Consider the following 41,598-nt stretch of genomic DNA (forward strand, 5'->3'; position numbering starts at 1 on the left):
GATGACCAACGACTCGGACGGCTACTTGTCGGACGCCCGGAACCTCTTCAACCCGGCCTACCAGGCATTCCGGCCGTTTCTTTACCCGTTCTACCTGCGGCTGGTCGGTACGCTGGGGCTTAAAATGAGCGTGGTGGCTTATTTGCTGGAGCTCTCAAGCCTGTTGTACTTCCTCCATTTCTGTTTTGGCGATTGGTTTTCGACCAGGTTTAGCCTCGTCGCCTTTGTATACCTGGCCTTTACGGGTATATGGAGTTATTGCGGTACCTGTTTGACGGAGTCGATCTTATTGCCGGCAGAAATATGGATGTTTATCCTGCTGGTAAAGATCATGTTTCCCCGAGGCCGTCAACATTTCGTGGCCACTATCGCCTACTGCCTGCTGACCTGCGCCCTGGCGATCCTGCTCAAACCCTGGCTAATGCTGTGGCTGCTACCCGTGGCGGCGCTCCTTTTCCTGGTTAGTTGGAAGCCGGCGCTGATCCTCTTTGCCGTGACACTCCTGTGTTTTGCGCTCAGCTTCCGGTACAACCGGAGCAAAAGCGCGGAAACACCAAACATGATCATGCTCATGGTCAGCTCGGGCAATGAAGGCGTGCTGCAGGACCGGCTTACCCACGACCACACACTCCGCGCGGATGACCGGACGCTCATCGCTACCGTATTGACCGATATAGTGGTCATCAACGGCACCTTTCATGGAAACGCCTGGAATGCGTCCACCGCACGGGCCGTTCGCATCCTCAACGTTTGGGACAAGGACCAGATTCCGACCATAAACCGGGCCTTCCACCTGATGTACCTGGAGCACCCCCGGGATATCCTCCGGTTGGCGTGGCTGTCCGTTCGGCGGTACGCAGACCTTTCCTTTGGTGCGGCTTGCCTGAACTATACCTATGGGCCCGAATTGCCCTGGCTGCGCGCGCTGTTCCCGTGGGTGCTTGTCGCCGGGCTGGCGTTGTTCGCCGTATACGCAGCGACCGGCGTGCGTAAGTCCACCCGCGGCCGCATGGCAACCCGGAAACGCGCAGCGATCCGCCAGCCCGCCATCGTTTTCTCCGCGATCATCGTACTGGTATCTATCGGCTTTGGCCTCTTCCTTTGTCTGGCCGGCGCCAACGAGCTTCAGCGGAATGTGTTGCCGGCGGTGCTGTTCCAGTTGTTCGCCCTTACCTGGAGCCAGGGCGCCTGGAGTCAAGGAACCCGGAGCCCGGATGCCCGCGCTGTCCGCCAAACACCCTCCGCGCGGGCTGCAACGACGCCAGATACCGGCGGCACGGCGGTGATTCCCGATCGTTTGGGAAGCTGAAGAAAGACCTTTATATTTAGCGTAGAAAGCCTGCCTCGTGAAAAAGTACCTCATAACCGCTCTCGCAATCCTTTCCCTGGTTCAATGCAAAAAAAAGGATGCCCCTAAGCCCTGGTATCCATCGGGGACGCCGAACATATCCGACGTCCAGCTAACGGACTTTTGCGACGGTATCATCACCATTACCGGCGTCAATTTCGACTCGGTACCGAAGGGCGTATCGGTGGCCCTCGACAGTCTGCCGCTGCAGCTCCTGTCGGCCACCCAGACAAAGCTGGTGGTCAGGGTACCCGCAACCGTCTTTTCGGGGAGTATTTACGTAACATCCGAACACCTGAGCTTGTACTGGCCGGCAACGCTCACTAAAGGACCCACTGTCATCGATTCCGTCAGCCCGATAGTAGCGGGGACCGGAACGATGATTACGCTGAGCGGGCATTTTTTCAACCCCAACGCCGCGGCGGACACGGTCTATTTCAACCATATTCCCGCTACCGTTCTGTCGGCTTCGGCTACGCAGATCGTAGCGCGTGTTCCGGCCGGGGCGACGACGGGGCAGGTGGCCGTTCAAAGCAATTGTCAATCGGCCGTAGCGAAAACGAACTTTACCCTTTCCAATAAAGGCACCGTATATGTCGGCAGCCACGACGGCAATTTTTACGCCATCGACGTCGCCTCCGGCGGACCCAAGTGGTTAACGCCTTTGCCTGGAGGCGGTACCAGCCCTGCATTTGCCAATGGCGTATTGTATATGGCCGGCGGGGACGGCAACGACAGCAACCTGTACGCGCTGGATGCCAATACCGGCGCTAAACTCTGGTCCTTTAAAGCCGCATCACCCTGGCAGGGGACCCCGGCGGTGTACCAGGGCGTCGTATATCTGGGCACCTCTGTCGATAACACTTTTCATGCCGTCGACGCTACCACCGGACAGCAAAAATGGTCCTACAAATCGAGTCAGCCGGGTGACGGCTGGGGCGTCCCCAGCGTATACAACGGGAGCGTATACGCATCCTGTCTTGTCAGCTCGACATATTCCCTCGATCTTTCGACCGGCGCGCTGAATTGGAGCAGGGGCAGCCTCTCCCCGGGTTCACCGGTGGCCGTCGGCGGATTGGTCTATGTGTCGGGCTACGATTCGTCCGGTGAAATGGGTGTACTCTATGCGCTCAATGCCGCAGACGGTAGCATAGCCTGGACCAATCCCATTTACCAACTCAATGGAAGTCCGACGGTTTCGAACGGCGTGGTGTACGTCGGCAGCTACGAGCACTTCTACGCATTCAATGCTGCGACGGGTGCGCAAATATGGTCGGTGCCTCAAGGATCGCTATACACCGCGCCACAAATCGTGGATAACACCATCTATTTTGCATCGACCGGCGTCGTGGTGAGCCTAAACACCGCCAACGGCCAGCAGAATTGGTACAATTCCCTGGTCCAAAATACCTTCTACCAGGGCGGCCTCGTCGTGGCGCACGGGGTAATCTATGTCGGCGGGAATGACGGTGGCGTCTACGCCCTCGATGCCGGTACCGGCAAGGTGATCTGGACCTGTTGGACGCATGCCGGGGTGGAGTCGACGCCATGTGTCGTCGATTCCGCGGGTGCGGTTTTCCAGGCGCAACAGTAAGCGCGGCAGCAAGCTCGTGTCAGACCCGAGGCCTCGCGGTGAACACCCCACGGTAGCACTCCCGGTAACCCAACCCCAGCAACAGGTTGGGCAGCAACAGGAGGACGCCCATCAGCCAGCCCGAAGGCACCAGGAGGGTATGGAAAAGGAACACATTGAGGCTGATGGGAAAAAGGACGACGGCGGCAAAGGGCGCGTACCAGTTGGACAACAGGGAAAGCCCCCCGGCTATTTGGATACCCTTTTGCATGGGGTAAAAATAACCCGACGCCATGAGTCCCGCCTTGAATAACCCCGCTGCCCCCGGGTGCTGTGGCGGTTGATAGGGTATAAAATGCAGGAAGTAGTCGAGCCCGAATACCAGGTACAGGAACCCGAGGAGCAGGCGGGAGACGAGCACTGTGATTTTCATGTGTATAAAGATAACGATGCAGCGGTTCCCGGGCATACTTTGTCCAATGGTTATGAAACGTTTCGCGATACTCCTCTTCTGTGCGCTTACGGCCTGTGGCAAAAGCCACAATAGCGTACCGATGATCGGCCGGAGCCCCGGGGATACCGGTCTAGTCGGGAATTGGCAAGTGATGTATGTCCCGCAGGCGATCGTTTTGGGACTGTCCCCCGCCGACAGTACCTATACCGTCCGGCAGAACGGCTCGTTAATGGCCACGGGGGCTTTCCACGTAACCTTTTACACGGCCATCAACATAATCGGAGCCGACACTGCGCGGCGTATCGATACCATCCTAAACCTCGATGGGGCTCCGCCTCCCTATTTCAACTTGCAAAACCGGGTATCCACCACACAAGACAGCCTTTACCTGACGCCTTACTGGCACTTAACCACATCGACGCCCGTGACGGTGCTGGCGAGGGGCAAAAAACCTTAAACCGATCCCGTGACAATACATTGCTCTTTCCTCCCCATATTCTACGAGCACCATCAGCGCGTACGGGCGGGCAAGGCCCCAACGGGGAGCGAAGACTTCCCGGTCATCGAAAACATATGGATGGGCTTTTATGGTCTGGGTAAATTTGAAACCTACCGGTTCGTATACGACCAATGTACCAGCGTAGAAGACCTGGAGGAGTGGATGGTACGCATTAAGGGCGAACAACAGGTTCGGGAATCCGCCGCGGCCTTTGCCTCGTGGTCCAAAGGGAATGCCATCCGGACCGGTGCGAATGGAAGTGCGATGTTAACCGACAGTCAGTGGCAGACCTGGAAAGAGCAGGGATACATCAAGGTGAGCGGTCTCGTGGACGCGCAGTTATGCGATGCCGTGATAACGCTTATTTGTACCCGCCTCGGCGTCGATCTCTCAAGAAAGGAAACCTGGTACAACGACCACCCCGACTGGCACGGCCTGATGCTGCAGGTATACCAGGACGAAAGCATAAACGCCATCAAAGCCCTCCCTTCCATCCGGCAATTGTTCACCGAGCTCTATGGCACTGCCGACATCATCGCCAACACCGAAAAGGTAAGCTACAATCCGCCGGAGTCAGCAACCTGGAAATTCCGTCACAACCAGCTGCATTGGGATATCGACTTCGGCAACCTCGACCTGCAATACATCCAGGGCCTGGTTTACCTCAACGACGTCCCGGAGGACAGGGGACCGCTGACGGTAGTACCGGGGTTCCACCGACGATTCGAAGACTGGATAAAAACCTATCCCAACGCGGACGATGCCCATGTGGCCATGCGGCGTACGCTTACCGGCACGTCCGTGCCCGGTGGGAAGGGCGACGTAGTCCTCTGGCGGCAAACCCTGCCGCACGCAGCCAGCACCAATTATTCGGACCTGCCCAGGTTTGTGCAATATGTCAGTTTTTCAAAGTGTTAATAATGTCTTACGCAACCATCCACATCGACATGCACCTGCCCTTCCCGATTGAACAGGTATGGCGTGCCTGGACCGACCCCGCGGTGATCCTGCATTGGTTCGGCTCCGATCCCGGGGGTAGGGGCGTATCCGCGGAGATGGACGTCCGCCCGGGCGGCCCTTATGCCATCACCTTCCAAAATGGCGACGGGACGGAATTTACCTGCTTCGGGACCTACGAGGTAGTCGACGGGTATGAATCGTTATCTTTCACCTGGCACTGGGCAAACGAGCCCGGGCAAGCGTCACGGGTGATTATTGGCCTTTCCGCGGATGCCGGCAGCACGGACATGTCGTTCACGCACGCCGGGGTCTGGTCCGAATCGTCCCACGACTACGAAGAGGGTTGGCGGCGGACATTCGGTAAGCTGGAGAAAGCGCTGGCCGCCCCGTCGGCATAAGCCATCGCTAGGGCAGCACATACTTCTTTACCGCCACCTTATACTTCGTCGCAAACGTCACCGCGACCGACCCGTGCCCGCTCACGGGCATCCATAGGGTCTTTTCGAGCCCCGGGGCGAGTTCGAAATGGCGCTCGTCCCCCTCCAACACGCCGTCGACATAGACCGCCACCTTACCCACGTCGGTTAAATTGCCTTTGTTCCGTACGGTAACCGACACCTCGCGTCGCCCCGTCTCCGGTTCCACGCGCGTCACACCCGGGGTCAGCGCAAAGTCGGCCTTGTACGCGGCGGTGTAGTTCAGCCCGGTGACGAGCCCCTCGGTGGCATCCGCATAGCCCACGCTGTTTTTGATGCGGTCGCCCGCCTTGAAGGACGGGCTCCGTCCGCCGACCTCGATCCTAAACGCCCCCGGCTCTACCACCCTATCCATCTGGTCGTCGAGCAACGAAAGCTGATACGGCGTGAGGGTGAACGACACTTCCTGTGACGCGCCGGGCGCAAGGGCGATCCGGTCGAAGTCCTTCAGCTCCATCACCCGTGTCTTGACGCTGGCGTACATATCGGTCACGTAGAGCTGCACGACCTCGTCACCCGCGCGATGGCCGGTATTGGTAACGGTGGCTTTGACGACGACGTTGCCATCGGGCTGCTGTATCGCGGTCAGGCCGGAATAACGGAACGACGTATAGCTAAGCCCGTATCCAAAGGAATACAAGGGATAGAACGGCATATCCACGTAATCGTATCCACGCCCTGAGGTCTTGAAGTTATAATAGAGCGGTTCCTGGGCGACGCTACGCGGAAAGGTCATCGGCAGCCGCCCCCCGGGGTTGTACGCGCCAAACAACACATCGGCCAGCGCGGGGCCGCCCTCCTGACCGGGCAGCCAGTTGACCAGGATGGCCTTGCAGTGTTCGGCCGCATAAGAAAGGTTGTATGGCCGTCCCGACTGGAGCACCAGGACAACGGGCTTACCGGTCGCGCATACCGCTTCCAGGAGGCGTTCCTGGTTGCCGGGCAGGATCAGCGAGGCGTAGTCCCGGTTTTCACCGGAGGTTTGGGCGACACCCTGGATCGCTTCGCTGGTGGAGCAGTCACCCAGCACCATCACCACCACGTCCGAGGACGCCGCCGCCTGTAGCGCCGGTTGGGGATCGAAGGCGTCCGAACCGGTAAACGCACAGCCTTTTTCATACGTAACGCGCCCGCGATAAGCTTCGCGGATTCCGCTGAGCACCGAAACCAGTTGCCCCGGCTGAAGCTTTGGCGTGTAGTCGCCCGGCTGAAGGTCGTCCGCGCCGGGTCCGATAACGGCAATGGTTTTACCGCTGTCCGGAGACAAGGGAAGGAACCCGTTTTCATTTTTTAGCAAAACCACCGCTTCCCTCGCCGCCTGCCGCGCTACCGCCCGGTGTTCGGGACTATTCCAGCCCGGATAGATCTTGTGCCAATCGAGCGGGCGGGCGGGGTTGTTCTCAAAAAAACCGTTCCTGAACATCACGCGCAACAGGGTGCGGCAGGTATAGTTGAGGTTAGCCGAGTCCAGGCCGCCGTCGACCGCGGCGCGGATGACGGCCGGGTCGTTGTAGGTATTGCCGCAATTGGTAGCGATGCCCGCGGCCAGGGCTTCATTCGCCGCTTCGATAGGGTCCGCGGCGGTGTAGTGCTTGCGGCTGGTGAGGTTGCCGATGGCGCCGCAGTCGCTGACGATGTAGCCGTCAAAACCCCATTCGTCCCGGAGGATGCCCTTCAGGAGCTCCTTGCTTTTTGCCACGGGGACGCCTTCAAAATCGGAGTAGGCCATCATGATGGACTGACAGTGATAGGTTTCGATGACGTGCCGGAAGGGGACGAGGTGTACCTCCCTGATTTCCCGTTCGGAGAGACCGATGTCGTGGGAGTCCCGGCCGCCCATCACCGCTCCATGCACCGCGAAGTGTTTGGGGGTAACGATCAGCCCCTTGGATTGGTAGCCGTCGATCCAGGCGCCGCCGATGTCCGACACCAGCACGGGGTCTTCGCCATAGGTCTCTTCGCAACGCCCCCAGCGTGGGTCCTGCGCCACGTCGAGGACCGGCGACCAGGCTTGTACGGTATGGGCGCTGACGGTCTCGTCACCGATGGTCATGGCGACCTTTTTCACGAGGGTCTTGTCCCAGGTAGCGCCCAGCGCTATCGACTGGGGAAAAATGGTGGCGCCGCTGCCATAGGAGAAGCCGTGGATGGCTTCCACCTTGTTCATCGGCGGGATACCCAGGGCGGGGATACCCGGGATGCCCCAGCCTTCACGAAGAAGCTCCATTTTTTGCGCCGGTGTCATCACGGCCAGCAGGCTGCTGACCCGCCGCTCGAGACCCTGATGCGGGTCGAGCCAGGGTTTGTCGTGTAAAACGGCCGCCTTTTCGGGCGTGCCCTCCACATACCCGATGTGAACTTCCCGTATGGTAAAGGCCCCCGGGGCCGATTTGAACAACAACTTGACGTGCGCCCCATATTGGGCCGGGAAATTCAGCGTCAGGCTCTTACCACCGGCGACGGTGTACGCGACCGGGCTACCTGGGTTCATCGGGTCGTAGGTGATATAGACGCTGAGGTATTTACCGATCGTGGCCGCGGAGAACCCGTCGGCAATGAGTTGCAGGCGGCCGACGTTGCCCGGGGTCTGCAGGGCCAGCAGGAGGTACTGGTCCCCTTCGCCGGCCGGGGTCCACCCGGTCGCCGGATTGCCGTCGGCTGCCAGGCTGGCCGTGGTCGCGTTGGACGAAGCGCTGACGGAAATAAAGTCGTTTTGTGCAAACAGTCGTTGGGCGTTCCATCCAAAAAGGAGCAGGAGACACCACTTTTTCATATAGCGGGGCATATCCTGCAAAAAAAAGGGCGGGGGCTAACGTGGCGCCTAATTATTCATTAACGCGCAAAAAAAGGCGCCTCGCGGCGCCAGTTTTCATTGCTATACTTTCTTTGCTACGCGGTCCCTCGTTCCTGCGTTCCTGCGCTTAGCGCGTCGCCTGGGTCGCCGGCATGACCAACCCCTGTCCGGGAACCCACTTGTCGTATTCCATGTAGGCCGCGATCTGCTCCGCCGCGGCCCGGCCGCGTATTTTCTCGACCAGGTGCAACGCGCCGTCTATACCCGCCGAGATGCCCGCGGTGGTGATGACGTGGCCGTTATCCACAAAACGCACGTTCTTCATCACCTTCGTCTTTGGCACCGCCTGCTGCAAACGGTCCAGGCTTTCGTGAAAGGTCGTAACAGTCAGGCCATCGAGCAGCCCCGCCCCTCCAACGATAAAGGCTCCGGTACATACAGAGAACAGGTAACCTGGCGTCGAGGATTGCAGCCAGCTCATCACTTTCGGGTCGCTCGCCGCCACCCCGGCGTTGCCGCCAAAGAAAGCGAGGATGTCCGCGCTGGGCGCGTCGTCGATACTATAGTCCGGTATGATCTTCAGGATGCCTTGCGAAACGATGGGGTCCTTCGTCCTCGATACCACCGAGACGTCGAAACCGGCGTAGGAGAATACTTCCATGGGCCCGGCGAAGTCCAGGACCTCGACGCCATTCTGCAGGTAGAACAGTACCTTCAGACGCCGCACGGTGTCCGTCTTCCGGTAGTCTTTTATGAGGGTCATGCCACAATGGGTACACTTCCCCGGAGTGTCGTACGCGATCTTGTCGCAATCGCCGCCGCAAAAGGGGCAATACCAGGCGGAATCCGTTTTCGCGGCGGCTTGGCTTTGGGCGGCATCGCTTTGCGCGCGGCTGATCTTCGCGGCCGACAGCAGGGGCGCCATCAGGAGGATGGCTTGCCAGAAAGGTTTCATGTGTTTTGCTTTGCGACAAAGCTATCGCGGTGCGACGCGGCGGGCAAGGACATAGGAGCGCAGTTTTGGGACATAGGCGCGTCCGCCTCACCGGGTCTCCCCCGTCATCTCGGCTCCCCCTCACCGCGGCTCGCGGTGCCTCCGCAGGAGGCTGCGCAACTGGTTGGTGCTCTTCAGCCCGCAATGGAGCGCCGCCGACTGGACCGTCTGCCCGTCGCCGATAAGCTGCTCCGCGCGCTCCACGCGCAATTTCTCCAGGTAGTCGCCGATGGTGATCTGGGTCGTTTTCTTAAAAAGCCGCGTGAGGTTCCTGGGCGACATGCTCACGGCCTCCGCCAGGTCCTCGACGGTCAGTTTCTCGTCGAGGGACTGCGCCAGCCTGTCCTGGATGGCATGGATCCGGTGGTCGAGGTGGTTGCGGTATTGAATAAAAACGCTGAACTGTGGATCGTCCGGTCCCCGCCGGAAAAACACCACCACTTCCTTGGCGATCTGCGCCGCGAAGTAGGGTCCCCAAAACTCCTGGACGAGGTGCAACGCCAGGTCGATCCCCGAGCTGACCCCCGCGCTCGTGAATATCAGCTCCTCCCGCACAAAAAGCCGGTTGGCCAGCAACCGCACCCCCGGATACCTGAGCGCGAAACGTTCCGCGTATTTCCAGTGCGTGGTGCACGACAACCCATCGAGCAAACCCGATTCCGCCAGCAAAAACGAACCCGTACACACCGAACAGATCGTCACGCCCTTTTTGTGCTGCGCCACCAGCCACTCCAGAAAGGGCTTCGCCGACCGCATAAAATCATCCGTCAAGAGCAGCGTACCCTCCAACCCGGGTAAAAAAACCATATCCCCTTTTTCCAACGCCAGCCGGTCGAACGGCGTCAACCGCCCAAAAGCCAACGTACTGCTGCTAACCGCCGTCTCCTGCCCCGCATACATGCTACCGAACAGCGATCGTACCGGCGCGCCATAACAAGCCGCCTCATAAAAAATATGCGCCGGCCCCGTAATGTCCAGCAGGTGCACCCCCGGCGGCAACATAAAAATGGCCGCCATCGGCCGGCCGGCCGCCGCCGTCCCACTCGGCGCCCCGTCCGCCGCCGCGCTCCACGCCCCGTCCTTCATGGCTGAAAAGTTTATACCGAATGTAGGAAATTCCTATATTTGCCGTCCCAAACGGCCCCGGTTACCGGTCCCCGCGGGAAAAAGGATCTTTAGCTCAGTTGGTTAGAGCGCTTCCTTGACATGGAAGAGGTCGTTGGTTCGAATCCAATAGGATCCACTGCGAAAGCCCGCCTAACGGTGGGCTTTTTTGCATAAGTACCATTTTATAAAGTAACTTTGTAAAGCTACTCTATAAAATATGTCCACCCCGGAAGATAGATACCTCGCGCATGGCATCCGTGATTTCGTGACGCAGATGAAGCGCCGGTTGCGCAAGACGTTGAGCAACCCCGAGCAGTTGTCGGTGGCGGAGCTGAACGTGGTGTCGCTCCTGATGGACGCGCCGGAGATGCGGCCTTCGGAGCTGGGGGAACAGCTCCATATTTCCTCGCAGTTTATGTCGCAGGTGCTGAACAGGCTGCATGAGCTTGGTTATATCTCGCGCAAACCTTCACCGGCGGACCGGCGGAAAATGTTGGTGTCCCTGACGCAAAGGGGGAGGAACAAGGTGCTGCAGACCCGGCAGGAACGGGAAGACTGGCTGACGGAACTGATCGCGCGGCGATATACGGCGGAAGAAAAAGCTACTATTCAACGGGCTATCGAGCTGCTCTCGATATTGCCCAACCCTTAAAATAACCGGCACCATTGTTGGATTTCATATAGGTAAAACCTATATGAACACCTTTCTCAGGCCGGCGAGGTTTGTGGCTATATCCATCCTCGCCGGCTCTTTTCTCACCGCGACTGCGACCGCATCCGCGCAATCCACGACCAAGAAGGTCGAAACAAAAACCGACACCGCCGCTCACCGTGTAGGCCGCGCCACGACCACCACCGCCAAAAAAGTGGGCCGTGCCACGGCGGCAGGCGCGAAGGACGTAGGCCACGCCACCGCCTCCACCGCCGTCAAGGGCGCCTCCGCCGTCACCGACCGTGTCTATAAGGGCAAGGAAGGCCCCAAGGGTCAAACCCTCTACATCGATAAAAGCGACCGTAAGTATTATGTAGACGACAAGGGTAAAAAAGTATACGTTAAATCCACACAAATAAGGAATAAAAAGGAAAGCTAGGCTAAACCCCTGGCGCTAAACAAGGTCAGAAGGGCGACGCATGAAGCGATTATCACTACTATATCTCTTTCTGACCTTACTTACGGCTGCCCGGGCGCAAACGACAGGCTCAACACAAACGACGGACTCGACGCAAACGACAGCCCCGGCGCAAAAAAGCGATTCCATCATCCATGCCGCCTACTACCGCACACAGCGAGACCTAATCGACCTGGGTCTCCTCATACTAGGGAAAAATCCGGACAAACGCCTCCTGAAGAAGGGGGGCGAGGGACCCCGCCTCCATATCTCGGCGGCACCGGCGGTGGAATATTCCCTGGACATCGGGATCGGACTGGAGCTGGCGGGGAACGCCGGTTTCTACCTGGTCCACGACACGACCACCAATATGTCCCAGGTCAACGCCTCGGTGACGGTCACCCAGAACCAGCAATTGATCGTACCGCTGCAGACGTCGATCTGGACCAAAAACAATAAGTACAACTTCGTCGGAGACTGGCGGTACCTGGAATTTCCGGAGAAAACATACGGGCTGGGCGGTCATACGACACCCGACGACGCTGTAGGCCTCGACTACAACTACCTCCGGTTCTATCAATATGTGCTACGCAAGGTCGCCAAAGACCTTTACCTCGGACCGGGCTGGGCGTTGGACATCCACTACGATATCCAGCAATTGAACCTGAAACCGGGGGAGGTTACCGACTTCGACAAATACGGCTTTAATACGTCCTCCTATTCTTCGGGGCCGGCGGTAAACCTGCTCTACGATACGCGCAAAAACTCGATCAACCCTGAAGGCGGGTCGTTCTATGCGGACGTGATCTACCGGCAGAACCTGAAGGTCTTTGGTAGCGACGGGAACTGGAATTCCCTTTTGTTCGACGTACGCAAGTACTTCAGCGTTGGCCATAAGGACAACGTGCTGGCGTTTTGGACTTATGACTGGTTTACGCTTTCCGGTAACCCGCCATACCTGGACCTGCCCAGCACCGCCTGGGACTCCTACGACAATACCGGCCGCGGTTATGTGCAAAGCCGGTTCAGGGCAAAGAGTATGCTCGACCTGGAGGGGGAATTCCGGTTTGGCCTGATGCACGACGGTCTGATCGGCGGCGTCGTATTCGCTAACTGCCAGTCGTTTTCCGATCCGGGCACCGGTAATTTCGAGGTTTTCTCACCGGGCGCCGGCGCAGGGGTGCGCATCAAGTTCAATAAGTTTTCGAAGACGAATATCTGCGTCGACTACGCCTTTGGATTGAATGGTTCGCGGGGTTTATTTCTGAACCTCGGAGAAGTTTTCTGATGTACCTTGCAGGTACATTCCTGTTTTATGAGCGTCGAAATACTTTCCAGGATACAGTTCGCGTTCACCATCTCCTTCCATTACATCTACCCCCCTTTGAGTATCGGCCTCGGCCTCGTGATGGTCTGCATGGAAGCGATGTATCTCCGCACCGGCAACAAGCTCTATGAGACCATGACCAAATTCTATACGCGTGTCTTCGCCCTCATTTTCGGGATCGGCGTGGCCACGGGGATCGTCATGGAATTTGAGTTCGGGACGAACTGGGCGACTTATTCCAAATACGTGGGGGACGTCTTCGGGAGCGCCTTGTCGGCGGAAGGTATTTTTGCGTTCGCGCTGGAATCGGGTTTCCTCGGGCTTCTCCTGTTCGGATGGAATCGCGTGAAACCCCGCACGCACTTCTTTGCTACAGTCATGGTGACGCTGGGCTCTATGTTTTCGGCCATCTGGATCGTGGTGGCCAACTCCTGGCAACAGACGCCCGCCGGGTTCCACATCGTGGGTTCGGGGATGAACGCCCGGGCGGAGATCACGGATTTCTGGGCGATGGTGTTCAACCCCTCGGCCGTGGACCGGGTGTTGCACGTATGGGTGGGTGCGTTCCTCGCGGGCTCCTTCTTAGTGCTCAGCATCAGCGCCTGGTACCTGCTGCATCGTAAATACCAGGATTTCGCAAAGGCCTCCTTCAGAATCGCGCTGGTCGTGGCGCTGGTCTCCTCCTGGACGCAATTGTTCCTGGGGGACCGCTCCGCCAAGGTCGTCGCGCGTTATCAACCGGTAAAGCTGGCCGCTATGGAAGGGCACTTCGATTCTCTGGCGCCCGCTCCGATGTATTTGTTCGGCTGGGTCGACCAGAACAAAGAGCAGGTACACGGCCTGGGTGTCCCGGGAGGTCTGAGCTTCCTTACCTATGGCAATTTTCACGCGCCCATACAAGGGCTTAACGCCACGGCGCCGGAGAATCGACCGGGCCAGGTCAACGGCGTTTTCCAAGTCTACCACCTGATGATCGCGGTAGGATCGTTGATGATCCTGCTGACGACCATCGCGGCCTTTTGGTTCCGCCGGGACACATTGTTCAATAAACGCTGGGTGCTTTGGATTTTCGTCTGGTCGGTACTGTTACCCCAGCTCGGCAACCAGGCGGGCTGGTTCACCGCCGAAATGGGTCGCCAGCCCTGGGTGGTGTACGGCTTGCTCCGTACGTCCAACGCCTTGTCGCAGGCGGTGCGCGCAAACCAGGTCGTTTTTTCGCTGATCCTGTTCGTCTTTGTCTATATGGGACTCTTCGCCCTCTTCCTATTCCTGCTCAACCGTAAGATCCAGCACGGACCTTACTGGGCGACGGAGGAGATGCACAGTTCCATGCACAAGGACATGGCGGAGCATTTTGGTCACGGGAAGGGGCAACCGGCGGAACAATAAACCAACCGGGACGCAACCCACAAAAACATGCACGATGAGCACATTCTTGGGACTTGACTATGCCACCTGGTGGTACCTCGTCGTAGGCGCCTCCTTTTCCGGTTACGCCATCCTGGACGGCTTCGACCTGGGAGCGGGGGCGATCCATCTTTTTTTTAATAAAGAAGAAAGCCGGCGGACAGCGCTCAACGCCATCGGTCCGGTGTGGGATGGTAACGAAGTCTGGCTGGTCATCGGCGGGGGTGCATTGTTCGCGGGGTTCCCGAAGGTGTATGCCGCCGTTTTCTCCGCATTCTATATCCCCTTCACCTTGTTTCTGATCGCGCTGATCACCCGGGCCATCTCCATCGAATTCCGGAGCAAGGAACCCATGCTTTGGTGGCGGAAGTGCTGGGACATCTGCTATTGCGGTTCGAGTATCACCGTCACTTTCGCACTGGGGCTGATCCTGGGAAACTGTCTGCTGGGATTGCCCATCGACCAGGACGGCGTCTACCGCGGGGGGACATTTGATTTCCTAAACCCCTATGCGGTCATGGTCGGGATCACGACGCTCGCCCTGTTTATGATGCACGGCGCGATCTACCTCGTCATGAAGACGGAAAAACGGCTATATACCAAGCTCACCATCATCGTCCGCAACACGACCATCAGCTTCGTGATCTGCGTGCTGCTGCTGAGCTTCTACACCATCCTCTACATCCCCCACCTCTCCCACCAGATCAAATCCCACGTCTGGCTGTTCGGAGTCCCCGTCATTATGGTGCTGGCCATCGCCAACATCACCCGCTCTATCACCAAGCAGAAATACCTCCCGGCGTTCTTCTCCTCGGCGCTGACCATCAGCCTTCTGCTCGTCATCGTTGCCATCGAGCTCTACCCGAACCTGGTGCTGTCTTCGCTGAACGAATCGTGGAACCTGACGGTGCACAACGCCGCATCCTCCGAGAAGACGTTGGGAATTCTTTTGGTAATCGCCGCCATCGGGGTGCCCCTCGTCGCGACGTATACGACGTTTGTGTTTTGGACTTTCAAGGGGAAGGTGAGGCTCGATGAGATGAGTTATTAGGAATATGGTCCTATATTCGTCTATATTGTTCTATATCAACTACTTGAGCAGGTTTTTGAAAAAAGCATTTTACCTTTGCTTTCCTAACAATTGGGAACAATGGGTCAGATGCCATATACATACAAGCGGGATGAAGTGTCCCGTTATACATTTATCAGTGTCGGAAAATCGCGTATTATAAAGGAGGTTAAGTTTGATACCACCCCCGAACCCAATGTCTACTACCTTGCGTTCGGGGATTTGCTAGAGGATGGCAGTATGGATGATATGGCTAATTCAAATAACGGGGATATGGTAAAAGTCATGGCAACTCTTGTCGCTATTTTGAAAGATTTTCTTGCCTGGTATCCTCATGCAACAGTGTATTTCAGAGGAAGCACGCCAACGCGAACGGCATTGTATAACCGCATTCTTCGAATGCACTATGAAATGTTTACAAAAGAATATGTCGTCATAGCATTAATAGACGACAATAGTATCGTATTTAAGGAAGAGGTTTATAACCCCTCAAGCGGAGGGAACTGTGTGGGATTTTACATAAAAACAATTGTATAACTTTACCACATGAGACTAACTAAAAAAAAGATTGCGCCTTATGTGCATTCCGAAAAGAAAATCCTCAATGGGGTAGAAGTCACGATAACCCGGACCAATATTAGGACTGAACCGCTCTCGCAGGAATACCTGGACGCGATCGAATTCCTAAAGCGTACAAGTCTCTGGAAAAAAAATAGGTCCTAGCGCTGCGGCGCGACGGCATCGGAATAAATCTTATCAATCGCCGCCGCGTAATGCTCCGTAATCACCTTCCGCTTCATCGAAAGCTTCGGCGTCATCTCCCCCTTATCCACCGTCCACTCCTGCGGCAGCAATTCAAACTTCTTCACCTGTTCGATGTGGTTGAGCGTCTGGTTGGCCCGCTCGACTTCGGCGGCAAAAAGCTCCAGCACCCGCGGCTCGCGGATGACCTGCTCGTTGGAGGTATAGGGTATGCCGTTGGTGGCGGTCCACTTTTTTAACGCGGTAAATGACGGCACGATCAGGGCGCCGACGAATTTCCGTTCGGGGCCGACGACCAGGACCTGTTCGATGAAGGAGCTTCCCAGCATCTTTCCTTCGACGGCCTGGGGAGCGACGTATTTCCCGCCGCTGGTTTTGAATAGTTCCTTTTTGCGGTCGGTGATGCGCAGGAAGACGTTGTCTTCCAGGATGCCGATATCGCCGGTGTGGAGCCAGCCGTCGATGATGGTTTCGGCGGTGAGGTCGGGGCGTTTGTAATAACCCATCATGACGCTGGGGGACTTCACGCATATTTCTCCATCGGGGGCGAGCTTAAGCTCCGTTCCGTTGATGATCGGGCCGACGGTACCGAAGCGCGTCATGCCTTCGGGGGCGCGGCGGTTGACGCTGATGACGGGGCTGTGCTCGGTGGGGCCATAGCCTTCATACACCGGGATGCCGCCGGCGTTGAAGATGCGCAACAAGCGCTCCTGGCACGCGGCGCCACCGGTGACGATAAAGGTGATGCGGCCGCCGAGCGCGGCGCGCCATTTGGAAAAGACCAGCTTGTTCGCCAGAGACAACTGGAGGCGATAGCCCAGGGAGCCATGCTTATTGTTGTCATATTTCTCCCCGAGCGCCAGCGCCCAGAAGAAAAGCGTTTTCTTGATCCCTTTGAGCTCGTGCGCGGTCGCCATGATCCGCTCATAAACCTTCTCCAGCAATCGGGGGACGGTGGTAAAACCGTCGGGGTTTATTTCCCGGAGGTTGGCGGCGATGGTGTCGTTGCTCTCCGCGTAATAGATGCTGATGCCGCTAAAGATATAGATGAAGGTAACGCAACGCTCGAAGATATGGTTGAGGGGCAGGAAGCTCAACGCCTTTGTCTGCGGGTCGTCGGGGAAGGGGAAGCTTTCCTTGGCCATCATGACGTTGGTTACGATGTTGCGGTGGCTGAGCATTACCCCCTTGGGCGTCCCGGTCGTGCCGGAGGTGTAGATGATGGTCGCCATGTGGTCGGGGAGGATGGCGTCGCGCAAAGCCTTCAACCGCGCGGCCTCTTCCGCTGAAGCATCGACCAGGAGCGAAGTCCAGGAGGTAGCCCCGTCAACCGCGTCAAAAGCAAAAACCTGCCGTAAAGAAGGCACCTTCGGCCGCAGCGCCTCCACCTTGTCAAACTGCTCCTTGTTGTTGACAAACATATATTCCACCCGGGCGTCATTCAGGATGAACTCCAGCTCCACCGGGTTGGTAGTAGGATAGATGGGCGTCAGCACGGCCCCGAGCTGCTGGACCGCCAGGTCGGTAACCACCCATTCGGGCCGGTTGTTGCTGATGATGGCGATCTTGTCCTGGCCTTCGGGGGTCATGTCCTTGCCGCTGACCCCCAGCCGGGACAGCCCTGTGCTCAGGCGATCGACGAGCCCCTTGATCTCCGCGGTCGAATAGGAACGCCATGCGCCATTTTCCTTGGCGGAGAGCATGTTTGGTTTGTTGTAGCGTTCCAGCTGGTAGTCCAGGCCATCAAATAGACGCGTCGCGGTGGTTGTCATACGGCAACAATTAGGGTAGGAATATACGGGTTTTTATGGGAAGCGCGCGCAAGGCCGCCGGGAAGTCCCAACGGGCCGCCGGAAACGGGCCGCACATGCAGCTAGTCCTTCGCCTTGGTCTGATAATATTGCCCCTTGGGTATCTTGAACACCCTCCCCCGGGCAAATCCGTAAAAGTTGTTGAACTCCGTATTGTGCGCGCTCACCCAGGCATTGTAGGTCTTTTCGTCTCCGGCAGAACCAAAAATCCACTGGTTATACGCCGTGAACATCCCTTGCTGCAGCAGCTGGCGCTGGTAGTCGAAGAGCCGGCAGGGGAATTGGGTAGCATACTTGCTGAACCAGTCCAGCACAAAACGGCTGCGCATCGCCGTGAGCGACTCGGCATCGATGCCGCCGGTGAGGGCGGACGCCTGCGCTTTGAGGGTGGCGCGGAGGGCGTTCTCAAAGGCATTCGCGGGGCGGCCCTTTTTATCGGTCAGCGGGCTGAGGTAGTCATCCTTGGAGTATACTTTTTTATAGCTGTCCAGCACGAGCGCCTTGATTTCCGGCGTGCGGCGGGTAAGGCTCTCCATGTCGACGAATATCTCGCCATAGAAAAGACTCCAGACCGGGTCGATGGGGTAATAATATTTGGAGGCGTAGTAGTAGTTCCCGGGATAGCTCGGGTCCGCTTCGATCCCCTGCTCCCAAACCTTGATGGCGTCCGCGCCTTCCGCGAGGCTGCCCAGGAAGATGCCGTAGTCGGCGTACAGGGGGCCGGAGTCGGGGAACTTCTTAATGGCTTTTTTATAGAGCTTTTCGGCTTCCTTGTTTTCGCCAAGGGCCACATAGATGTTTCCCGCGACCTGGTAACAGGCGTCGTCACCATTGTCGGAGGAGACCATCGGTTCGATCACCTGCAAAGCCTTCGAATAGTCCTTGTTGAGGTAGTAGCAGAATGCCAGGGACTTTACCACTTCTATATTGCCGGCGTCCTGGTTGTAAGCTTTGTTGAGCACCGCGATGGCGTTGGTAAAGTCTCCGCCCTGCATGAGGGAGTTCCCCGTTTCCAGCTCCTCCTTCACCGTCTGGGCATGGGCGAACGTCGCCGCCAGGAGCAACCCAAACAACATAGTGGTCCTAATTATCTGCATCGATTGAAAGTGTTTTAGTGGATCAGGTGGGTCAGCAGACCGTCCCGCAATTTAGGTTCGAACCAGGTGCTTTTCGGCGGCATGACCTCACCGCTGTCGGCAATGTCAAACAATTGCCCTATGGTCACCGGGTGCAGGCTGAAGGCTACGGCCATGTCGCCGCTGTTGACACGCGACTCCAGCTCCCCCAAACCGCGTATGCCGCCCACGAAGTCGATCCGGTTGTTGGTCCGCGGGTCGTCGATACCCAGAATGGGCTTTAGTAGCCGTTCCTGGAGGATGGTCACGTCCAGGACGCCGATCGGGTCGCTGGTAAAGGTGCCGGGTTTCGCAGTCAGCCTGTACCACTTGCCGCCCAGGTACATGCCGAACTCGTGGAGCTCCGCCGGCAGTACGGCCGAGGCGGAGGGCTCGACGTCGAAAGAGTCCCCCACGCGCTCCAGGAAGGCGCCGGCGCTCAGACCGTTCAGGTCTTTTACCACCCGGTTGTAGTCCATGATCCTGAGCTGGCTGGCCGGGAACAAGGTCGTCAGGAAATAGCCGGACGCCTCGGTGGGCGCGGTGCTCATTTCCATGCGGACCTTGGAAGCGGAGGCTGCCCGGTGGTGACCGTCGGCGATATAGGTACAGCCGCAGCTGTGCGCGAACAATCCCGTGATCTGGGCAATGACGGGTTCGTCGTTGACCACCCAGACCGTATGACGGACCTGGTCATCGGCTTCGAAGTCGTAGACCGGGGTTTTGTCCCTGATCCATTTATCGATCAGTTGTTCGACGGCGGGGATGTCCTTGTATGCCAGGAAAACATTCCCCGTCTGCGCGCCCGTGACCTTGATGTGGTTGATCCGGTCCAGTTCTTTTTCGGGACGCGTCAGCTCGTGCTTCTTGATCACCCCCGTCATATAGTCCTGTATGGCGCTGGCGCAGACGAGCCCGGTCTGGCTGCGGCCGTTCATAACAAGCTGGTAAATATAGTAGCAAGGCTTCGTCTCCTGGAATACGATTTCCCGCTGGAGGAACGCGTAGAGGTTTTCCTTTGCTTTCACATATACTTCGGGGGAGTGAACGTCCGTCCCCTCCGGGAGATCGATCTCCGATTTCGTGACGTGCAGGAATGAATTCGGGTTACCCTGGGCTTCTACTTTCGCCTCCCGGGAGCTCAACACGTCGTACGGTTTGGAAGCTACCAGCCGGGCAAATTGCGCCTGGGGTCTAAGTGCTTTAAAAGGTGCGATGACTGCCATTATCCATGTTGTTTAGCAAAGTCTTCCATAAGGGAGACTATATCTTTCACACTGCTCAGCGGCAGGGCGTTGTATAAACTGATCCTGAAACCACCCACGCTCCGGTGGCCCTTTATGCCGTACATGCCGGCCTCCTTACAGCGCGCGGCAAAGGCCTGTTCCAGGGCGGGATCCTTCATCACGAAACAAGCGTTCATCCGGCTCCGGTCTTCTTTTACCACCGTAGGCGAGAACACGGGCAAGCGGTCCAGGGCGCCGTACAAAAGGGCGGCCTTTTGCGTGTTGGCCTGGTCGATGGCCGCTACGCCCCCTTGCGCCTTCAACCAACGCAGCGTCAGCATGCTGACGTAGATGGCAAAAACGGGAGGCGTATTGAGCATGGACCCTGCCTCGATATGTTTCTGGTAATCAAGGATACCGGGTATCTTTCGTTGGACATGACCCAGCGCGGAGCGTTTAACCACGGTCAAAGTCGTTCCGGCGGCGCCTATGTTTTTTTGGGCGCCCGCGTAGATCAGGTCGAAACGCGAATAGTCCATCTCCCGGCTCAGGATGTCACTGCTCATATCCGCTACCAGGGGGACGCCGTTCGTAGAGGGAATATTGTGCCATTCTGTGCCGTAGATCGTATTATTTGTTGTGATATGCAGATAGGCCGTCCCCGGTTTTACAGAGAACTGCCTCGGAATGTATGTATAATTTTTATCCTGGGAGGACGCCACGACATCGACCTTACCGAATTGTTTGGCGTAGGAAATCGCCTTGGAGGACCAGACCCCGGTATCGATATAGGCGGCCGTACCGGTTTCGTCCAGGAGGTTCATGGGCACCTCCATGAACTGGGTGGTCCCGCCGCCATGGAGGAAAAGCACTTCATATTCCGGTCCCAGGTTCATCAACTCTCTAACCAGGGAACGGGCTTCATCCAGAACGGACTCGAACAAAGGAGTGCGGTGACCGATTTCCAGGATGGAAAGACCGGTTTCGTTAAAATTCAGCACTGCCTTGGCCGCTTCCTGCAGCACCACATCCGGCAAAATGGAGGGTCCTGCGTTAAAGTTATGGATCATTGGGTTAACCTGTTAGGCTGCAAACCTACATCAAAATACGGCTATCTGTTATCTTTGCGTCATGATCTTCCCATCTTCCCTCTTGGAAAATGCGGTGAACGAATTCGCAAAACTCCCCGGCATAGGCAAAAAAACGGCCCTGAGACTGGTCTTGCATCTCATTAAACAAGAGCAGGGGTCCGTTCAACTTTTTAGCGATACGATCGCCCGTATGCGTAACGAGATCCGGTTCTGCACCCGCTGTCACAACATCGCGGACGGGCCGCTGTGCAACATTTGCAGCGACCGTGGACGCAAAGCCGATACAATTTGTGTAGTAGAGAACATACGGGACGTCATGGCCCTGGAAGCCACCGGCCAATACAACGGGACATATCACGTCCTGGGTGGCGTGGTGTCGCCGCTGGACGGTATCGGCCCGGACCAGCTTCCCATCGACGCCCTCGTCCGGAGGGTACAGGAGGAGGGAACCAGGGAGGTCATTTTTGCCTTGAGTCCCACCATACAAGGCGACACCACGATCTTTTATATCCAGAAACAGCTGGAGCCTTACAGCCTGGCAATCACTACGATAGCCCGTGGCATATCGTTCGGGGGGGAATTGGAGTTCACGGATGAGCTGACGCTGGCCCGGTCGCTGGCGGGGAGGCTACCGGTGGGACAATATGTTGGGCGTACATTATAAATGCGTATATTTGCGTTTCGAAAACAGGCGGATTTGTTTATTGTTCGGCCTGAACTGAAAAAGATTCAGAACAGAACTAATAAACGCGTTACGAGGCTCCAATCCATCCCTGACCGGATGATACACAACCCCCGCGTTTATGGCAGTTCCTTCTGAAAAAAAGGAGGAAAATTATGGAAACGATCAGTGATTGTTTACGCAAGCGAATTCTGATCATCGACGGCGCGATGGGAACCATGATCCAACGCCACCGGTTGACGGAAGAAGACTACAGGGGAGAACGCTTCAAGGACTGGCCCTCTGACCTTAAAGGCAACAACGACCTGCTCTGCCTGACCCAGCCCGACATCATCAAAGGCATCCACCTCGAATACCTCGAGGCGGGCGCCGACATCATCGAAACCAATACCTTCAACGCCCAGCGCGTCTCGATGGCGGACTACCACATGGAAGACCTGGCCTACGAGATCAACGTGGCGGCGGCGCGCGTGGCCCGGGAAGCGGTCCGGGCGTTCGGCGGCGGCCGGCCGGTCTTTATCGCCGGCGCCATCGGCCCGATGAACAAAACGCTGTCACTATCCCCCGACGTCAACAACCCGGGTTTCCGGTCGGTGAGCTTCGACGAGGTCTCGGACGCCTATTACGAGCAGGTGAAAGCCCTGGTCGAAGGCGGCGTCGACCTGCTCCTCATCGAGACGATCTTCGATACGCTCAACGCCAAGGCGGCGATCTACGCGATCAAGAAGTTCTTCCGCGACAGCGGTAAACCCGAGCTGCCCATCATGATCAGCGGGACGATTACCGATGCTTCCGGCCGCACCCTCAGCGGTCAGACGCTGGAGGCCTTCTATATTTCGGTCCAGCACGCGAACCCCCTGAGCGTCGGTCTCAACTGCGCCCTGGGCGCGGCGGAAATGCGGCCCCACGTCGAAGAGCTCAGCCACATCGCGGGTTGTTTCACCTCCGCTTATCCCAACGCCGGGCTTCCCAACGCCATGGGTGAATACGACGAGCTCCCCGAACAAACCGCCCACTTCATCGAGGAATGGGCGCGCGAGGGTTATGTCAACATCGTCGGCGGTTGCTGCGGCACCACGCCCGACCATATCCGCCACATCGCAGAACAAGTAAAAAAACTCGCGCCCCGGCCTCTACCCGAGCTCGCGGCAGCCCTGTAACCATGTCGAACGTCATACCTCCTTATCTCCGTCTCAGCGGACTCGAGCCCCTGATCGTCCGCCCCGAAACCAATTTCGTCAACGTTGGGGAGCGCACCAATGTCACCGGCTCCAAGAAGTTCGCCCGGCTTGTCCGGGAAAGCCAATACGAAGAAGCCCTGAGCGTCGCCCGCCAGCAGGTGGAAAACGGCGCGCAGGTCCTCGACGTCAACATGGACGACGCCCTGCTCGACGGGGAAAAGGCCATGACGACCTACCTCAACCTCCTGCAAAGCGAACCCGACATCGCCAGGATCCCGATCATGATCGACTCCTCCAAGTTTTCGATCATCCACGCAGGGCTCAAATGCGTACAGGGGAAGTGTATCGTCAATTCGATCTCCCTGAAAGAAGGGGAAGCTAAATTCGTAGAACAGGCGTTCATTTGCAAAAGCTTTGGCGCCGCAGTCGTCGTCATGTGTTTTGACGAAGACGGCCAGGCGGACAACAACGAGCGCCGGATGCGCATCTGCGAGCGCGCGTACAAGATCCTCACGGAGACGGCCGGTTTCGCGCCGCAGGACATCATCTTCGACCCGAACGTCTTCGCGATCGCCACGGGTATCGAGGAGCACAACAACTATTCCGTCGAATTCATCGAGGCCTGCCGCCTCATCAAGCAAAAGTACCCCCTCGTCAAGATCAGCGGGGGCGTGAGCAATATGTCGTTTTCCTTCCGGGGGAACGAAGCCGTCCGGGAGGCCATGCACTCGATCTTCCTGTACTATGCCATCGCGAACGGCATGGACATGGGGATCGTGAACGCGGGCCAGCTGCCCGTCTATGAACAGATCGAACCCGAGCTCAAAAAACTGTGCGAGGATGTCATCCTGAACCGCGACCCGAGCGGCGGCGCGACCGACCGCCTGATCGTCTTCGCCGAAACGGTCAAGGCCAAGGGCGCCGTCCATGTGAAGGATGAGACCTGGCGGCAGGGCACCGTCCAACAACGCCTGAGCCACGCCCTGGTCAACGGCATCACCGACTATATCGAGGCCGATACCGAAGAGGCTCGCCAGGCCTATCCCAAACCGCTGGATGTGATCGAAGGGCCGCTGATGGACGGGATGAGCGTGGTGGGTGACCTTTTCGGGAGCGGGAAAATGTTCCTACCCCAGGTCGTCAAAAGCGCGCGCGTGATGAAAAAGTCCGTGGCCGTACTGACGCCTTATATCGAACTGGAAAAAACGTCCCAAAAACGGACCTCCGCCGGTAAGGTGATCATGGCCACGGTCAAGGGCGACGTGCACGACATCGGCAAGAACATCGTGGGCGTGGTCCTGGGTTGTAACGGGTATGAGATCGTCGACCTGGGGGTGATGGTCCCCGCCGACAAGATACTGGAGACCGCCCAAAAGGAAGAGGCCGACGTCATCGGTTTGAGCGGCCTGATCACCCCTTCGCTGGACGAAATGGTGCACGTTGCCAAGGAAATGAACCGGCGCGGCATGACCATACCGCTGTTGATCGGGGGCGCCACCACCTCACGCACCCACACCGCCGTCAAGATCGCCCAGGAGTACCCCCACGGCGTCGTCCACGTACTCGACGCCAGCCGGAGCGTAACCGTGACCGGCAACCTGCTCAATCCGCAGCAAAAACCAAATTTCCTGGCCCAGCTGTCCGTGGAGTATCAAAAACTCCGGGAAGACTTCGCGCGGAAGAAGACCATAAAACAGTTGCTCCCGATAGCCAACGCCCAGGCGCGGCCCATGCCCATCGAATGGTCGTCCTATACGCCGCCGGCGCCCAGCTTTACGGGCGTGCGGCACTTCCTGGACTATGACCTCGGGGAGATCGCCAAAATGATCGACTGGGGCCCGTTTTTCATGGCCTGGGAAATGCCGGGACGCTTCCCCGCCGTCCTGTCCGACGAGCGCTTTGGCGCGGAAGCGACTAAGCTGTACAACGACGCGCGGGCGCTTTTGCAGCGGATCGTCGATGAGAAGTGGCTGACCGCCAATGCCGCGGTGGGGTTCTGGCCCGCCCGCGCCGACGGGGATGATGTTTTGATCGCTGTCGACGGCTCCGAGCAGCGCCTCTGCCACCTCCGCCAGCAGATCAAGAAGGCGGCGGACCAGCCGCAATTCTGCCTGGCCGACTTCGTCAGCCCGCTCGGAGGCGACCATATCGGCGGCTTCGAGGTGACTACCGGCATCGGCATCGAAAAGTGGATCGAACACTTCGAACGCCAGAACGACGACTACAATTCCATTTTGCTAAAGGCGCTCGCCGACCGGCTGGCCGAGGCCTTCGCGGAGCTGATGCACCAACGCGTCCGCCGCGAGCTCTGGGGTTATGCCGCGGACGAGCAGCTTACGCCCGAAGACGTCGTCGCCGAACGCTACCAGGGTATCCGCCCCGCGCCCGGTTATCCGGCCTGTCCCGACCATACCGAAAAGTGGAAGTTGTTCAACCTCCTCGATCCCACCGGTAAAACGGGTATTTCCCTCACCGAATCCCTGGCGATGTATCCCGCCTCCTCGGTGTCCGGCTGGTACTTCAGCCATCCCCAAAGCATCTATTTCGGGGTGGGTAAGATCGACAAGGACCAGGTGGAGCAATATGCGGTCCGCAAAGGGATGAGCGTGGAGGAGGTCGAGAAATGGCTCCGCCCGAACCTGGATTATGACATCTGACGACGGCCTTATTTCTGACGCCGGCCTTCCAGGATGAGGTAGGCCGCGAGCCACGGGTTGTGCGCCATCGCGTTCACCGCTTTTAGTATCGCTGCCTTGGCCCCACCCTCACAGGCATTGTATGGCCCGTACCGTATTTTGAGCGCAAATCCGCCGTGGGCAAAGCATTGACGGTACTCCTCCGGGTAAAGTAACCGCTCCGTCCAGCTGCCGGTTTCGGGGTCGCAGGTGTTTGTCGGGTGCGACGGCTCCGGGGGGAGCTCGCCCGTCGCCGCGTAGCGCGCCGCCGCTGCCAAAATATCGTCCCTACGCAATCCCCGCGTTAGTCTTGCCAGTTCCCGCACGCCGCCGGCGATCTCCAAACGCTGTTCGTAGAAGGGCCGGACCGCAACCCAACGGTTTGCCGCCGATGCCGGGGTGCCGACATGCTCGTCGATCCGTTGGATCTTCTTTATCTGCCGCGCCTTTATCCAGTGCAGCGGGTTGGCGGAGGTCGTCAGGGTGACGCGCTCCAGCCCGCGGGCTCCCCGCATCAACGCGGAAAGGTCGTATACGTGCTCGACGACGTCGGTCCCTACGAGATACCTGTAGCCTTGCGAAGGCAGTTCGCGACACGTCGTGACGGTGAGCCCCAGCCGGTCCGCCAGGGTCCCTGCGGCCGCCAGGAAGTGCTCGTCGACATCGACAAGGGCCACCTTTTCAAACCCGCAATGCCGGGCGAAAAGCCCGAGGAGCCCGTTCCCGCAGCCAAAGTCGATGAGGCTGCCATCGGTGCGCAGGTCTTTCAACAGGTCCGCGTAAAGACGCAGGTAGTACTGCCGGTGCGCCAGCAAATGCTCCAGGTAGGCGGCTGCGTAGGGATCGGCGGAGATGTCCCCCGGCGTTATCCGATCGAGCAGGTGTGAAAAGGACGCGATCGCAGTCTTGTTCATCTCTTACGTGAAATTATTCGTTTTTTTGTACCCGGATGTATATCTATAACGTCACTTCACTGATCGACCCCGCCATCCTGCAGGACTGGCTGTCATGGATGCGCGACAAGCACCTGCCGGCGGTCATGGACACCGGCTGTTTCCAGCGCTTCCAGCTCGTCCGCCTGCTCGACCTGGACGCCAGCCATGGGCTTACCTTCGCCGTGCAGTATTATGCGCAGGATCGGGACGCCTGCGACCACTTCGCTAACGACTATGAACCGGTCCTGGAAAGGGAAAGCCAGCGCCTCTGGGGCGAAAAATGTCTCTCCTTCAAAACGCTTATGGAAGTTATGCACTAGGTGTGGATATATTCCTCCCTGGAAACCCGCACCCAGACTAGCTATCAGGGTTTTTTACCCAAATCCGCTGTGGGCGGGGGTTTCAGCCGATCAGCACTACCCCGTTTGCTAAATTTTTGCTTCCAAACCCTTACACCATGCGGGTTATAGCGAATTTGCACGACCCATTTTCCGGCCAAAAATATTTTGTTGAAATAAAAAACCGGCTATATTTGTTTCTGCTAAAATATACCCTACTATGAACAAAGCTGAATTAGTTGCTAAAATCGCCGAAGACGCCGGCATCACTAAGACCCAGGCCAACGCTTCACTCGACTCTTTTGTTGAAGCCGTTACCAAAACCCTGAAAGGTGGTGGTAAAGTGACGCTGGTTGGTTTCGGAACTTTCTCCGTCACCAAACGCGCTGCCCGTAATGGCCGCAACCCTCAGACTGGCGCCGTGATCAAGATCAAAGCGAAGAAGGTCGCCAAGTTCAAGGCCGGTAAGGAACTTGCTGCCAAGCTGTAAGTATCCAGCCGAAAGCGATTTTGCGAAAGCAGGTGCGCTATAACAGCCTACCTGCTTTTTTTATGCCCCGCCCCGCCGAAATTTCGTACATTTGACGCCCCGAGGGCGCTGCTGGCGGGCATTCATCACACAATAAAAATTTGCGCAATGGGTCGCGGTGACAAAAAATCGAAAAAGGGTAAGATATTCCGCGGGTCTTTTGGTAAGACCCGGCTTAAGAAGAAAACGAAGCACGCGAAATTCATCGTGAAGCCCGCATAGGGCGCGTATAGCCCTAAGGGCGCAACGCGTCCGCGGCATACGAGCATTCGTTTATGGTGCGAGGCGGTCGATACTCCAGGTATTGGCCGCCTCGTTGCGTGTATAGAGGAGACGGTCGTGGAGACGGCTGGGCCGGCCCTGCCAGAATTCGATGGAAACGGGGACGACGCGGTAGCCGCCCCAATGGGGGGGGCGCGGGATTTCGCCCGGGCCGTACCGTCGGGTGACCTCCCCGAGGTTATGATCCAGCACGGAGCGGTCGGCGATAACCTGGCTTTGGGGAGACGCCCAGGCGCCCAGCTGGCTGCCGACGGGCCGGGAGTGGAAGTAGGCGTCGCTTTCGGCCACACTTACTTTTTCCACGGCTCCGCTGATCCGAACCTGGCGCTCCAGCTCCTTCCAGAAAAACAAAAGCGTCGCCCGCGGGTGCGCGGCCATGTCTTCGCCTTTACGGCTGTCATAATTGGTGAAAAAAACAAATCCCCGCTCGTCAAACCCCTTCAACAACACGATCCGCGCGTCGGGCAAACCACCGGGAGAGACGGTCGCGAGCGTCATCGCGTTGACCTCGTCTATCTGCGAAGCCATCGCCTCCTCCCACCAGCGCCCGAATTGCGCCAGCGCGTCTGGCGCCGCGGTGCTTTCGCCGAGCTCCTTTAGTTTGTAATCCTTACGTATGTCGGCTATCTGTTGCACGATCCTTTATTTGACGAGCGTCCCCACCGCATCGCCTGTAACCACGCGCAGCAGGTTCCCCGGGCGGTTCATGTCGAACACGATGATGGGCAGGTTGTTCTCCTGGCACAGCGTAAAGGCGGTCATGTCCATGACCTTCAGACTGCGCGAGATGACTTCGGAGAAGGTAATGGTATCGTACTTCTTCGCGGTGGGGTCCTTTTCGGGGTCGGCCGTATAGATACCGTCCACGCGGGTGCCTTTAAGAATGACGTCCGCCTTGATTTCGATGGCCCTGAGTGAGCCGGCCGTGTCGGTGGTGAAGTAGGGGTTGCCCGTGCCTGCGCCAAAGATCACGACGCGGCCCTTTTCCAGGTGACGGATCGCGCGGCGGCGGATATAGGGTTCGCAGATCTGCTCCATCTTAATGGCGCTCTGGAGACGCGTGTACACCCCGATCTTCTCCAAACCGCTCTGGAGGGCCATCCCGTTGATCACGGTGGCGAGCATCCCCATATAGTCCCCCTGGGCGCGTTCGATACCCGTCTCCTGTTCATTCATCCCCCGATAAATATTCCCGCCACCGATCACGATGGCGACCTGTACTCCGAGGTCCGTGATGATCTTTATATCCTGTGCGTAAGCGGCAATCACATTGGGGTCCAACCCGAAGCTGTTCTCGCCCATCAGCGATTCACCGGACAGCTTCAGCAAAATGCGTTTGTACTTAGGGAGCATGTTGTCTCGATGATTGATATTGGGGGCGAAGATAGGGAAAAAGAGCGGGCCACAGGCCCGCGGCGCGGCGCGCAAAAAAAAGCCGCCCGTTTCGGGGCGGCTTCCAATATGATTAGCGATGCTTATCCAAGTGCTACGCGAACGAAGCTCGTCACCTTCAGCGCGGGATCCACGCTCTTCAGGTAATCCGCTACGCTCTTCGAGTTGTCCTTTACGAAGGCCTGCGCCATCAGGGTGCTTTCCTTGAAGAAGTTGTTCAGCTTCCCGGCGGCGATCTTTTCGAGCATCTCGTCGGGCTTGCCGGCCATCTTCGGGTCTTGTTTGATCTGCTCCAGGACGATGGCCTTTTCGCGTTCGATGGCCTCGGCGGGAACCGAGCTTTCGTCGACTGCTACGGGGTTCATGGCGGCGATCTGCATGGCGAGGTCCCTACCGGCCTCGAGGGCGGCGTCGCCACCCTTGCTCAGACCGACCAGGACGCCCATGCGGTTAGCGCCATGGATATAGGCGGCGACGGCGGCCGCGTCGATGCGTTCGAAACGGGTGATGCCGATCTTTTCCCCGATCTTACCCACCTGCTCGTTTATCTTTTCGACTACGGTTATCCCTTCGTAGGGAGCGGCGTTCAGCTCGTCGAGGGTCTTAAGGTCCTTCGCGATCGCCAGGTCGATCAGGCTCTGGGCGAAGGCAACGAATTCCGCGTTCTTTGCCACGAAGTCGGTTTCGCAGGCTACGCAAAGGACGAAACCGGAAGCACCGCCCTGGGTCGTCTTGGCGATGACCACGCCTTCCTTGGCTTCGCGGTCCTGGCGCTTGGCGGCCACCTTCTGGCCTTGCTTACGCAGCCAGTCGATGGCGGCGTCGAAGTCTCCGTTCGATTCGGTGAGGGCCTTACGGCAATCCATCATCCCGGCGCCTGTTGCCTGGCGCAATTTGTTGATATCTGCTGCTGTTATCGTTGTCGTGCTCATAGTTCAATATTAAAGAAATAATACCGGGCCTCGCGGCCCGGTAAAAATGTTTAATCGAGGCTTAATGCGAAAGCATTAGCGAGGGCCGCCTCCACCGCCACCGGGACGGGGACCGCGGTTGCCGCCACCGGCAGGGCTGCTGGTACGACGACGTTGACCGCCACCGCCACCATGACCGCCACCACCGGGGCCACGGCCACCACCGCCGGGTCCGCGACCGCTGCCGCCACCGGGACCACCCCGACGGCTACGCTCGCGTTCCTCTTCGCTGCCCATTTCGAACTTCGGACCGCCGGCTTCGGACTCTTCAGTCTCTTCAACCTCGTCGGCCTTTTCAGCCTGGCGCTCGGCCAGACCTTCCGCAATGGCTGCGGTGATGTATTCGGTAATGATGGCGATCGACTTGGTCGCGTCATCATTGGAAGGGATCGCATAATCCACCTTGTTGGGGTCGCCGTTGGTATCGACCATCCCGAAGGTGGTGATCCCAAGACGCTTGGCTTCGGCCAGACCGATGTGCTCGTGACCGATGTCCACCAGGAAGAGCGCTGCGGGCACCCTACTCAGCTGGGAAATGCCACCCAGCACCTTTTCCATCTTGTCCTTATCGCGGGAGAGGGTCAGGCGCTCTTTCTTGGTGATGCTGTCGAAGGTGCCGTCGCTGAGCATCTTTTCGATGCTCTGCATCTTCTTGACGCTTTTGCGGATGGTGGCGAAGTTGGTCAGCATACCCCCCAGCCAGCGCTCGGTGACGTAGGGCATGTTGACGCGCTTGGCGCAATCGGTGACGATCTCTTTTGCCTGCTTCTTGGTAGCGACAAACATGATCTTCTTACCGCTCTTGGCGATCTGCTTGAGGGCGGCGGCAGACTCCTGGAGGTGGTCGACCGTCTTGTTCAGATCGATGATATGAATACCTTTCTTCTCAGCGAAGATATAAGGCAGCATCTTGGGGTTCCACTTCTTGCGCAGGTGGCCGAAGTGAACGCCGGCTTCAAGGAGCTGCTGCTGGAGAGACGTATTATTTTCCATTTTCGAATTTTTATGCTGAGCGACCGTCCCAGGGACAGAAGCACACTTTTGAGGTTAACGTTTAGAGAACTGGAACGAGCGACGAGCCTTCTTGCGACCGGGTTTCTTACGCTCGACACCGGCCGGGTTACGCGTCATATGGCCAGCAGCCTTGAGCGCGGGGCGGAATTCCGGGTTGATTTCGCAGAGCGCGCGGGCGATGCCCAGCTTGGCGGCTTCTGCCTGACCCTTGATCCCACCGCCGGTGGCATTGATCTTCACGTCGTATTTGTCCAGCGCCTCAACCGTCTTGAGCGGCATTTCCACCTGGTTCTGGAGATATACCAGCGGGAAGTAGACCTTGTAGTCCTTGTCGTTCACCGTGATCTTGCCCTCTCCCCTGCTCAGGAAGACGCGGGTGACGGCTTCTTTACGACGACCCACTGCATTTTTTTGTTTTTCCATGTATCTGGAATTTGGTGTGTTAGTGATTAGAATTGGAGGGTTTTAGGCTGCTGGGCGCCGTGCGGATGCGCTTCGCCGGCATAAACGAACAGCTTTTTGAACATCTTCCTGCCGAGGCGGTTCTTGGGGAGCATCCCCTTGATGGCCGTTTCGATAACGGCTTCGGGGCGACGCTTCAGGAGGTCCTTGGCGAGCTCCGTCTTCTTACCGCCGGGATAACCGGTGAAATGGATGTACTCCTTTTCTTCCAGCTTGTTACCCGTGAACTTCACCTTGTCGGCGTTGATCACTACGATGTAGTCACCACAATCTACGTGGGGCGTGTAATAGGCCTTATTCTTCCCGCGAAGAATGGCTGCGATTTTGGCGCACATCCTACCCACGGTTTGATTGGTACCATCCACCACATACCAGTTGTGCTGGACAGTAGCCGCGTTGGCGTGCTTGGTCGTGAAATGTTGTTGGCTCATTTTTTCTTTTTTATTGTTATCACCCTACCGCCATCCCGGGCAGGGCATCCCTCAGGTGAGGGAGCGCAAAGGTACGAGAATAATTTGCGGAAAAACCAGTTTTCGCGCGACTTTTTTCAGCGGACCCTCACAAAACGCTGTAGTTCAATGAATTTTTTGACACCTCGCGAAGATGGAGGCCTCAAAACGGCGCCTGGCGGGGCTATCGGGGCGCCTATGTGACACCGGCGGGGCAATCGGGCGCCTAGTGCGGCACCGGCGGGCAGCGGTAGGTGCCCAAATTGAAGGAAAGCGTGATCTGCGCGGTGGCATAGGAGTCTTTGTTCCCGGAGTACCCCCGCTGCCGGCCGGCTTCGCCGATCGGCGCCCCATATACATAGGAGCGGTCCTGGAGGAGATAAGCCACCGAGGGTTCGCCATTGGGTTGGGTCGGGAAGGCCGCTGCGCCAGCGTAAGTCGTGCTGACGTCGTCCAGGTAGTCGGTGGTGGTGAACCGGTAGAGGACCTCGAAGCCGATATTGACGTCTTCGTTCAGGGCGTACTTGAACCCGAACCCGATGGGAAGGCATATGGCCATCGTGCTGTATTCTTTCCTGCCTGAGACGACGCCTTCCCCCTCGGTATGGAGGGGGCGGAGATAATATTTCTGGCCATTCAGGTAGGCATAGGGGTCGTAGTGGAACGCGCCTACCCCCAAAGTGAGGTACGGCGTAAATCGTTCATCCGGGTCTACGGGGTTGAACCGAAAGAAGTTAAAATCCCCCTGGAGGGTCAATTCCCAGATGTCGCTGTTGAAGCTGAGGTTCCGGGTATGCTGGTAGGCGTTTTTGCTATAAATATCGCTATAACCCACCCGGGCGTACTGACCGCCGAGCCGCAGGGCGACATAGTCCCCGAATTGTTTCCGGAAAAAAGCCCCCAGGGCCAGTTTGGAGTGGGTGATGTCCCCGTTGGTATTGAGGTCCCCGAAATAGCTTGCCGCACCCGCCGTGATGCCTATTTCACCGGTATGGATAAAACTTTCGTATTGAGCCCGGGCGCCCAAAAAAGCCAGACAGAGCACCAGCAGGAACGCGAATTTGTTCATAATTACAGGCTAGGAAACGAATAAGAGGCCCTTTTTTGTATGCGGCGGCGCCAGTTTCTTTTGCGGGGGCTGCCCCGCCGCGCTAATTGCGCTTGTCGAGCCCCCAGGAGAGCTTATTCCGGAGGGTCTGCAAAAAGTTATTCTCATTGAGGCGAAGAAGATTGATGGAAAAGCTCTCTTTTTTCACCGCCAGCTGGACCTGCCGCGAAACGATCTCCTTCCGCGAATCCAGCACGCAGATGAACTGATCGGAGCGGCCTTCGATCTCGAAGGATATGATGTTGTGGTCGGGCACTACGATCGGGCGGACGTTGAGGTTGTGGGGCGCCACGGGGGTAATGACGAAATTGGCGGCGTCCGGGAAAATGACCGGGCCGCCGCAGCTCAGGTTGTAGCCGGTAGAGCCCGTTGCCGTGGATACGATCAGACCGTCCGCCCAGTAGGTATTCAGGAACGCCCCGTTCAGATAGGTGTGGATCTTGATCATCGGGGACGTGTCCTTCTTGTGGATCGCGAATTCGTTGAGGGCGTAAGGCACCTCCCCGAACAGGGGCTCATCGGAGTCCAGGTGGATCAGCGAGCGCCGGTCGAGGACGTACGTACGGTTGATGAGCGACGCGACCGCGGTCCGGAGCTCTTCCTTGCCGATCCCCGCCAGGAATCCCAGCCGGCCGAAGTTGATCCCCAGGATGGGGATCTTCTTGTCCCGTACCAGCGTAACGGTGTCGAGCAGGGTACCGTCCCCGCCCAGGCTGATAAAGCAATCGATCTGCTCGTCCAGGTCGTAAAAAGTTTCGAATTGCTCCACGGGCTCCGGGACGCGTACGCGCTCCCGTATCTGTTCGTAGAAAGGGCGGTAGATGACCGGGGTGATCCGGTGTCGGGCAAGTTCGTCCATCAACATCTGGACTTCCGTAAGCTGATCTTCCTCCATTCCCCTCGTGTATATACCGATGCGCATGGTAGCCAAGTTAACTAAAAGCCTTTGTAATTATGTAAAAACAGACCGCTTTTACCCAACTGGTTCCAGCTGAACTCGATCTTCAGCTGGATATCGTAAATGGTCACGATATCCAGCCCGACCCCCTCGGTATACAGGAAACGGTTGTTGAGAAAACTGCCGTACTGCGGACCATCCGACGACACATACCCGGCGTTGAAGTAGGCCTTGAGGAACATGCGGATGGGCAGGGTACCGTATATCCTGGAATTTTTGAACAACGTCGGGAATTCGTGGTTGAGGATTTCCCTCCGCACCGTCAGCCGGCCCAGCGCGCCAAACGAGCCATCCACGATATAGTACTCCAGCCCCTGGAGGTATAGCCCGCCAAAGCCCAGCAGGTGCTGGGTGGTATACGGCTGGACGCCGGGCGTCTTGGCAACCACCGAGGCCTCCGCGCCCAGGTAGGTGCGCCACCCCAGCGGCCGGTAATAGCCGCCCCGGACGGTCACCGTCAGGCAATTCATATCAGGCGTGAGACCCAGACCCTTGTCGTCGATCTGGGCGTATACGGACCATCCCCTGAGTGGATAAGGGATAAAATCCACCCCCTGGTACTGATACGTATAACTGAGCTCCGGGTAACGTATGTGCGTACGCCCCCCCGCGAAATACGAAGCATAGCCGGCCTTGCCGATGAGGGCATTGATCGTGTCGCCGATCAACTCGTTGGTATACCCGAATTGCACGGTATGTTTTTGGGTCGAGCCTATCTTGTATACGTACCCGATACTGCCTTGTACGGTCCGGTGGATAAACACATCGCTCAGGTGCGTCGTATCCGGGAAGAACACCTGCTTATTGGAATCGGTGGCGTAGTTAACCTGTTTGGCGTTGTTGTACAGCGCGCCAAAGACCAGGTACTGGCGGAGCTTCCGGTCGAGGTAGGGGCTTTCGTATCCCAGGTTGACCAGCCGGTTGTAGCCGTTCTCGAGGTAGAGGTGTATCTTATCGTTACGACCGGTGATGTTGTACCAGGAAAAATGGATGCCGTAGTCCACCCGTTGCAGGCTGTGGTTTTCTTCCACCCACCACTGGTTGAAATTCCGGTCGATGATCTTGAGATAGGGGATGGGAAAGATGTACCAACGCTCCTTGAAGTCGAGCACGACGTCCACAGCCCCATCTCTCCAGTTCATGACCCCGGGCGTCACGTCGATGAACAGGAAGGTATTCATCAACTGTTCGTGGGTCTTTTGGAGCAGGTCGTTCAACCTGGCCACGGGTATGCGGTCTCCTTCCCGGAAGGGTACCTCCCGGAGAATGATATAAGGTCGGGTCTTTTTGTTGCCTTGAAGGACGATGCGGCGCACCAGGACGGTCGCGCTGTCGGGTGTGTTTTGGCCGGAGGCCTGGGTGGTTAGCAATAAAATCAGAACGCAAACGCTCAGCCGTAAACCCATCAAATATTGAGATAATTCATTAAATGTGCGTAGTTGGAGCGAAGGTCGTCCTCCGAAAGGTTGTCTCCAAAATACGTTTCGATGACGTACTCGTACCGCTGGAAGGTGGCGAGCACATCCTGTATGTCGTTCCGGTTGAGTTTGATGGAGACGGTGAGCATGCCCGTATTGGGGTCCTTCTGTGTAGTCACGTGCACGACGGTGGCGTCGTTGGATTCCACGAGCCGGCCTATCTCGCTCAGCGAAAAGTTACGGGGCTCCATGCTCAGTATGATCAGGCCGCCCGGTTCCTCCGCCCCCGTATACTCGTCCAGCGCTATCAACAGCTCCGATGTGGTGATGACGCCGAGGAACTCGCCGTCAAGCCGGACAACAGGGATCACACTCAAATGCATTTTCTTCCAGAGGCGCAACGCAGCCAGGAAGTGCTCTTCCTCCGCTATGGCCACCTTGTTCAACATCATACCCAGCTCTTCGATCGATTTGGAGTCGTCTTCGACGTCCAGCAGCTCGTTCTCCTCCACCAGCCCGAGGTACTTATCGTCCTGGGTGACGGGGAGATGGGTGATGTGGTAGTCTGTCATCAGCTGCAAGGCCTGTCTGGCGGTGTCTTGTACCCGAAGATTGGGGATCGAATGGGATAACAGGTTAACGGCCCGCATGATTTATGTTTGGTCAGGCGCTCACCGGGAGCTCTTTGAGGAACTTCTCGAGGATTTCGTTGAACTCCCCGGGTACCTCCATCATCGGTGCGTGCCCGCATTTATCAATAAAGTGTAGCTCCGAATTCTGGATCAGGCGGTGGAACTCTTTACCCACAAAAGGAGGCGTAATGGTGTCGTTGTTGCCCCAGATGAGCAAGGTAGGTTGCTGTATCTGGCTTACCTCTTCCCCCAGGTTGTTGCGGATGGCGCTCTTCGCCAGCGCAATGATCTTGACGACGTTCAGCCGGTTGGACGTGATCGCGTAGACCTCGTCCACCAACTCCTTGGTGGCCATCGCAGGATCGTAAAATGTGAGCTCCGTTTTACGCCGGATATATTCGTAATCCCCCCGTTTGGGATAGCTGTCTCCCATCCCGTTCTCGAAGAGACCGGAACTTCCCGTCAGGATCAGGGATTTTATTCTTTCAGGGTGTTTGAGGGTATGGAGCAAGGCTACGTGTCCGCCCAGGGAGTTGCCCAACAGGTGGATATCCTGATAATCCCTGGTTTCGATGAATTTGTGGACGTACTTCTGGAGACCTCCGACAGAAGTATGGAGGAGATCCAGGTCCAGGAGGGGCAGCAGGGGCAATACCACCCGGTAGTGGCGGCTAAAGTACCCCAGTTGGTCCTTGAAGTTGCTCAACTCTCCGAACAAGCCATGCAGAAGGATGAGTGGTTCCCCCTGTCCTTCCTCGATAAACCTGAACTTATCCTGCTGTTTGATTTCGTAATTCATCATTCCAAAAATCTTCCGTTGTTAAATCACCCTCTTTCTTCCGACAATTTACTCATTTTCCGGCAGTCTCCCGGGTGCTAAAATATGACTATGGGCCTACTTTATCAAAGAATTTGTCCAACCGTTCAAATATGTCCCTGAACCAGGGTAGCGCTAGCCCCAACACCCCGATGACCTTGGGCGCCACCATCGAAAGGTAAGGGTAGGTAACCGAATGCCCCAGCGTATCCTGGCCGATCAACCGCATCCGCACCACGTAGTACAACAGGATACTATAGATAGTTACATATAGAACTATATAGAACAGCATCCCTCCCAGCCGGTTAGCCCATCCGAGCGTCAGACCTTCCACGGCCTTTTGCAACATCAGCGCGAGCCACCGGACGAGCAGGACGACACCGAGGAAGACCGCGAGAAAAGCGATCAGCGGCATCCACCGGGCGCCGGCATGGATCATGGGTTCCAGCCAAACGCCCATCGCATGAGAGAACTTCATGGCCGCCGCCAGCCCAAGCACATAAGCGACCAGGGCGAACAGGGCCAGGATGAGTCCCCGGAAAAAACCCCTGATCGCGCCCAGGCAGACGATAACCAATAAGAGGATGTCAATGATCATTAACCCTGGAGCAATTCCTTTACGGCGGCGGCTATGGACTTACCATCCGCTTTGCCTGCCAGTTCCTTGTTCGCGGCGCCCATCACCTTACCCATGTCGGCCGGGCCCTTTGCCCCCGTTTTTTCGATGATGCCTTTCAGGGCGGTCTTTAGTTCGTCCGCGTTGAGCTGGGCGGGAAGATACTTCTCGATCACGGAGACTTCTTCCAATTCCTTACCGGCAAGGTCGGCCCGGTTTTGTTGCTGAAAAATTTCGATGGAATCCTTCCGCTGCTTGACGAGTTTCTGGAGCAGGGACAGCTCCTGGGCTTCAGACACCGTCCCGTTGTTCCCTTCGGACGTCTTGGCCAGGATGATCGCCGCCTTGATGGCCCTCAGGCTTCGGACCGTCGGTTCGTCCTTGGCCAGCATGGCGGTTTTCAAATCGGTATTGATGGTTTGTTCCAGTGACATAGTTTTGCTTCGCTTAAGTGTTACCCTTTTGTTGGATTTCCCTGAATTTCTTATAAAAAGTGCCCGCAAACTGCTTCATATCGGCCACCAGCTCGGTTTGATGGGTGGCCCGCTCATAGGTGTCGGCCATCGTCAGCAGCACCTGGTAATAAAAATCGGCCATTTCATCGACCATCATATCCTTGGTCCACAGGTCGATCCGCATCGCGGTCTTGTCTTCGCCATCCCAGAAGGCCATCATGAAGGCTTTGGCTCTTTCAATATTGTCTTGCGCCCGCCATTCGATCTTCTCAGGGATCTTGTTTTCATCCAGGTATACGTCCACCGAAATGGAGTTCTTGCTCATATTAACAAATTAACTAAGATGGCAAAGGTAATGATTAATCGACTGCTAACCTGTTAAGACTTGTTCATATTGGCGTAACACAGCCGCCCCGTCAGGGACGCGGCCGTTGTCCATCAAGCGCTTCCGATATGCTTCGTCCTTGTACAGGCGTAGCATGGCCTCCACGATGGCCGGGAAAGCATCCGGGTCGACCCATTCTACCGCGTTTTCCGCCCACCCCCGGGCGGCGCTTTCCGCGGTCGAGATCAGCGGGACGCCCATCGTCAGGGCCGCTGCGGCCACCCAACCCAGGTTGTCGGTCTCCGCGGTGTACAGCCAGGCGTAGGCGCCCGGCGCTGCCGGCGCCCATTGTTCCATTACTCTGACATCGGCCCGGTACTTGTACGTATCGAGGCTTTCCTGGAAAGTAGGGTCTTCCACCCTCCAGGGGGCTATCAGAAGCCGCATCTGGCTCCGCTGCCGGATTTTAAACTGGGAAAACGCCTTCATGACTTCCTTCCAGCGTTCCTGCCGGTCTATGACGCCGAGCCATAGGAAGTATTCTCTCCGATCGCTATAAGTCGCCCGGATAGCTTCCCGCTCTTCCCAGGCAAAGGGGCCCGCCGGCGGGTAATAGGGGGGTAATATCACCCCGGCCTTTCCGTCGGCCGTCGTGAGCCTCACCCCTTTAAGCGGTTCCACCCGCAGCAGCGTCTGTGGCACCTCCGCCGGGACCGCCTGACCCGTCCAGCTCACCCAGCGGTCCAAACCCCGCTCCCGCATCACCCGGGGGACCGTTTTTTTCAGCCAGCCGCCGGGGATGAACTGCTCGCGCCAGTTGGGAGCGGTTTCGGCCCAATGGGACGCAGTTGCGGGAGTTGCGTTTTTTTTCCCTAATATTGTATAAGTATGGCCCAGGCCTCTCAAGCCTTCAAGCACAGATAGAACCATCCGGTCATACCCGTCAGCGGCTGGATTTTCCCATAAAGTACCGTCAATGGCGAAATGCATAACCTTACAAATTTACTGTAACTTCGAATCACATACATTTTATGCTATATAACACGTTACGCACCAGTATGACCATGCGAGAGTATGGTCGGCATATTCAGCAAATGGTGGATTATCTGATGACGATCGAGGACCCGGAGAGAAGACAACGAAACGCCTACGCCCTTATAGAACTGATGGGTTTTCTCAACCCCCAGCTCCGCAACGTCGAAGACTTCCGTCACAAATTATGGGATCACCTGTTCCTCATATCCGATTTCAAGCTCGACGTCGAGAGCCCTTATCCCATCCCCACGAGGGAAACGCTGAAAAGCAAACCCGAACGCCTGCCTTACCCCAAGCGCTACCCCAAGTTCAACCACCTCGGTAAAAACATCGAGATCGTTATCAATAAGGCCCTTAGCGAAGAGGACGCCGACAAGCGGCAGGGGTTCGCCAACGCGATCGCCTATTACATGAAGCTGGCGTACAGCAACTGGCACCACGAGCTCGTACACGACGACTCCATCCAGGCTGAACTGAACAACCTGACCCAGGGTCAGCTGGAGTTTAACAACCGCCCCTTTGTCAAACACCGCGCAAGCCCCGAACGCGAAGAGTTCATCTCCAACGTGGGCAAGCCCCGCCACAAACAGCACTATTCCCAGAACAACCGCGGCGGCAATGGCAGCCGTCAGGGCGGCAACGGGAACCGAAACATCAACGGGAACCGGGACGGGGGCAACGGCAACCGCCAGGGGGGCAACAATAACGGCAACGGCAACGGCAACCGCAACCGATTCAACAAAAAAAGATTTAAGTGAGCGCTTTTGAAGTAGAAGGCGGCAAAAAGCTCAAAGGGGAAATCGTGCCCCAGGGCGCCAAGAACGAAGCCCTCCAGATCATTTCAGCCGTACTCCTGACCGCCGAGACCGTCAAGGTCACCAATATCCCGGACATCCTGGACGTCAACCTGCTGATCGAATTGCTCTCAGAGATGGGCGTTACCATTGAACGTCCCAGCAGGGATACCTGTATATTCACGGCCGATAATGTGGACGTCGACTACCTGCAGAGCGAGGCTTTCCGCCAGAAGGGCGGTCGTCTGCGGGGTTCCGTCATGATCGCCGGGCCCATGCTTGCCCGGTTTGGCAAGGCCTTCATCCCCCGCCCGGGTGGCGACAAGATCGGTCGCCGTCCGCTGGACACCCACATCATCGGCTTTGAAAAGCTGGGCGTAAAACCCGATTACAACACGGGCGACAACTACTTTATCCTGGACGGCAAGGACATGAAGGGCTCCTACATGCTCCTGAACGAGCCTTCCGTGACCGGGACCGCCAACATCGTCATGGCCGCCTCCATGGCGGAAGGTACCACTACCATTTACAATGCCGCCTGCGAACCCTACATCCAGCAGCTCTGCGGGATGCTCAACCGGATGGGCGCACGGATCAGCGGCATCGGTTCCAACCTCCTCACCATCGAGGGCGTGGACCGGCTCGGCGGGACCGAGCACCGGCTGCTCCCCGACATGATCGAGGTCGGCTCCTTTATAGGGCTGGCCGCCATGACCCAAAGCGCCATCACGATCCGCAGCGCGGGTCTCGACCACCTCGGCCAGATCCCCGACAAATTCCGTCAGATGGGGATCGCGCTGGTCCTGGAAGGAGACGACATCATCGTCCCGGAACAAGAGCTCTATACGATCCAGGGCAACCTGGACGGTTCGATACCGACCATCTACGACCACCCCTGGCCGGGTTTTACCCCCGACCTGCTCAGCATCCTCCTCGTCGTCGCCACCCAAGCCAGCGGGAGCGTGCTGATCCACCAGAAGATGTTCGAAAGCCGCCTGTTCTTTACCGACAAGCTGATGGACATGGGCGCCCAGATCATCCTGTGCGACCCCCATCGCGCAGCCGTGGTCGGTCTGGCCCGCCAGCGCCGCCTCCGGGGCATCACCATGAGCAGCCCCGACATCCGCGCCGGCGTAGCCCTGCTCATCGCCGCCCTTTCCGCCGAAGGCCGCAGCGTCATCCAGAACATCGAACAAATCGACCGCGGCTACCAATACATCGACGAGCGGCTTCGCCGCCTCGGGGCGAGCGTGCGCCGCGTGAACTAAGCCCGCTTATCACGGTCCCCGTGCGCCTTTTCGCGGCCGCCCAATTCCGTCCCGTGCGCCCCAAGCGTGCAGGCCCCGGTCAGTGGGGTGGGGTGCCTCTTTTACCCCGTTTTGCGAAACGTTTCGCAAAACGGGGTAAA

General features: G+C 57.5%; 43 protein-coding genes and 1 tRNA gene. 20 read left to right on the forward strand and 24 right to left on the reverse strand.

The window, feature by feature from the left end; all coding sequences use genetic code 11:
• Both VL547_RS09235 and VL547_RS09240 read left to right on the forward strand, forming a co-directional pair.
• The coding region (locus tag VL547_RS09235; RefSeq protein ID WP_325577372.1) for a hypothetical protein at positions 1 to 1,309 on the forward strand (1,309 nt) is incomplete at its 5' end.
• Between the two features lie 37 nt (positions 1,310 to 1,346).
• On the forward strand, positions 1,347 to 2,942 hold the full coding sequence (locus tag VL547_RS09240; protein WP_325577373.1) for a PQQ-binding-like beta-propeller repeat protein: 1,596 nt from the start codon (positions 1,347 to 1,349) through the stop codon (positions 2,940 to 2,942).
• 19 nt (positions 2,943 to 2,961) lie between these two features.
• Here the strand turns inward: VL547_RS09240 and VL547_RS09245 are convergent, their stop codons facing one another.
• Positions 2,962 to 3,354 (reverse strand): hypothetical protein, encoded by a 393-nt coding sequence (locus VL547_RS09245; protein WP_325577374.1) that lies wholly within the window; start codon positions 3,352 to 3,354, stop codon positions 2,962 to 2,964.
• Between the two features lie 52 nt (positions 3,355 to 3,406).
• Between VL547_RS09245 and VL547_RS09250 the strand changes: the two genes are divergently transcribed.
• Genes VL547_RS09250 through VL547_RS09260 form a run of 3 tightly spaced genes read left to right on the forward strand, consistent with a single transcriptional unit; the run spans position 3,407 to position 5,232 of the window.
• Positions 3,407 to 3,832, forward strand: a complete 426-nt coding sequence (locus VL547_RS09250; RefSeq protein WP_325577375.1) for a hypothetical protein — start codon at positions 3,407 to 3,409, stop codon at positions 3,830 to 3,832.
• Between the two features lie 9 nt (positions 3,833 to 3,841).
• Positions 3,842 to 4,792 (forward strand): phytanoyl-CoA dioxygenase family protein, encoded by a 951-nt coding sequence (locus VL547_RS09255; protein WP_325577376.1) that lies wholly within the window; start codon positions 3,842 to 3,844, stop codon positions 4,790 to 4,792.
• 2 nt (positions 4,793 to 4,794) lie between these two features.
• Positions 4,795 to 5,232, forward strand: a complete 438-nt coding sequence (locus VL547_RS09260) for an SRPBCC domain-containing protein (RefSeq protein ID WP_325577377.1) — start codon at positions 4,795 to 4,797, stop codon at positions 5,230 to 5,232.
• Between the two features lie 7 nt (positions 5,233 to 5,239).
• Here the strand turns inward: VL547_RS09260 and VL547_RS09265 are convergent, their stop codons facing one another.
• The 3 genes from VL547_RS09265 to VL547_RS09275 all read right to left on the reverse strand — a co-directional run bounded on the left by VL547_RS09265 (position 5,240) and on the right by VL547_RS09275 (position 10,184).
• The gene (locus tag VL547_RS09265; protein ID WP_325577378.1) at positions 5,240 to 8,083 is read right to left on the reverse strand and encodes a glycoside hydrolase family 3 C-terminal domain-containing protein; all 2,844 of its coding nucleotides are present in this window, start codon (positions 8,081 to 8,083) and stop codon (positions 5,240 to 5,242) included.
• 148 nt (positions 8,084 to 8,231) lie between these two features.
• A complete protein-coding gene (locus VL547_RS09270) occupies positions 8,232 to 9,059 on the reverse strand; it encodes a DJ-1/PfpI family protein (RefSeq protein ID WP_325577379.1) in 828 nt (275 codons plus the stop codon).
• 120 nt (positions 9,060 to 9,179) lie between these two features.
• Complete coding sequence (locus VL547_RS09275; protein ID WP_325577380.1) at positions 9,180 to 10,184, reverse strand: GlxA family transcriptional regulator; 1,005 nt, start codon at positions 10,182 to 10,184, stop codon at positions 9,180 to 9,182.
• Positions 10,185 to 10,267: 83 nt separating this feature from the next.
• Between VL547_RS09275 and VL547_RS09280 the strand changes: the two genes are divergently transcribed.
• The 7 genes from VL547_RS09280 to VL547_RS09310 all read left to right on the forward strand — a co-directional run bounded on the left by VL547_RS09280 (position 10,268) and on the right by VL547_RS09310 (position 15,654).
• Positions 10,268 to 10,341, forward strand: a tRNA-Val gene (locus tag VL547_RS09280).
• Positions 10,342 to 10,422: 81 nt separating this feature from the next.
• Positions 10,423 to 10,857 carry a MarR family winged helix-turn-helix transcriptional regulator gene (locus VL547_RS09285; protein WP_325577381.1) on the forward strand — a complete coding sequence of 145 codons (435 nt, stop codon included), beginning with the start codon at positions 10,423 to 10,425 and terminating at the stop codon, positions 10,855 to 10,857.
• Between the two features lie 43 nt (positions 10,858 to 10,900).
• Positions 10,901 to 11,296, forward strand: coding sequence for a hypothetical protein (locus VL547_RS09290; RefSeq protein WP_325577382.1), 396 nt, complete (start codon positions 10,901 to 10,903; stop codon positions 11,294 to 11,296).
• A gap of 40 nt (positions 11,297 to 11,336) precedes the next feature.
• Positions 11,337 to 12,602, forward strand: a complete 1,266-nt coding sequence (locus tag VL547_RS09295; protein WP_325577383.1) for a hypothetical protein — start codon at positions 11,337 to 11,339, stop codon at positions 12,600 to 12,602.
• A gap of 27 nt (positions 12,603 to 12,629) precedes the next feature.
• Positions 12,630 to 14,030, forward strand: coding sequence for a cytochrome ubiquinol oxidase subunit I (locus VL547_RS09300; RefSeq protein WP_325577384.1), 1,401 nt, complete (start codon positions 12,630 to 12,632; stop codon positions 14,028 to 14,030).
• A gap of 34 nt (positions 14,031 to 14,064) precedes the next feature.
• Positions 14,065 to 15,099 carry a cytochrome d ubiquinol oxidase subunit II gene (gene cydB, locus VL547_RS09305; RefSeq protein ID WP_325577385.1) on the forward strand — a complete coding sequence of 345 codons (1,035 nt, stop codon included), beginning with the start codon at positions 14,065 to 14,067 and terminating at the stop codon, positions 15,097 to 15,099.
• A 108-nt stretch (positions 15,100 to 15,207) separates the two neighbouring features.
• Positions 15,208 to 15,654: a DUF6934 family protein gene (locus VL547_RS09310; RefSeq protein WP_325577386.1), complete on the forward strand. Its 447-nt coding sequence runs from the start codon at positions 15,208 to 15,210 to the stop codon at positions 15,652 to 15,654.
• 182 nt (positions 15,655 to 15,836) lie between these two features.
• Here the strand turns inward: VL547_RS09310 and VL547_RS09315 are convergent, their stop codons facing one another.
• The 4 genes from VL547_RS09315 to serC all read right to left on the reverse strand — a co-directional run bounded on the left by VL547_RS09315 (position 15,837) and on the right by serC (position 21,101).
• The gene (locus tag VL547_RS09315) at positions 15,837 to 17,651 is read right to left on the reverse strand and encodes a long-chain fatty acid--CoA ligase (protein WP_325577387.1); all 1,815 of its coding nucleotides are present in this window, start codon (positions 17,649 to 17,651) and stop codon (positions 15,837 to 15,839) included.
• A 101-nt stretch (positions 17,652 to 17,752) separates the two neighbouring features.
• Positions 17,753 to 18,787 carry a tetratricopeptide repeat protein gene (locus tag VL547_RS09320; protein ID WP_325577388.1) on the reverse strand — a complete coding sequence of 345 codons (1,035 nt, stop codon included), beginning with the start codon at positions 18,785 to 18,787 and terminating at the stop codon, positions 17,753 to 17,755.
• 14 nt (positions 18,788 to 18,801) lie between these two features.
• Entirely contained in the window at positions 18,802 to 20,031 is a 1,230-nt protein-coding gene (locus tag VL547_RS09325; protein WP_325577389.1) for a DUF1015 domain-containing protein, read from the reverse strand.
• Complete coding sequence (gene serC, locus VL547_RS09330; protein ID WP_325577390.1) at positions 20,031 to 21,101, reverse strand: 3-phosphoserine/phosphohydroxythreonine transaminase; 1,071 nt, start codon at positions 21,099 to 21,101, stop codon at positions 20,031 to 20,033. The genes VL547_RS09325 and serC overlap by 1 nt, the downstream gene beginning before the upstream one ends.
• Positions 21,102 to 21,162: 61 nt before the next feature.
• On the opposite strand from serC, the gene recR reads away from it, so the two are divergent.
• From recR to metH, 3 genes are all read left to right on the forward strand, one after another.
• A complete protein-coding gene (gene recR, locus VL547_RS09335; protein WP_325577391.1) occupies positions 21,163 to 21,786 on the forward strand; it encodes a recombination mediator RecR in 624 nt (207 codons plus the stop codon).
• Between the two features lie 173 nt (positions 21,787 to 21,959).
• Complete coding sequence (locus VL547_RS09340; protein WP_325577392.1) at positions 21,960 to 22,964, forward strand: homocysteine S-methyltransferase family protein; 1,005 nt, start codon at positions 21,960 to 21,962, stop codon at positions 22,962 to 22,964.
• A gap of 2 nt (positions 22,965 to 22,966) precedes the next feature.
• Positions 22,967 to 25,642, forward strand: coding sequence for a methionine synthase (metH, locus tag VL547_RS09345; protein ID WP_325577393.1), 2,676 nt, complete (start codon positions 22,967 to 22,969; stop codon positions 25,640 to 25,642).
• An 8-nt stretch (positions 25,643 to 25,650) separates the two neighbouring features.
• On the opposite strand, the gene VL547_RS09350 is transcribed toward metH, so the two are convergent.
• Positions 25,651 to 26,574, reverse strand: coding sequence for a class I SAM-dependent methyltransferase (locus VL547_RS09350; RefSeq protein ID WP_325577394.1), 924 nt, complete (start codon positions 26,572 to 26,574; stop codon positions 25,651 to 25,653).
• Positions 26,575 to 26,609: 35 nt separating this feature from the next.
• On the opposite strand from VL547_RS09350, the gene VL547_RS09355 reads away from it, so the two are divergent.
• From VL547_RS09355 to VL547_RS09365, 3 genes are all read left to right on the forward strand, one after another.
• The gene (locus tag VL547_RS09355; RefSeq protein WP_325577395.1) at positions 26,610 to 26,915 is read left to right on the forward strand and encodes a DUF4286 family protein; all 306 of its coding nucleotides are present in this window, start codon (positions 26,610 to 26,612) and stop codon (positions 26,913 to 26,915) included.
• A 208-nt stretch (positions 26,916 to 27,123) separates the two neighbouring features.
• Entirely contained in the window at positions 27,124 to 27,423 is a 300-nt protein-coding gene (locus VL547_RS09360; RefSeq protein WP_262710532.1) for an HU family DNA-binding protein, read from the forward strand.
• A gap of 147 nt (positions 27,424 to 27,570) precedes the next feature.
• A complete protein-coding gene (locus VL547_RS09365) occupies positions 27,571 to 27,684 on the forward strand; it encodes a 30S ribosomal protein THX (protein WP_325577396.1) in 114 nt (37 codons plus the stop codon).
• 51 nt (positions 27,685 to 27,735) lie between these two features.
• Here the strand turns inward: VL547_RS09365 and pdxH are convergent, their stop codons facing one another.
• The 15 genes from pdxH to VL547_RS09440 all read right to left on the reverse strand — a co-directional run bounded on the left by pdxH (position 27,736) and on the right by VL547_RS09440 (position 39,351).
• Positions 27,736 to 28,380, reverse strand: coding sequence for a pyridoxamine 5'-phosphate oxidase (pdxH, locus tag VL547_RS09370; RefSeq protein WP_325577397.1), 645 nt, complete (start codon positions 28,378 to 28,380; stop codon positions 27,736 to 27,738).
• A 6-nt stretch (positions 28,381 to 28,386) separates the two neighbouring features.
• Complete coding sequence (pyrH, locus tag VL547_RS09375; protein WP_325577398.1) at positions 28,387 to 29,097, reverse strand: UMP kinase; 711 nt, start codon at positions 29,095 to 29,097, stop codon at positions 28,387 to 28,389.
• A 122-nt stretch (positions 29,098 to 29,219) separates the two neighbouring features.
• On the reverse strand, positions 29,220 to 30,068 hold the full coding sequence (tsf, locus tag VL547_RS09380; protein ID WP_325577399.1) for a translation elongation factor Ts: 849 nt from the start codon (positions 30,066 to 30,068) through the stop codon (positions 29,220 to 29,222).
• A gap of 75 nt (positions 30,069 to 30,143) precedes the next feature.
• The gene (rpsB, locus tag VL547_RS09385; protein WP_325577400.1) at positions 30,144 to 31,100 is read right to left on the reverse strand and encodes a 30S ribosomal protein S2; all 957 of its coding nucleotides are present in this window, start codon (positions 31,098 to 31,100) and stop codon (positions 30,144 to 30,146) included.
• Between the two features lie 54 nt (positions 31,101 to 31,154).
• On the reverse strand, positions 31,155 to 31,544 hold the full coding sequence (gene rpsI / locus VL547_RS09390; RefSeq protein WP_325577401.1) for a 30S ribosomal protein S9: 390 nt from the start codon (positions 31,542 to 31,544) through the stop codon (positions 31,155 to 31,157).
• Between the two features lie 26 nt (positions 31,545 to 31,570).
• Positions 31,571 to 32,014: a 50S ribosomal protein L13 gene (gene rplM, locus VL547_RS09395; RefSeq protein WP_325577402.1), complete on the reverse strand. Its 444-nt coding sequence runs from the start codon at positions 32,012 to 32,014 to the stop codon at positions 31,571 to 31,573.
• A 244-nt stretch (positions 32,015 to 32,258) separates the two neighbouring features.
• The gene (locus tag VL547_RS09400) at positions 32,259 to 33,101 is read right to left on the reverse strand and encodes a DUF6089 family protein (protein ID WP_325577403.1); all 843 of its coding nucleotides are present in this window, start codon (positions 33,099 to 33,101) and stop codon (positions 32,259 to 32,261) included.
• 82 nt (positions 33,102 to 33,183) lie between these two features.
• The gene (locus VL547_RS09405) at positions 33,184 to 34,062 is read right to left on the reverse strand and encodes an NAD kinase (RefSeq protein ID WP_325577404.1); all 879 of its coding nucleotides are present in this window, start codon (positions 34,060 to 34,062) and stop codon (positions 33,184 to 33,186) included.
• 14 nt (positions 34,063 to 34,076) lie between these two features.
• Positions 34,077 to 35,504 carry a BamA/TamA family outer membrane protein gene (locus tag VL547_RS09410; RefSeq protein ID WP_325577405.1) on the reverse strand — a complete coding sequence of 476 codons (1,428 nt, stop codon included), beginning with the start codon at positions 35,502 to 35,504 and terminating at the stop codon, positions 34,077 to 34,079.
• Positions 35,504 to 36,166 carry a CBS domain-containing protein gene (locus VL547_RS09415; protein ID WP_325577406.1) on the reverse strand — a complete coding sequence of 221 codons (663 nt, stop codon included), beginning with the start codon at positions 36,164 to 36,166 and terminating at the stop codon, positions 35,504 to 35,506. The genes VL547_RS09410 and VL547_RS09415 overlap by 1 nt, the downstream gene beginning before the upstream one ends.
• 13 nt (positions 36,167 to 36,179) lie before the next feature.
• Positions 36,180 to 36,950: an alpha/beta hydrolase gene (locus tag VL547_RS09420; protein WP_325577407.1), complete on the reverse strand. Its 771-nt coding sequence runs from the start codon at positions 36,948 to 36,950 to the stop codon at positions 36,180 to 36,182.
• Positions 36,951 to 37,035: 85 nt separating this feature from the next.
• The gene (locus VL547_RS09425; RefSeq protein WP_325577408.1) at positions 37,036 to 37,563 is read right to left on the reverse strand and encodes a CvpA family protein; all 528 of its coding nucleotides are present in this window, start codon (positions 37,561 to 37,563) and stop codon (positions 37,036 to 37,038) included.
• Complete coding sequence (locus VL547_RS09430; RefSeq protein ID WP_325577409.1) at positions 37,563 to 38,015, reverse strand: GatB/YqeY domain-containing protein; 453 nt, start codon at positions 38,013 to 38,015, stop codon at positions 37,563 to 37,565. Before VL547_RS09430 ends, VL547_RS09425 begins: the two co-directional genes overlap by 1 nt.
• A 13-nt stretch (positions 38,016 to 38,028) precedes the next feature.
• Positions 38,029 to 38,361 carry a gliding motility protein GldC gene (locus VL547_RS09435; RefSeq protein ID WP_325577410.1) on the reverse strand — a complete coding sequence of 111 codons (333 nt, stop codon included), beginning with the start codon at positions 38,359 to 38,361 and terminating at the stop codon, positions 38,029 to 38,031.
• A gap of 45 nt (positions 38,362 to 38,406) precedes the next feature.
• Positions 38,407 to 39,351 (reverse strand): glycosyltransferase, encoded by a 945-nt coding sequence (locus tag VL547_RS09440; RefSeq protein WP_325577411.1) that lies wholly within the window; start codon positions 39,349 to 39,351, stop codon positions 38,407 to 38,409.
• A 41-nt stretch (positions 39,352 to 39,392) separates the two neighbouring features.
• Between VL547_RS09440 and VL547_RS09445 the strand changes: the two genes are divergently transcribed.
• On the forward strand, positions 39,393 to 40,154 hold the full coding sequence (locus VL547_RS09445) for a DUF4290 domain-containing protein (RefSeq protein WP_325577412.1): 762 nt from the start codon (positions 39,393 to 39,395) through the stop codon (positions 40,152 to 40,154).
• Positions 40,151 to 41,458, forward strand: coding sequence for a UDP-N-acetylglucosamine 1-carboxyvinyltransferase (gene murA / locus VL547_RS09450; RefSeq protein WP_325577413.1), 1,308 nt, complete (start codon positions 40,151 to 40,153; stop codon positions 41,456 to 41,458). Before VL547_RS09445 ends, murA begins: the two co-directional genes overlap by 4 nt.
• Positions 41,459 to 41,598: the final 140 nt, after the last annotated feature.

The organism is Dinghuibacter sp., from assembly GCF_035492835.1.
Taxonomy (GTDB): Bacteria; Bacteroidota; Bacteroidia; order Chitinophagales; family Chitinophagaceae; genus Dinghuibacter.

Bases quoted from the DNA above. Each gene is read 5' to 3' on its own strand.
- rpsI (WP_325577401.1), bottom strand. From the start codon at position 31,544: ATGGAAAAACAAAAAAATGCAGTGGGTCGTCGTAAAGAAGCCGTCACC.
- VL547_RS09365 (WP_325577396.1), top strand. From the start codon at position 27,571: ATGGGTCGCGGTGACAAAAAATCGAAAAAGGGTAAGATATTCCGCGGG.
- VL547_RS09245 (WP_325577374.1), bottom strand. From the start codon at position 3,354: ATGAAAATCACAGTGCTCGTCTCCCGCCTGCTCCTCGGGTTCCTGTAC.
- VL547_RS09400 (WP_325577403.1), bottom strand. From the start codon at position 33,101: ATGAACAAATTCGCGTTCCTGCTGGTGCTCTGTCTGGCTTTTTTGGGC.
- VL547_RS09420 (WP_325577407.1), bottom strand. From the start codon at position 36,950: ATGATGAATTACGAAATCAAACAGCAGGATAAGTTCAGGTTTATCGAG.
- VL547_RS09270 (WP_325577379.1), bottom strand. From the start codon at position 9,059: ATGAAACCTTTCTGGCAAGCCATCCTCCTGATGGCGCCCCTGCTGTCG.
- VL547_RS09315 (WP_325577387.1), bottom strand. From the start codon at position 17,651: ATGACAACCACCGCGACGCGTCTATTTGATGGCCTGGACTACCAGCTG.
- pyrH (WP_325577398.1), bottom strand. From the start codon at position 29,097: ATGCTCCCTAAGTACAAACGCATTTTGCTGAAGCTGTCCGGTGAATCG.
- rpsB (WP_325577400.1), bottom strand. From the start codon at position 31,100: ATGGAAAATAATACGTCTCTCCAGCAGCAGCTCCTTGAAGCCGGCGTT.
- VL547_RS09325 (WP_325577389.1), bottom strand. From the start codon at position 20,031: ATGGCAGTCATCGCACCTTTTAAAGCACTTAGACCCCAGGCGCAATTT.
- rplM (WP_325577402.1), bottom strand. From the start codon at position 32,014: ATGAGCCAACAACATTTCACGACCAAGCACGCCAACGCGGCTACTGTC.
- VL547_RS09320 (WP_325577388.1), bottom strand. From the start codon at position 18,787: ATGCAGATAATTAGGACCACTATGTTGTTTGGGTTGCTCCTGGCGGCG.
- VL547_RS09310 (WP_325577386.1), top strand. From the start codon at position 15,208: ATGCCATATACATACAAGCGGGATGAAGTGTCCCGTTATACATTTATC.
- serC (WP_325577390.1), bottom strand. From the start codon at position 21,101: ATGATCCATAACTTTAACGCAGGACCCTCCATTTTGCCGGATGTGGTG.
- VL547_RS09340 (WP_325577392.1), top strand. From the start codon at position 21,960: ATGGAAACGATCAGTGATTGTTTACGCAAGCGAATTCTGATCATCGAC.
- recR (WP_325577391.1), top strand. From the start codon at position 21,163: ATGATCTTCCCATCTTCCCTCTTGGAAAATGCGGTGAACGAATTCGCA.
- VL547_RS09290 (WP_325577382.1), top strand. From the start codon at position 10,901: ATGAACACCTTTCTCAGGCCGGCGAGGTTTGTGGCTATATCCATCCTC.
- VL547_RS09285 (WP_325577381.1), top strand. From the start codon at position 10,423: ATGTCCACCCCGGAAGATAGATACCTCGCGCATGGCATCCGTGATTTC.
- VL547_RS09415 (WP_325577406.1), bottom strand. From the start codon at position 36,166: ATGCGGGCCGTTAACCTGTTATCCCATTCGATCCCCAATCTTCGGGTA.
- VL547_RS09250 (WP_325577375.1), top strand. From the start codon at position 3,407: ATGAAACGTTTCGCGATACTCCTCTTCTGTGCGCTTACGGCCTGTGGC.
- VL547_RS09405 (WP_325577404.1), bottom strand. From the start codon at position 34,062: ATGCGCATCGGTATATACACGAGGGGAATGGAGGAAGATCAGCTTACG.
- tsf (WP_325577399.1), bottom strand. From the start codon at position 30,068: ATGAGCACGACAACGATAACAGCAGCAGATATCAACAAATTGCGCCAG.
- VL547_RS09300 (WP_325577384.1), top strand. From the start codon at position 12,630: ATGAGCGTCGAAATACTTTCCAGGATACAGTTCGCGTTCACCATCTCC.
- VL547_RS09265 (WP_325577378.1), bottom strand. From the start codon at position 8,083: ATGAAAAAGTGGTGTCTCCTGCTCCTTTTTGGATGGAACGCCCAACGA.
- VL547_RS09425 (WP_325577408.1), bottom strand. From the start codon at position 37,563: ATGATCATTGACATCCTCTTATTGGTTATCGTCTGCCTGGGCGCGATC.
- VL547_RS09260 (WP_325577377.1), top strand. From the start codon at position 4,795: ATGTCTTACGCAACCATCCACATCGACATGCACCTGCCCTTCCCGATT.
- VL547_RS09295 (WP_325577383.1), top strand. From the start codon at position 11,337: ATGAAGCGATTATCACTACTATATCTCTTTCTGACCTTACTTACGGCT.
- VL547_RS09355 (WP_325577395.1), top strand. From the start codon at position 26,610: ATGTATATCTATAACGTCACTTCACTGATCGACCCCGCCATCCTGCAG.
- VL547_RS09440 (WP_325577411.1), bottom strand. From the start codon at position 39,351: ATGCATTTCGCCATTGACGGTACTTTATGGGAAAATCCAGCCGCTGAC.
- VL547_RS09275 (WP_325577380.1), bottom strand. From the start codon at position 10,184: ATGAAGGACGGGGCGTGGAGCGCGGCGGCGGACGGGGCGCCGAGTGGG.
- metH (WP_325577393.1), top strand. From the start codon at position 22,967: ATGTCGAACGTCATACCTCCTTATCTCCGTCTCAGCGGACTCGAGCCC.
- cydB (WP_325577385.1), top strand. From the start codon at position 14,065: ATGAGCACATTCTTGGGACTTGACTATGCCACCTGGTGGTACCTCGTC.
- VL547_RS09445 (WP_325577412.1), top strand. From the start codon at position 39,393: ATGCTATATAACACGTTACGCACCAGTATGACCATGCGAGAGTATGGT.
- VL547_RS09410 (WP_325577405.1), bottom strand. From the start codon at position 35,504: ATGGGTTTACGGCTGAGCGTTTGCGTTCTGATTTTATTGCTAACCACC.
- VL547_RS09350 (WP_325577394.1), bottom strand. From the start codon at position 26,574: ATGAACAAGACTGCGATCGCGTCCTTTTCACACCTGCTCGATCGGATA.
- VL547_RS09435 (WP_325577410.1), bottom strand. From the start codon at position 38,361: ATGAGCAAGAACTCCATTTCGGTGGACGTATACCTGGATGAAAACAAG.
- VL547_RS09430 (WP_325577409.1), bottom strand. From the start codon at position 38,015: ATGTCACTGGAACAAACCATCAATACCGATTTGAAAACCGCCATGCTG.